At 64.2% G+C, this 55,991-nt stretch carries 51 protein-coding genes, 4 tRNA genes and 2 pseudogenes (1 of these 57 running past the window's edge); 40 read left to right on the top strand and 17 right to left on the bottom strand.

Annotated elements, in window-relative coordinates; genetic code table 11:
- Positions 1-211: 211 nt before the first annotated feature.
- Entirely contained in the window at positions 212-1,552 is a 1,341-nt protein-coding gene (locus tag NTCA1_RS09830) for an amidohydrolase family protein (RefSeq protein ID WP_086490678.1), read from the top strand.
- Between the two features lie 36 nt (positions 1,553-1,588).
- On the opposite strand, the gene NTCA1_RS09825 is transcribed toward NTCA1_RS09830, so the two are convergent.
- Positions 1,589-2,644, bottom strand: a complete 1,056-nt coding sequence (locus NTCA1_RS09825) for an AraC family transcriptional regulator (RefSeq protein WP_086490677.1) — start codon at positions 2,642-2,644, stop codon at positions 1,589-1,591.
- Positions 2,645-2,781: 137 nt separating this feature from the next.
- On the opposite strand from NTCA1_RS09825, the gene NTCA1_RS09820 reads away from it, so the two are divergent.
- The 3 genes from NTCA1_RS09820 (at position 2,782) to NTCA1_RS09810 (ending at position 5,404) form a co-directional block, all read left to right on the top strand.
- Positions 2,782-3,753 carry an enoyl-CoA hydratase/isomerase family protein gene (locus NTCA1_RS09820; protein ID WP_086490676.1) on the top strand — a complete coding sequence of 324 codons (972 nt, stop codon included), beginning with the start codon at positions 2,782-2,784 and terminating at the stop codon, positions 3,751-3,753.
- A 164-nt stretch (positions 3,754-3,917) separates the two neighbouring features.
- Complete coding sequence (locus NTCA1_RS09815; protein WP_159830297.1) at positions 3,918-4,928, top strand: AraC family transcriptional regulator; 1,011 nt, start codon at positions 3,918-3,920, stop codon at positions 4,926-4,928.
- A gap of 131 nt (positions 4,929-5,059) precedes the next feature.
- Positions 5,060-5,404, top strand: a complete 345-nt coding sequence (locus NTCA1_RS09810; protein ID WP_236549212.1) for a hypothetical protein — start codon at positions 5,060-5,062, stop codon at positions 5,402-5,404.
- Positions 5,405-5,455: 51 nt separating this feature from the next.
- On the opposite strand, the gene NTCA1_RS09805 is transcribed toward NTCA1_RS09810, so the two are convergent.
- Positions 5,456-6,259, bottom strand: a complete 804-nt coding sequence (locus NTCA1_RS09805) for an enoyl-CoA hydratase/isomerase family protein (protein WP_086490674.1) — start codon at positions 6,257-6,259, stop codon at positions 5,456-5,458.
- A 224-nt stretch (positions 6,260-6,483) separates the two neighbouring features.
- Between NTCA1_RS09805 and NTCA1_RS09800 the strand changes: the two genes are divergently transcribed.
- The 6 genes from NTCA1_RS09800 to NTCA1_RS09775 all read left to right on the top strand — a co-directional run bounded on the left by NTCA1_RS09800 (position 6,484) and on the right by NTCA1_RS09775 (position 15,455).
- On the top strand, positions 6,484-8,175 hold the full coding sequence (locus NTCA1_RS09800) for an FAD-binding protein (protein WP_306439282.1): 1,692 nt from the start codon (positions 6,484-6,486) through the stop codon (positions 8,173-8,175).
- Positions 8,176-8,459: 284 nt separating this feature from the next.
- A complete protein-coding gene (locus tag NTCA1_RS09795; RefSeq protein WP_159830295.1) occupies positions 8,460-10,202 on the top strand; it encodes a class I adenylate-forming enzyme family protein in 1,743 nt (580 codons plus the stop codon).
- A 150-nt stretch (positions 10,203-10,352) separates the two neighbouring features.
- The gene (locus NTCA1_RS09790) at positions 10,353-11,300 is read left to right on the top strand and encodes a thiamine pyrophosphate-dependent dehydrogenase E1 component subunit alpha (RefSeq protein ID WP_236549226.1); all 948 of its coding nucleotides are present in this window, start codon (positions 10,353-10,355) and stop codon (positions 11,298-11,300) included.
- On the top strand, positions 11,297-12,319 hold the full coding sequence (locus tag NTCA1_RS09785) for an alpha-ketoacid dehydrogenase subunit beta (RefSeq protein WP_159830293.1): 1,023 nt from the start codon (positions 11,297-11,299) through the stop codon (positions 12,317-12,319). Before NTCA1_RS09790 ends, NTCA1_RS09785 begins: the two co-directional genes overlap by 4 nt.
- Positions 12,320-12,575: 256 nt before the next feature.
- Positions 12,576-14,837 carry a catalase/peroxidase HPI gene (gene katG, locus NTCA1_RS09780; RefSeq protein ID WP_159830291.1) on the top strand — a complete coding sequence of 754 codons (2,262 nt, stop codon included), beginning with the start codon at positions 12,576-12,578 and terminating at the stop codon, positions 14,835-14,837.
- A gap of 243 nt (positions 14,838-15,080) precedes the next feature.
- On the top strand, positions 15,081-15,455 hold the full coding sequence (locus NTCA1_RS09775; protein ID WP_086490670.1) for a cytochrome c family protein: 375 nt from the start codon (positions 15,081-15,083) through the stop codon (positions 15,453-15,455).
- A 1-nt stretch (position 15,456) separates the two neighbouring features.
- On the opposite strand, the gene NTCA1_RS09770 is transcribed toward NTCA1_RS09775, so the two are convergent.
- The 4 genes from NTCA1_RS09770 to NTCA1_RS09755 form a co-directional block, all read right to left on the bottom strand.
- Positions 15,457-16,401 (bottom strand): cation diffusion facilitator family transporter, encoded by a 945-nt coding sequence (locus tag NTCA1_RS09770; RefSeq protein WP_159830289.1) that lies wholly within the window; start codon positions 16,399-16,401, stop codon positions 15,457-15,459.
- 82 nt (positions 16,402-16,483) lie between these two features.
- Entirely contained in the window at positions 16,484-17,494 is a 1,011-nt protein-coding gene (locus NTCA1_RS09765) for an acyl-CoA dehydrogenase family protein (RefSeq protein ID WP_159830287.1), read from the bottom strand.
- Positions 17,491-18,666, bottom strand: coding sequence for an acyl-CoA dehydrogenase family protein (locus tag NTCA1_RS09760; RefSeq protein WP_159830285.1), 1,176 nt, complete (start codon positions 18,664-18,666; stop codon positions 17,491-17,493). The genes NTCA1_RS09765 and NTCA1_RS09760 overlap by 4 nt, the downstream gene beginning before the upstream one ends.
- A 269-nt stretch (positions 18,667-18,935) precedes the next feature.
- Complete coding sequence (locus NTCA1_RS09755; protein WP_159830431.1) at positions 18,936-19,250, bottom strand: non-heme iron oxygenase ferredoxin subunit; 315 nt, start codon at positions 19,248-19,250, stop codon at positions 18,936-18,938.
- A gap of 176 nt (positions 19,251-19,426) precedes the next feature.
- Here NTCA1_RS09755 and NTCA1_RS09750 point away from each other — a divergent pair, with 176 nt between their 5' ends.
- The 5 genes from NTCA1_RS09750 to NTCA1_RS09730 all read left to right on the top strand — a co-directional run bounded on the left by NTCA1_RS09750 (position 19,427) and on the right by NTCA1_RS09730 (position 25,083).
- Entirely contained in the window at positions 19,427-21,175 is a 1,749-nt protein-coding gene (locus tag NTCA1_RS09750) for an FAD-dependent oxidoreductase (RefSeq protein ID WP_159830283.1), read from the top strand.
- Positions 21,176-21,204: 29 nt separating this feature from the next.
- Positions 21,205-21,978 (top strand): SDR family NAD(P)-dependent oxidoreductase, encoded by a 774-nt coding sequence (locus NTCA1_RS09745; protein ID WP_159830281.1) that lies wholly within the window; start codon positions 21,205-21,207, stop codon positions 21,976-21,978.
- Between the two features lie 111 nt (positions 21,979-22,089).
- Complete coding sequence (locus NTCA1_RS09740) at positions 22,090-23,235, top strand: acyl-CoA dehydrogenase family protein (protein ID WP_159830279.1); 1,146 nt, start codon at positions 22,090-22,092, stop codon at positions 23,233-23,235.
- The gene (locus NTCA1_RS09735) at positions 23,235-24,152 is read left to right on the top strand and encodes an acyl-CoA dehydrogenase family protein (protein WP_159830277.1); all 918 of its coding nucleotides are present in this window, start codon (positions 23,235-23,237) and stop codon (positions 24,150-24,152) included. Before NTCA1_RS09740 ends, NTCA1_RS09735 begins: the two co-directional genes overlap by 1 nt.
- A 127-nt stretch (positions 24,153-24,279) precedes the next feature.
- A complete protein-coding gene (locus tag NTCA1_RS09730) occupies positions 24,280-25,083 on the top strand; it encodes an SDR family NAD(P)-dependent oxidoreductase (RefSeq protein ID WP_159830275.1) in 804 nt (267 codons plus the stop codon).
- A gap of 24 nt (positions 25,084-25,107) precedes the next feature.
- Here the strand turns inward: NTCA1_RS09730 and NTCA1_RS09725 are convergent, their stop codons facing one another.
- Together NTCA1_RS09725 and NTCA1_RS09720 are read right to left on the bottom strand one after the other, a co-directional pair.
- Positions 25,108-25,638, bottom strand: a complete 531-nt coding sequence (locus NTCA1_RS09725) for a nuclear transport factor 2 family protein (RefSeq protein WP_159830273.1) — start codon at positions 25,636-25,638, stop codon at positions 25,108-25,110.
- Between the two features lie 61 nt (positions 25,639-25,699).
- Complete coding sequence (locus tag NTCA1_RS09720) at positions 25,700-26,152, bottom strand: hypothetical protein (RefSeq protein ID WP_086490661.1); 453 nt, start codon at positions 26,150-26,152, stop codon at positions 25,700-25,702.
- Between the two features lie 106 nt (positions 26,153-26,258).
- Between NTCA1_RS09720 and efp the strand changes: the two genes are divergently transcribed.
- The 9 genes from efp (at position 26,259) to prsR (ending at position 37,001) form a co-directional block, all read left to right on the top strand.
- Positions 26,259-26,822 (top strand): elongation factor P, encoded by a 564-nt coding sequence (gene efp, locus NTCA1_RS09715; protein ID WP_086490660.1) that lies wholly within the window; start codon positions 26,259-26,261, stop codon positions 26,820-26,822.
- Positions 26,822-27,241, top strand: a complete 420-nt coding sequence (locus tag NTCA1_RS09710) for a hypothetical protein (RefSeq protein WP_086490659.1) — start codon at positions 26,822-26,824, stop codon at positions 27,239-27,241. The genes efp and NTCA1_RS09710 overlap by 1 nt, the downstream gene beginning before the upstream one ends.
- 43 nt (positions 27,242-27,284) lie before the next feature.
- Positions 27,285-28,100, top strand: coding sequence for an inositol monophosphatase family protein (locus NTCA1_RS09705; protein WP_159830271.1), 816 nt, complete (start codon positions 27,285-27,287; stop codon positions 28,098-28,100).
- A 78-nt stretch (positions 28,101-28,178) separates the two neighbouring features.
- Positions 28,179-28,262: transfer RNA gene (locus tag NTCA1_RS09700), tRNA-Leu, on the top strand.
- A 539-nt stretch (positions 28,263-28,801) separates the two neighbouring features.
- Entirely contained in the window at positions 28,802-30,517 is a 1,716-nt protein-coding gene (locus NTCA1_RS09695; RefSeq protein ID WP_159830269.1) for a tetratricopeptide repeat protein, read from the top strand.
- A gap of 75 nt (positions 30,518-30,592) precedes the next feature.
- Positions 30,593-31,942: an amidohydrolase gene (locus tag NTCA1_RS09690; protein ID WP_159830268.1), complete on the top strand. Its 1,350-nt coding sequence runs from the start codon at positions 30,593-30,595 to the stop codon at positions 31,940-31,942.
- A 181-nt stretch (positions 31,943-32,123) separates the two neighbouring features.
- Positions 32,124-33,509 carry a TIGR03013 family XrtA/PEP-CTERM system glycosyltransferase gene (locus NTCA1_RS09685; RefSeq protein ID WP_159830266.1) on the top strand — a complete coding sequence of 462 codons (1,386 nt, stop codon included), beginning with the start codon at positions 32,124-32,126 and terminating at the stop codon, positions 33,507-33,509.
- Positions 33,506-35,635 carry an XrtA/PEP-CTERM system histidine kinase PrsK gene (prsK, locus tag NTCA1_RS09680; protein WP_159830264.1) on the top strand — a complete coding sequence of 710 codons (2,130 nt, stop codon included), beginning with the start codon at positions 33,506-33,508 and terminating at the stop codon, positions 35,633-35,635. The genes NTCA1_RS09685 and prsK overlap by 4 nt, the downstream gene beginning before the upstream one ends.
- Position 35,636: 1 nt before the next feature.
- The gene (gene prsR / locus NTCA1_RS09675) at positions 35,637-37,001 is read left to right on the top strand and encodes a PEP-CTERM-box response regulator transcription factor (protein ID WP_159830262.1); all 1,365 of its coding nucleotides are present in this window, start codon (positions 35,637-35,639) and stop codon (positions 36,999-37,001) included.
- Between the two features lie 39 nt (positions 37,002-37,040).
- Here prsR and panB read toward each other — a convergent pair whose 3' ends face one another.
- Positions 37,041-37,910 (bottom strand): 3-methyl-2-oxobutanoate hydroxymethyltransferase, encoded by an 870-nt coding sequence (panB, locus tag NTCA1_RS09670; protein ID WP_159830260.1) that lies wholly within the window; start codon positions 37,908-37,910, stop codon positions 37,041-37,043.
- Positions 37,911-38,113: 203 nt separating this feature from the next.
- On the opposite strand from panB, the gene NTCA1_RS09665 reads away from it, so the two are divergent.
- The 3 genes from NTCA1_RS09665 to NTCA1_RS09655 all read left to right on the top strand — a co-directional run bounded on the left by NTCA1_RS09665 (position 38,114) and on the right by NTCA1_RS09655 (position 40,798).
- Positions 38,114-39,631, top strand: a complete 1,518-nt coding sequence (locus tag NTCA1_RS09665) for an amino acid permease (protein ID WP_086490651.1) — start codon at positions 38,114-38,116, stop codon at positions 39,629-39,631.
- 207 nt (positions 39,632-39,838) lie between these two features.
- The gene (locus NTCA1_RS09660; RefSeq protein ID WP_086490650.1) at positions 39,839-40,036 is read left to right on the top strand and encodes a hypothetical protein; all 198 of its coding nucleotides are present in this window, start codon (positions 39,839-39,841) and stop codon (positions 40,034-40,036) included.
- A gap of 42 nt (positions 40,037-40,078) precedes the next feature.
- The gene (locus NTCA1_RS09655) at positions 40,079-40,798 is read left to right on the top strand and encodes an extensin family protein (RefSeq protein WP_159830258.1); all 720 of its coding nucleotides are present in this window, start codon (positions 40,079-40,081) and stop codon (positions 40,796-40,798) included.
- 64 nt (positions 40,799-40,862) lie between these two features.
- Here NTCA1_RS09655 and NTCA1_RS09650 read toward each other — a convergent pair.
- The 4 genes from NTCA1_RS09650 to recJ all read right to left on the bottom strand — a co-directional run bounded on the left by NTCA1_RS09650 (position 40,863) and on the right by recJ (position 43,118).
- Positions 40,863-40,937 (bottom strand) — tRNA-Glu (locus NTCA1_RS09650).
- Positions 40,938-40,974: 37 nt separating this feature from the next.
- Positions 40,975-41,049: transfer RNA gene (locus tag NTCA1_RS09645), tRNA-Glu, on the bottom strand.
- Positions 41,050-41,089: 40 nt separating this feature from the next.
- Positions 41,090-41,164 (bottom strand) — tRNA-Glu (locus NTCA1_RS09640).
- 139 nt (positions 41,165-41,303) lie between these two features.
- Positions 41,304-43,118 carry a single-stranded-DNA-specific exonuclease RecJ gene (gene recJ / locus NTCA1_RS09635; RefSeq protein WP_086490648.1) on the bottom strand — a complete coding sequence of 605 codons (1,815 nt, stop codon included), beginning with the start codon at positions 43,116-43,118 and terminating at the stop codon, positions 41,304-41,306.
- Positions 43,119-43,188: 70 nt separating this feature from the next.
- On the opposite strand from recJ, the gene NTCA1_RS09630 reads away from it, so the two are divergent.
- From NTCA1_RS09630 to NTCA1_RS28970, 3 genes and pseudogenes are all read left to right on the top strand, one after another.
- The gene (locus NTCA1_RS09630; RefSeq protein WP_236549211.1) at positions 43,189-43,662 is read left to right on the top strand and encodes a flavodoxin family protein; all 474 of its coding nucleotides are present in this window, start codon (positions 43,189-43,191) and stop codon (positions 43,660-43,662) included.
- A gap of 75 nt (positions 43,663-43,737) precedes the next feature.
- Positions 43,738-44,553, top strand: coding sequence for a hypothetical protein (locus NTCA1_RS09625; protein WP_236549210.1), 816 nt, complete (start codon positions 43,738-43,740; stop codon positions 44,551-44,553).
- Between the two features lie 15 nt (positions 44,554-44,568).
- Positions 44,569-44,871 (top strand): annotated as a pseudogene (locus NTCA1_RS28970) (AHH domain-containing protein); the annotation flags it as partial.
- A 218-nt stretch (positions 44,872-45,089) separates the two neighbouring features.
- Here the strand turns inward: NTCA1_RS28970 and NTCA1_RS09615 are convergent.
- The gene (locus NTCA1_RS09615; RefSeq protein ID WP_159830428.1) at positions 45,090-46,055 is read right to left on the bottom strand and encodes a nitronate monooxygenase family protein; all 966 of its coding nucleotides are present in this window, start codon (positions 46,053-46,055) and stop codon (positions 45,090-45,092) included.
- A gap of 197 nt (positions 46,056-46,252) precedes the next feature.
- On the opposite strand from NTCA1_RS09615, the gene NTCA1_RS09610 reads away from it, so the two are divergent.
- Positions 46,253-47,428 (top strand): MaoC family dehydratase N-terminal domain-containing protein, encoded by a 1,176-nt coding sequence (locus NTCA1_RS09610; protein WP_159830256.1) that lies wholly within the window; start codon positions 46,253-46,255, stop codon positions 47,426-47,428.
- Positions 47,429-47,442: 14 nt separating this feature from the next.
- Here NTCA1_RS09610 and NTCA1_RS09605 read toward each other — a convergent pair whose 3' ends face one another.
- Both NTCA1_RS09605 and NTCA1_RS09600 read right to left on the bottom strand, forming a co-directional pair.
- On the bottom strand, positions 47,443-47,928 hold the full coding sequence (locus tag NTCA1_RS09605) for a DUF805 domain-containing protein (protein ID WP_159830254.1): 486 nt from the start codon (positions 47,926-47,928) through the stop codon (positions 47,443-47,445).
- A complete protein-coding gene (locus tag NTCA1_RS09600) occupies positions 47,925-49,232 on the bottom strand; it encodes an ammonium transporter (protein WP_159830252.1) in 1,308 nt (435 codons plus the stop codon). The genes NTCA1_RS09605 and NTCA1_RS09600 overlap by 4 nt, the downstream gene beginning before the upstream one ends.
- Positions 49,233-49,462: 230 nt before the next feature.
- On the opposite strand from NTCA1_RS09600, the gene NTCA1_RS09595 reads away from it, so the two are divergent.
- Positions 49,463-49,960, top strand: coding sequence for an SH3 domain-containing protein (locus NTCA1_RS09595; protein ID WP_159830250.1), 498 nt, complete (start codon positions 49,463-49,465; stop codon positions 49,958-49,960).
- Positions 49,961-50,029: 69 nt separating this feature from the next.
- Here the strand turns inward: NTCA1_RS09595 and NTCA1_RS09590 are convergent, their stop codons facing one another.
- The gene (locus tag NTCA1_RS09590) at positions 50,030-51,223 is read right to left on the bottom strand and encodes an acetyl-CoA C-acyltransferase (protein ID WP_159830248.1); all 1,194 of its coding nucleotides are present in this window, start codon (positions 51,221-51,223) and stop codon (positions 50,030-50,032) included.
- Between the two features lie 458 nt (positions 51,224-51,681).
- Between NTCA1_RS09590 and NTCA1_RS09585 the strand changes: the two genes are divergently transcribed.
- From NTCA1_RS09585 to nuoF, 8 genes and pseudogenes are all read left to right on the top strand, one after another.
- Entirely contained in the window at positions 51,682-52,056 is a 375-nt protein-coding gene (locus NTCA1_RS09585) for an NADH-quinone oxidoreductase subunit A (RefSeq protein ID WP_086490640.1), read from the top strand.
- The gene (locus NTCA1_RS09580) at positions 52,053-52,622 is read left to right on the top strand and encodes an NADH-quinone oxidoreductase subunit B family protein (protein ID WP_086490639.1); all 570 of its coding nucleotides are present in this window, start codon (positions 52,053-52,055) and stop codon (positions 52,620-52,622) included. The genes NTCA1_RS09585 and NTCA1_RS09580 overlap by 4 nt, the downstream gene beginning before the upstream one ends.
- 7 nt (positions 52,623-52,629) lie before the next feature.
- A pseudogene (locus NTCA1_RS09575) lies at positions 52,630-53,241 on the top strand (NADH-quinone oxidoreductase subunit C); the annotation flags it as partial.
- 20 nt (positions 53,242-53,261) lie between these two features.
- The gene (locus tag NTCA1_RS09570; protein ID WP_086490737.1) at positions 53,262-54,467 is read left to right on the top strand and encodes an NADH-quinone oxidoreductase subunit D; all 1,206 of its coding nucleotides are present in this window, start codon (positions 53,262-53,264) and stop codon (positions 54,465-54,467) included.
- Entirely contained in the window at positions 54,464-54,814 is a 351-nt protein-coding gene (locus NTCA1_RS09565; RefSeq protein ID WP_086490637.1) for a nuclear transport factor 2 family protein, read from the top strand. The genes NTCA1_RS09570 and NTCA1_RS09565 overlap by 4 nt, the downstream gene beginning before the upstream one ends.
- Positions 54,815-54,827: 13 nt before the next feature.
- The gene (locus NTCA1_RS09560; RefSeq protein ID WP_086490636.1) at positions 54,828-55,028 is read left to right on the top strand and encodes a hypothetical protein; all 201 of its coding nucleotides are present in this window, start codon (positions 54,828-54,830) and stop codon (positions 55,026-55,028) included.
- Entirely contained in the window at positions 55,021-55,689 is a 669-nt protein-coding gene (locus NTCA1_RS09555) for an NAD(P)H-dependent oxidoreductase subunit E (RefSeq protein ID WP_159830244.1), read from the top strand. Before NTCA1_RS09560 ends, NTCA1_RS09555 begins: the two co-directional genes overlap by 8 nt.
- On the top strand, positions 55,689-55,991 hold the 5' end (the start) of the coding sequence (nuoF, locus tag NTCA1_RS09550; protein WP_159830242.1) for an NADH-quinone oxidoreductase subunit NuoF. Its footprint extends 999 nt past the window's final position; only the first 303 of its 1,302 coding nucleotides appear in the window; its start codon is at positions 55,689-55,691; the stop codon falls past the right edge of the window. The genes NTCA1_RS09555 and nuoF overlap by 1 nt, the downstream gene beginning before the upstream one ends.

Here is a 55,991-nt window from a genome sequence, read left to right as displayed (position 1 = left end):
GGGGCTTTTTCTTGTGACGTTTCCTCGTCAACATCATACCTCGCCGCCCTGCACAATCGCCCCCGGCACGCAATCGCGGGCGCGATAGCTCCATGCCCGGATCGATCGCGCTGGCCGGTGGCGGAGGGTGGGCGTAGCCTCCACTCCGAAGGCGCCGGAAAGATGCGCCCGCCGGGGACCGATCCGGCCCGGCAACTTTGGGAGTGCCGTTATGCAAATGAACGACATGGTGCTGATCAGCGTGGACGATCACATCAGCGAGCCGCCCGACCTGTTCAACAAACACCTCTCCGGCGCCGCTCTGGAATCCGCGCCGAAGCTGATTCAGGATGAGAACGGCAAGGATCTATGGGTCTACCAGGGGCAGAAGTTCCCCTCGGTGGGGCTCAACGCCGTGGTCGGCCGGCCTTTCGAGGAATACGGCATGGAGCCGACATCGCTCGATCAGCTGCGCGCCGGTTGCTATGACGTGCATGAGCGTATCAAGGACATGGACGTCAACGGCATCGCAGCCTCGCTGAACTTCGGTTCGGTGTTCGATTTCGCCGGTGGCCGCCTTCACCGCGTGCCCGATCGCGAACTCGCGAAAGTGCACGTAAGCGCCTATAACGATTGGCATATCGATGAGTGGTGCGGCGCCTATCCGGGCCGTTTCATCCCCTGTGCGATCCTGCCGACCTGGGACATGGACGCGACGATTGCCGAGCTGAAGCGCGTCTCTGCCAAGGGTTGCCACACCGTCTCGATCAGCGAGAACCCTACCTGCCAGGGCCTGCCGAGCATCCACAACGCCTATTGGGATCCGTTCTACAAGGCGATCAACGATCTCGACATGACGATCTGCATCCACATCGGTGGGGGCAATCCGGCGCCCCATGCATCGATGGAAACGCCGATCGAGGCATGGATTTCGACGATGCCGATGTCGATCGCCTATGCCGCGTCGGACTGGCTCCAGCTTGAGGCGCTGCACCAGTACCCGGACATGCGCATTGCGCTTTCGGAGGGCTCGATCGGTTGGGTGCCCTACTTCACGGAGCGGGCGGACTTCTCGAACTGGCGGCACAAGGCCTGGACCAACTCGCGCTTCCAGAAGATGAAGCCCAGCGAGATGTTCAGGCGGCACTTCCTCAACTGTTTCATCGACGATGCCTTCGGCCTTCAGAACATCCAGTTCATCGGCGAGGACAACATCGCCTATGAATGCGACTATCCGCATTCCGACACGCTCTGGCCGGAAGTGCCTGAAAATCTATGGCCCTCGATCAATCACCTGACCGAAGAGCAGATCGACAAGATCACGCACCGGAATGCGATGCGTTGGTTCCGCTTCGATCCGTTCCAGCACTACACGCGCGAGCAGCTGACCGTTGGCGCGCTGCGGGAGCGGGCGAAGGCGGAAGGTGTGGATACCAGCCCCAAGTCCTCTGCCGGCGAACGTCCGGTGGAACAGCACGAAACGCGCCCCGTCACTTCGGGAGACATCATGAAGATGTTCATGCGCCACGAAGATACCGATCGCACGGCGCGGATGAAGAAGCAGGAAGCCTGAGTTTTAAAGGTCCTGAGCGGAGAAGTTCGTTTCCGCTCAGGACCGCGCGCGGAATTGCTGCGGGGTCATGCCGGTCCAGCGCTTGAAAGCGCGGCCGAAGCTGGTCTGTTCGCCATAGCCCAGGCGATCCGCGATCTCGTCGAGCGAGAGACGACGGTCGGCAAGGTGCAGGCGGGCAAGGCCTTCGCGCTGTTTCTCGACCAGTTCGGAAAACCGCACGCCTTCGGCCGCGAGGCGCGATTGCAGGGTGCGCACCGAAATGCCGGTCTTCTCGGCGCAGCGTTCGATCGAGCACGTCCCGGAGGCAAGCGAGCCGCGAACGTAGCTTTCGACCCTTTCGACGATCGAAGGGCTGTGCGCGGATTTCACACGTTGCAGGTAGGAGCCGAGCAGCTTGTACAGCAGGCGGTTGGCGCTAGGCACCGGCTGTTCCAAGGCGCGAACCGGAAAGGCCACCGAGTTGCGGCTTGCCTGTCTCACGACCTTGCACCCCAGCAGTTTCTCGATCTCGGGCAAGTCGCTCTGGCGGGGATCGGCGGACAGACTGACCCAACTCGGCTTGAACGAGGGCCCTCCGATGGCCTGGAGCAACTTGAGATTGAGCATCGCCGCCTGGTAGTTGGCCTGGTCGTTCACGCCGATGTCGGCATTTACCAGCCAGGTCAGTTCGGCCGTTTCCCGGCCTTCGATCAGCACGACCTCGCAGTCGGGCGCATGGACAGCGGGAAGGAAGTCGATGAGGCAGCGGATCCCGGCCCGGACGGTGGGCGCCGCGCGGCACAAGGCTGTGACGCAGCCGAACACTTCGGGGTCCTGCAGGGAGCCGAAGTGGAGGCCGAACAGGGGATCGTCGAAGATCGCACTGCAATACTCGAAAGTATCCGCTACCTGCTGGGGCGCGATCAGGCTTTCGGGGTCAACCAGGACCCGTGCCTCCATGCCGTGGCGTTCCACGATGCCGCGCGCGTCCCGGCCATGACGGCGAGCCAGCCCGGCGAGCCCCGAGAAGTTCGCGGCCCGGACTTGTCCCCCGGCCGGTGCGACGTCGAGCGGGCCGTCGAGGCTGAAGAAGCTGTTGCGGTCTGGTTCCATCGTCCCGGCCCCTTTCGGTAACGGCATCCAATATCGAGAACGCCGCGCCTATTGCCAATACCCTCCCGCTTGCCTGTGGCAGCAAACGGGCAAGCCGCGGATCGCAGTACGGCGCGGGAAAGCGGCGGGAGAGACCGATGAAAACGATAGCCGATCACAAGAAGGCCGCGGAAGAACACGTCCTCTACGAAAAGGACAAGGCGACCAGGATCGCCACGATCACTTTCAATCGGCTGGACAAGCACAACACGGCCACCATCGGCATGCGTGCCCGTTTCGGCGAACTCGTATTCCGCGCAAACATAGACGATGACGTGAAAGTTCTGGTGATCCGGGGCGAGGGTGACAACCTGGGCAGCGGCGGCGACCTGGACGAACATGGCGATCTCTATCTCAACCCGAAGCCGGGTGACGGCTTCCTGGTGGATATGGAGATCGAGGACCCCGACGTGAGATACCCGCCGCCGGGCTCGTTCCGCTACCTTCACGGGCTGACGGACTACTATGCCAAGGCCCGCTCGGGGAACCGGCCGCTGCAGGAATTCAAGAAGATCTCGATCATCGAGGCCAAGGGCTATTGCTATGGCTGGCACTTCTACCAGTGCGCCGATGCCGACATCGTCGTCTCCAGCGACGATGCGCTGTTCGGGCATCCCTCCTTCCGGTACGCGGGGTGGGGGCCGCGCATGTGGCAATGGCTGGAGATGGTCGGCCTGCGCCGTTTCTCGGAAATGCTCTTCACCGGCCGCCCTTTCACTGCGGACGAGATGTATCACTGCAATTTCGTGAATTCGGTGGTGCCCCGCGGCAATCTGGAGGCGGAAACCGCCAAATATGCCCATGCCTGCTCGATCACCCGGCCGACCGACGTGGTCGTCGCGCAGAAGACCTTCATCGAAGCCTACAAGCAATATCGCGGCGAATATATGGGCAGCCTGCTGACCGGCTGGCTGGAGGGCATGCTGCCGCTGATGAAGGACGATGGCAGCAACGACGTCAATCTCGGCAAGGGCAGCACGTTCCAGCAGGGGATCGGCAAAGTCGTGAAAGGTCACGATCTGAACTATCCGCCCGAGTGGCGCCTGTCGAAACAGGGCCGCAAAGGCTGAAATTTCACGCTCGGGCGATATCTGCGCCGAATGCGGATCGCCTCGCACGAATTGCAGAGTGAATGCGCGGGCCGGTGATATTTTCGCTCGGTGTCCGCAGACCGGGTCAACCGGCAGTTCACGGTTCGGTTCATGGACCGGCGCTCATACCCAGGGAGAGGGTCATGGCAGAAACCTTGTTCACGCTCGACAGGCGCAATTTCCGCGATTGCCAGCACATGTTCAGAGGCAAGCGCGATCAGGAATACTACAGCGGCGACTTCTGGGTGGAGGAAAGCGCCAACGTGGATGTCCGCTCGGAACGCAAGGCGGTTGGCGCGATGTCGATCATACGCCAGCGTTCGGCGAGCAATCTCTTCTTTCGCCGTTCGCAGCAACACATCCGGGACGATGCGACGGATATCTCGATTCTCTGGTTCGTAAGGCGCGGCGCACTGTCCTTTTCAAACCAGTGCGGCAGCAAACTGGCGCGCCCGGGCGACGTGATGGTGACGCGCTCGATGTCACCGTTTCTGATCGAATGCCGGACCGACGGCGATCAGATGCATGAGGGGCTACACGTTACCGTACCCACGCATCTGCTGCGGTCCCATATCGCGCAGGATCTGGGAGCCGGGTTGGTCATGGCGGGCGGCCGGCCCGAACTGGCCATGGCCGAACGCATGCTGGGTGAGGTCTTTGCCGACGATGGCCGCCTGGGAGAGCCTTCCGCGCGGCTGCTGGTGGATACCGCGATAGCCCTTGTCGTCAATGCGATGCAGGGACTGGAAGACTTGCAGCCTTCGCGGCAGTCCATTGCCGAGCGTAGGCTTGAGGAAGTGCTGCGCTTCATCGAGGTTCATCTTTCCGATCCGCAGCTCTCGACGGCGATGGTTGCCCGGGGCTGCGGGATTTCGCCGCGCTATCTCTCCTTTCTGCTGCGTCTTCGCGAGACTTCGTTTTCGGAGCTTGTGTGGGAGCAGCGGCTTGTGAAAGCTCGGGAATGGCTCGGCAAGTCCGACCCGCGCAGCATCTCGATCAGCGAGATCGCCTATGGTGTGGGCTTCAAGAGCCCGGCGCATTTCAGCCGCATGTTCAAGCGGGTGTTCGGATCCAACCCCCGCGAGTTTCGCGGCGAAAAGTGCGGGAGCGAGGCCTTTCTCGAACTGTCGAGCGGCAGCGCGCTGCTGCAATAGAGTGGCCGGGCCCCCGCGCCGGGGCGATGTTTGGACATCGCAGGTTTCGGATCTTGCACGGCGGCGCGCCGATGGCCGAAGTTCGCCCCCGTTCCGGCCGGACCGGATCAAGCGCCGGATAAAGGGAGAGAATGACCATGGCCCGATACAAGCTGATCGCCCTGACCACACCGCAGCCTGGCCGCGAGGACGATTATCACGATTGGTACGACAACAATCACCTGCCCGAACTGGTGAACAAGTTCGGCATGAACGGCGCGCAGCGCTACGATCTGGTCGCCAGGCTGGTCGGCAGCGACAGCAATCCCTACCTCGCCATCTACGATATCGAGACGGACGATCCGATGGCCCTGCTCGGTGCGATCGGCAAGGCGACCGCTGCCGGCGAACTGACGCCAAGCGATGCCCAGGACATGGCTACCTGCTATACGGCACTGTTCACCGAACGCGGCGAACGGGTGGTTCCGGCTGACTGATCCTGACTGTCTGATCCCGACTGTCTGATCCATGGCGCCCGGCGAGCCGGTCTACTGGCCGGTAAACCGGGGTGCGCGTCTCTCCCTCAGCGCCGCGATGCCTTCGAGGTGATCGGCGCTGCGGACGGAGAGGCTCTCATAGGCGATCCCGGCATCCATTACCGCGGTTGCCAGACGCTTGACTTCAAGGTTGGTCAGGATCTTGGTCGCGCGGATCGCGATCGTCGCTCCGGCAAGCAGCCCGGCGCAGAATGCGTCCACGCGCTGGTCCAGTTCCTCGGCCGGGACGCAGTGGTTTACCAGCCCGATCTCGGCGGCCTTGTCGGCAGTCAGGAGTTCGCCGGTAAGCAGATATTCCTTGGCCCGCGCCAGACCGATGCGCTGGGCCCAGATGACCGCGCCGCCGTCCCCCGCGACTAGGCCCAGGCCGACATGAGGGTCGCCGATCTTCGCCCCTTGCGCCGCGAAGATCACATCGCAGAGCAGGGCGATGGTGGCGCCCAGACCGACTGCATGGCCGTTCATCCGGCATATGACCGGCTTGTCGATGTCGAGCAGGGTGGAGACGATACGCTTGGCGACGCGCGCCTCATGATCGAACAGATGCGGGTTGCGGGCGTTCCTCTCGATATGGTCGAGATCGCCCCCGGCCGAGAACGCGCGGCCTGCACCGGTGAGGACGATCACGTCCGAACCGGGATCGCCCTGGGCGAACCACAGGGCTTCGGCCAGATCGTCATGAAGCTGGAGATTGATCGCGTTCATTGCGTCCGGGCGGTTCAGCGTAATGCGCAGCAGACGCCCTTCGCGGGAGAGGGTGATCGTGTTCAGGTTTGGCGGCGCTGTTTCGCTCATGTTCGGCAGGTCTCCCGGTCTTTCCTGCGGTCATAGTGCGCCGGCGTTCGGGAGGGCAGGGGCCAATCGCCGCCGGGATCATCTTTCGCCGGGGCGAAACCTTCGGGCTTGGCGGGCTGCGCGCGCGGCGGCGCCTTGCCAAGGGGGGACAAGTCCGTTCTATCTCGCAGCAGGTCGCGGGCTGAACATGTGAACAACAAGGCGCGATCACGGAGAGGAAGCGAATGATGGCGCAGTTCGACGAGAGCTTCGACTGGGTGGTCGTCGGCAGCGGGGCGGGCTCGATGGCTTCCGCGCTGCTCATGAAGCAGGCGGGGAAGTCGGTGCTCATCCTGGAGAAATCGCCCTGGATCGGCGGCACGACGGCGAAGTCGGGCGGGGTCATGTGGATACCCAACAACCGCTTCATGGATCCCGGTGAGGACAGCTTCGAACAGGCCTGCACATACCTGGATGCCGTGGTGCCGGACGGCGAGGACAGTCCCGGAACCAGCCCGGAACGCCGCCGCGCCTATGCCCGCGAAGCGCCCAGAATGCTGGACTTCATCGTTTCGCAAGGCGTGGACATGGAGCGGGGCTCGCGGTTCTGGCCGGACTACTACGACGAATTGCCGGGCGGAATGAAGACCAGCCGCACCGTCACCGCCGCTCCCTTCGACAAGAACCTGCTGGGCAAGGACTGGGCGGGCAAGCTTCGGCGGGGCTTCGCCGAAGCGCCGATCAGGCTCGACGATGGGATGAAGCTGCCTTTCGCCAAGCACTCCTGGGCGATCAAGAAGATCCTGCTCAGGACGGCGGTGAAGATCGTGGCGGGCAAGCTCACCGGCAAGCATTGGGTCACGGCGGGTGCAGCTCTCCAGGGCCGCATGCTCAAGGCCGTTCTGGACCGGCATGCGGCGGAGATCCGCACCGACAGTCCGGTAAGCGAGACGATCGTGGAGAACGGGCGCGCCCTCGGGGTCGTCACGGTCAGGAACGGCAAACCGTGGCGCGTGGGCGCGCGGCTGGGCGTGCTGATGAACGCGGGCGGTTTCTCGCAGAACCAGGCCATGCGGGACAGATACATGCCCGGAACGCGCGCCGCATGGTCCAATGGCATCGAGAGCGACACCGGCGACATGCATGTCGAACTCGAAAGGCATGGTGCGGTCTTGGCGCAGATGGACCAGATGGTGGGCTTCCAGATGTCCGAGGCGCCGGGCTGGGATACCGACTACGTCAAGCCGGGCACCCAGAGCACGACCGGAAAACCGCATGCCATCCAGGTCGACCAGAGCGGCGTGCGCTACATGAACGAGGGCGGTTCCTACGAGGCGTTCTGCGAGGCCATGCTGGAGCGCAATCGCACGGTTCCGGCCATTCCGAGCTGGGCGATCATGGACCAGCAGTACATGGACGAATATGCGGTCGCGGGCAAAGGCACGGCGAAAAAGAACATGGGCGCGTGGCTCGCTTCGGGCTGGATGCGCAAGGCGGATACCGTAGAGGAACTGGCGCGGCAGATATCCGTGCCCGAAACGGCCCTTGCAGCCACCGTCACACGCTGGAACGGCTTCGTGCGCGGCGGCCGGGACGAGGACTTCCATCGGGGCGAGCGTGCCTATGACAACTGGCTGGGCGATCCCTTCTACAAGGACGGCCCCAATGCCTGCATGGGAACGATCGACAAGGGGCCGTTCTATGCGATCCCGGTGGTTCCCGGCGATGTCGGAACGTACGGCGGCGTGGTCTGCGACAGCGAATCCCGCGTGCTGAAGGCGGACGGTTCTCCGATCGAGGGGCTCTATGCCTGCGGGGTGAGCACGGCCTCGCCGATGGGGCGCGTCTATCCCGGCGCGGGCGCGAGCGTGGGTCCGTCGATGACCTTCGGCTGGATCGCCGCGCGGCATGCGGCCGGTCTGGGAAACCAGGTCTGAACCGGCGGCCATAGGGGTTCGAGGGTCGACAGATCGGTCGATGACCTTCGGCTGGATCGCCGCGCGGCATGCGGCCGGTCTGGGAAACCAGGTCTGAACCGGCGGCCATAGGGGTTCGAGGGTCGACAGATCGGTAAGCTGCGCGGGCGCATGGTATTGTCTGGAGCGGCGAATGGGCATGACTGCCGTGCCAAGGCCGCTCACATCGCGTTTGGGAGCAGGAACCAGGCTGCTACGAGCGAGCGAGGCGGGTGTGAGATCCCCGTCCGGGAGATAAGCCAGTCATGATGGGCCCATCGATAGTTGCCGGACCGCCGCTCGCCGAGGAGCCGGGGCAGGGCGCGCAGACGATCGCCGGTTACTTGCGCGAAGTCGCGGCGCGCTACGGCTCTCGCGAGGCGGTGGTGCTGCGTTCTGACGCTCATCGCACGGCCTGGAGCTACGACGAACTGCTGGCCCGTTCGCTCGATGTGGCGCGTGCGCTCGTCTCCTGCGGGGCGGCGAAAGGGGAGCGCATCGGCCTATTGATGACCAATCGGCCGGAGTTTCTTTCCAGCCTTTTCGGCACGGCGCTGGCCGGTGCGGTTCCGGTGGCACTCAGTACGTTTTCGACCGCACCGGAACTCGACTATCTGCTACGCAGTTCTCAAGTTTCGATGCTGCTGTTCGAGCAGCAGGTTCTCGGCAAGAATTTCGCGGAGATGCTGCACGGGTTGGATCCATCGATCGCCTCCGCGCTTCCCGGCGGTCTGGGATCCACGCATTTTCCCTATCTGCGAAGGCTCGTCTCGTTAGGCGGTGCTCCCGGTGGGAGCGAGCCCCTGGCCGTTGCAGCGGGGGGAGCGATCGAAACCTGGGACGAATTCCTTTCTCACGGTGCCGCGATGGACGAGGCATTGGTTCTGGAACGTGCCGACGGGGTTTATCCGGCCGATATCGGCGGCATATTCTTCTCGTCCGGCACGACCAGCAGACCCAAGGGCATCGTCCATTCGCAGCGCGCCATCACCGTGCAGTGGTGGCGGTGGCCGCGTCTCTTCGCCATGCATGAGCCGGTGCGAAGCTGGACCGGCAACGGCTTCTTCTGGTCGGGCAATGTCTCGATGGTGGTGGGCACGGCGCTGTCGACCGGCGGCGCGATCGTGCTCCAGCGGCTGTTCGATGCCGATGGGGCGCTGGACCTGGCGGAGCGCGAGCGGGTGACGTTCCTGAACGGTCGGCCGCACCAATGGGCAAGGCTCCAGGCTTCGCCGCGCTGGGACACGGCCGACCTGTCCAGCGTGAAGTATGTTCCGCGCGGCGCGTTGATCTGGCAGCACCCCAGCGTGAAGACCGATTGGGAAGTGCCGATGTCCTTCGGCTGCACCGAGACAATGACGATCTGCACATCGTTCCTTGCGGACGATCCCGATGGCGGGTTCGAAGGGTCTTTCGGCATGCCGCTGGCAGGCAACATCCTGAAGATCGTCGATCCGGTGACCCGCGATGTCATGCCGGTGGGGTCGGTGGGAGAGATGTGCATCAAAGGGCCGACGCTGATGAACGGCTATCTCGGAAAGACGCCGGAAGAGTGTTTCGATGCCGAGGGTTTCTTCTGCACCGGCGACGCCGGACGGGTGGACAAAGCGGGCCGCTTCTTCTGGGAGGGGCGCATGACGGAGATGATCAAGACCGGAGGCGCAAACGTCGCGCCGGTCGAGGTCGACGAGGTGATCGCCCGGATTCCAGGAGTAAGACGCAGCCAGACGGTGGGGGTGCCGGACGATCTCCTGGGCGAGATCGTGGTTTCGTGCATCGTCCGCCTGGAAGGTGCGGTGCTGGACGAGGCGGCGGTCATCGCCTCCTGCAAGGAGCAGATCGCCAGCTTCAAGGTGCCGCGCCGCATACTGTTCTTCGAAGACGAGGATTTTGCGGGCGCCGGGGCGGTAACCGGCAGCGAAAAGTTGAAGGCCGGCGAAGTTCGCAAGCTCGCTCAGGCGCGGATCGAAGCGGATAACGCCGAGGCGGTTCGGCGCACTCTTGCGTGAGGTTCCTCTTGGCGTACTGAACTAGGGTTCAGCCAGCCCGGCGCAATCGGGCTGATCGAGAGAGGACCTATGAGCGAAACATCGGAGAATCGGGCGCTGGAGAACCGGGCCGTCCCGGACGCCAAGACCCAGCTCGACATCTATCGCCGGATGATTCGGATCGAGCGCAACGACGACGCCACCCGCAGCCAGATCCGTCGCGGCCGCATCACCGCGCCGTATTACTCGGCGCGCGGACAGGAATGCATTCCATCCGCCATTTCCGTGCTGCTCAACAACGACGACAAGATCTGCACGATCTATCGCGGCATCCACGACATGGTCGCCAAGGATATGCCGCTGCGTCCGCTCTGGGCTGAGATCTGCGGCCGTGTGGACGGCACCTGCAAGGGCAAGGGCGGCCCGATGCACCTCACCCACCCGGAAACCGGCGTGATGGTGACGACGGGCATCGTCGGTTCGTCCATGCCGATCGCCAACGGCTTCGGCTGGGCGGCGCTGCTGGACGGCACCAAGCAGGTGACGGTCGCCTATTTCGGTGACGGCGCCAGCAACATCGGCGCCTTCCACGAAGCGCTGAACCTGGCTTCCGTATGGAAGCTGCCGGTGATCTTCGTGTGCCAGAACAACGGCTTTGCCGAACATACCCGTTACGAGAACGGCACGGCGGTTGACCAGATCTCCAAGCGCGCGATCGGCTACGGCATGCCGGGCTACACCGTGGACGGCAATGATCCCCTGGACGTCTATGCCCATGCCCACGCCGCCATCGAGCGTGCCCGTGCGGGCGAGGGGCCGACGCTCCTTGAATGCAAGACCTTCCGCTTCATGGGCCACGTCTTCGGTGACAACGATGCCTACATGACCAAGGAAGAGAAGGCGGCGGCGATGGCGGATGATCCGCTGCCCAAGTTCCGCCAGAAGCTGATCGATGACGGCGTGGCGACGGCCGAGGAACTCGACGCGCTGACCGCGAAGATCGAGGCCGAAGTGAACGATGCCATCGAATTCGCGATGGCCTGCGAATATCCGTCCGACGACGAACTGCGTCGCGACGTCTTTGCCGAGGAGATTCCGGCCAAGGAGTACATGGCATGAGCACCGATACCCTTGACGCTCCGGTCGTCGAGACCGTGAAGATGAACGGCCTTCAGGCGATCAACGCCGCGCTGATGGAGGCGATGGAGGCCGATCCCAAGGTCCTCGTGCTGGGTGAGGACATTGCGGACAACGAAGGCGGCGGCGTCGTCGGCGTCACCCGCGGCCTTTCCACCAAGTTCGGCACGATGCGCGTGCGCTCCACGCCGATCTCGGAACAGGCGATCATCGGCGCGGCCATCGGCGCGGCCATGGGCGGCTACAAGCCCGTTGCCGAAATCATGCTGATGAACTTCACGACCGTCGCCATGGACATGATCGTGAATCACGCCGCCAAGCTGCGCTTCATGTCGGGCGGCCAGAGCCAGGTGCCGATGGTGATCCGCACCCTGACCGGCGCGGGCAACCAGACCGCCGGTCAGCACGCCGACTTCTATGAGGCATGGTTCTGCCACACCGCCGGCATCAAGGTGGTGATCCCCTGGACTCCGGCGGACTTCAAGGGCCTCTACCTCTCGGCCATTCAGGACCCGGATCCGGTCATCATCGTCGAAAGCGGCAAGACGCTGTTCGTGCCGATGGACGTGCCGGTGGGTCAGGGCCCGATCCCGCTGGGCAAGGCCAATGTCGTCGCACCGGGCAGCGATATCACCATCGTTTCCTACGGCCAGATGATGTTCACCGTCATGCAGGCCTATGAGGAACTGACCAAGGCGGGCGTCTCGGTCGAAGTGGTGGACTTGCGCACGATCTCGCCGTGGGACAAGGAAACCGTGCTGGCATCGGCCGAGAAGACCGGGCGCCTGCTGGTGGTCCACGAAGCCGGACGCAACTTCGGCCCCGGCGCGGAGATCGCCGCGACCGTGCAGGAAGCGCTGTTCGGCAAGCTGAAGGCGCCTGTCGGCCGCCTTGGCGCGCCCTATTGCTCGGTGCCGTTCGCCAAGAAGCTGGAAGACGCTTTCCTCGTGCAGCCACCGGAGATCATTGCCGAGGCCCAACGCCTCGTCGCCATGGGCTGAAGCGGCAAAGGAAATTGACTGCAAGGGAAGGGCTTCGGCAAGGCTGCCGGAGCCCTTCTTGTTGCGGTGCGGCCTGAAAACCTTTGCTTTGGCAGGCAAATGACGGAAACCGGGCGATCAGTTTTTTTGCATTCGCAACACGGCATTTTTCATCGCTTCTGGCGATCACAATAATTGAATCGATCAGTTTTTTCGAAAACCCGACCATCGGTACTCGGGACCTCCAACAAGCGTTCGTCCAACAGGAGGAGGACCCATGTCCAGAACATCGACCGCGCTCTGTGCGCTGATTTCGGCCGCCATGCTGCCGCTGGCCGGTAGCCCGGCAAAGGCCGCCGAAGAGACCAAAGCGGCCACCACGTCTTCCACCGTCACGACCGAAACACCGCGCCCCATGTCCAATGCCGATTGGTGGCCGGATCGGCTCGACCTATCGCCGCTGCGCCAGAACGATCCCGCATCCAACCCCTATGGCGCCGGTTTCAATTACGCCAAGGAGTTCGCCACGCTCGATATAGAGGCGGTGAAGGCGGATATCCGCAAGACGCTCACCACGTCGCAGCCCTGGTGGCCGGCGGACTATGGCCACTACGGCCCGTTCTTCATCCGCATGGCCTGGCACAGCGCCGGCACCTACCGCGTGGTCGATGGCCGCGGCGGCGGTGCTGGCGGTGAGCAGCGCTTCGATCCGCTCAATGCCTGGCCGGACAACGTCAGCCTGGACAAGGCGCGCCGGCTCGTCTGGCCGATCAAGCAGAAGTATGGCCGCAAGATCTCCTGGGGCGATCTGATGGTGTTGACGGGCAACGTCGCGCTGGAGGACATGGGCTTCAAGACGCTGGGCTTCGCAGGCGGCCGCGCCGATAGCTGGGAGCCGGATACGGTGTTCTGGGGCCCCGAAAAGAAGTGGCTGGGCGATGAGCGCCGCGATGCCAAGACCGGGCTGAAAGGTCCGCTGGCCGCCACGCAGATGGGCCTGATCTACGTCAATCCCGAAGGCCCGAACGGCAATCCCGATCCGCTGGCCGCCGCTGCCGACATCCGCCTCGCCTTCGGCCGCATGGCCATGGATGACGAGGAAACCGCCGCACTGATCGCGGGCGGCCACACCTTCGGCAAGGCGCATGGCGCGCACAAGCCGGAAGAATGCCTTGGCGGCGATCCCTCCGCCGCGCCGGTGGAGCAGCAGGGCCTCGGCTGGGCGAACAAGTGCGGCAAGGGCAATGCGGAGGACACGATCACCAGCGGCCTTGAAGGTGCATGGTCGGCCGATCCGGTGCAGTTCACCACCCAGTACCTCGACAACCTCTACGGTTTCGACTGGGTGAAGACCAAGAGCCCGGCAGGGGCCACGCAGTGGATCCCCAGCGATCCGAACGCCGGTCAACTCGTGCCCGACGCGCACCGGCCCGACGTGCGCCACGCGCCGATCATGTTCACCACCGACATTGCGCTGAAGGAAGACCCGGGCTTCCGCGCGATCACCACGAAGTGGCGTGAGAACCCCGAACTCTTCGGTCAGGCGTTCGCGCGGGCATGGTTCAAGCTGACCCACCGCGACATGGGCCCTTCGGCGCGCTACCTCGGCGCGGATGTGCCGAATGTCAGCTTCGTCTGGCAGGACCCGCTGCCCAAGGCCACTTACGCCGCGATCGATCAGGCCGACGCGACTGCGCTGAAGGCGAAGATCCTCGCCACCGGCATTGCGCCGCGCGAACTGGTGAAGACGGCATGGGCGGCTGCGGCCACCTTCCGTGGCACCGACATGCGCGGCGGCGTCAACGGCGCGCGGCTGCGGCTCGATCCGGCCAAGGGCTGGGCGGTCAACGACCCGACGGAACTGGCGAAAGTGCTGACCAAGCTGGAGGGCGTGCGCAAGGCGTTCAACGCTTCGGCTCCGGCTGGCAAGCAGGTCTCGCTGGCGGACCTGATCGTGCTGGGCGGCAACGCGGCGGTGGAGCAGGCGGCGGCGAAGGCGGGCTATACCGTGACTGTGCCGTTCACGCCGGGCCGCGTCGATGCCGCGCAGGCGGAGACCGATCCCAAGTCCTACGACTACCTGCGCCCGCGCGCCGACGGCTTCCGCAACTACTACGGGGCGGACAGCGATCACTCGCCGGCGGAGATGCTGGTGGACAAGGCGAACCAGTTGGAACTGACGGTGCCGCAGATGGCGGTGCTGGTGGGCGGCATGCGCTCGCTCGATGCCAATACCGGCCACTCCGCGAACGGCGTGTTCACGGCCGCGCCGGGTACGCTGTCGAACGACTTCTTCGTCAACCTGCTCGACATGGGCACGAAGTGGCAGAAGTCGGCCAAGGCCCCCGGCGTCTACGAAGGCTATGACCGCGCCAGCGGCAAGCTGAAGTGGACGGCGAGCCCGGTGGACCTTGTGTTCGGATCGAATTCCGAACTGCGCGCGGTTTCGGAAGCCTATGCCTCCGATGACGCGAAGCAGATGTTCGTCACCGACTTCGTGGCGGCCTGGGGCAAAGTGATGAACCTCGACAGGTTCTAATGCCCGGTTTCTGATGTTGGACGGCGGCGCTGGATTGCCAGCGCCGCCACTACCCCACCCAATACTCTCCGTCGCCCCCGCGAAGGCGGGGGCCCCGCTTCCTTCTTCTCGAGCGTCGCGAAGAAAAGCGGGATCCCCGCCTTCGCGGGGATGACGGGGTGGTTTGGATCGGCATCGGGCGTTAGAGGCGCCAACCCACATACCAGTCCCACCTAACAGCTCCATTCATCGGATTGTTTTCTTGTGAAGACCTATCTCCTCATCGCGGCTCCTATTGCGGTTATGGCCGTCGCATTGGCCTCCGCTGGCGCCGCGCAAAACGCCGCGCCCCGGCCGGCCATGTTTGCCACTTGCGCCGCCTGCCACGCGACCGAGGCGGGCAAGACCTCCTACGGCCCGAACCTCCACGGCGTCGCAGGTCGCAAGGCGGCGAGCCAGCCCGGCTATGCCTATAGCCCAGCACTCAAAGCATCCGGTCTCACCTGGGACCGCCCCACACTCGACGCCTGGCTGACGTCGCCGCAGAAGAAAGTGCCGGGCACGAAGATGCCCTTCGCCGGCATCCCCGATCCCGCCAAGCGCAAGCAGGTGATCGATTACCTGATGACGCTGAAATAGCTCACCATACCATCGCGTCGGCCCGCTTTTCCGGACGGATATAGATCGAGGTGATCCATGGGGAGAGGGCCTTCATCCGCCGCTCCAGTTCCTCGATCAATGTCTCGGCATCGCCCATCCTGAGGTCGTCCGCGAAGTCCGCGCTGATGGCGATGAAGATGGCCTGCGGGCTCGTGTGGATGGTGCGGATGTGGTTCACCGCGTCGATGCGGGGATGGCCGTCCAGCACCTCGCGGATTTGCGCGATCAGCACCGGATCGGCCGCTTCGCCGATCAGCAGTTCCTTGGATTCGCGGGCGAGTAAGACGGCCACGCCCGCCAGCACGCAGCCGATCAGCACCGATGCGACGCCGTCGATGCGCGGGTCGGCGAAGTGGATCGAGGCCCAGACGCCCACCGCCGCGATGACGAGGCCGATCAGCGCCGCACTGTCTTCGAATAGCACGATGAAGCCTGGCGGGTCCTTGCTGCGATGGATCGCCTGCCACCATGTCTGATCCCCACGTCCTCGGTTGAATTCGCGTACGGCGAGGGCCCAAGAGGCGCCTTCCATCAGGAAGGCCACGCCCAGCACGATGTAGTTTAGCGTCGGGTCTTCGATCGCGTGCGGCTGCTGGATGTGGACCACGCCTTCGTAGATCGACACGCCCGCGCCGATCGCGAAGATCAGGATGGCGACCACGAAGGCCCAGAAATAGAGTTCGCGCCCATAGCCGAACGGGTGCGTCGGGTCCGGCTTTCGGCTGGCGCGTTTCTGGCCGTAGAGCAGCAGCACCTGATTGCCGCTGTCCACCAGCGAGTGCACGCCCTCGGTCAGCATCGAGGAGGAGCCGCTGATCGCGGCGGCCACGAACTTGGCAATGGCAATGCCAAGGTTGGCCGCCAGTGCGCCGTAAAGTACGATATTGGCCTTGAAGTGCGCGGCGACGCTGTCGGGCTGGTCCATCGCGGGCCGGTTCCTCGTCAAAGGCGGTGAAGCACCTTCAACTGTCACCGGCTCGGCAGGTTTCCGCAAGGGACTTAAGTATCTACGCCGTTGTAGAGAGCGCCTCACGCCCCACACGCTCGTTCCACAGGTCCGCATTGCCGCAGAGTTGGAGGTTCAGCAGCGCGCGCTTGAGGAACAGGTGGCAGGGGTGCTCGTCGGTGAGGCCGATACCGCCGTGAAGCTGCACCATTTCCTCGGTCACGAAGCGGAAGGCTTCGGCGGCCAGCACTTTGGCGGCGGCGAGTTCGGTGACGCTGACGTTTTCATCCCGCACGCGCTTCCACAGCAGCGCCTCGGCGACGACGATGCGCGTCTTCATGTCGGCGGCGCGGTGTTTCAGGGCCTGGAACAGCGCGATCGGCCGGTCGAACTGGCGGCGGACCTTCATGTACTCGATCGTCATGTCGAGCGCCGCGCCTGCCGCGCCGATGCAGTCTGCGGCAAGCGCGAGCTGCGCCTCGCCCGAGAGCCGGTCATGCAGCGCCTTTGCGCCCGCCGCGTCGGTGAGCATCAGGACAGGGGCGTAGCCGTCCAGCACCACGTCGAACAGGCGGCGGCTGGGATCCCATATCGGCCGCTCGACCAGCGAGACGCCGGGCGCATCCAGTGGCACCAGCGCATAGCCGCCGGGAAGCTGCGCGACCACGGCAACCGCCATGTCGCCTTCGAACACGCCGGAAATCGTGCCGGAAACGGTGCCGTCCGAGCCTTGCGTCAGCTTAGCGGAGAGCATCGGCAGCGGCGCATATTCGCCGCCGGCCAGCCGTTCCAGCCAGTCGGCGCGTTCGGCAAAGTCGTGGCTGGCGGCAATCGCTTGAAGGCCAAGCTGCGCCGGGATCAGCGGCATCGCGGAGAGCACCCGGCCCATTTCGAGGTGCAGCACAGTCGATGCCTCGCGCGTGAAGCCAAGGCCGCCGTCCTCTTCGGGCAGACGCACCATCAGCCAGCCCATCTCTGCGGCGAGCCCCCAGCTTTCATCGCGGCCGGGCGAGAGCTTTTCGGCCGGGAATGCCTTCTGCGCGGCGTCGGTCAGTTCGTTCAGCGCAATCACAGCACCCACCCCTTCGGCTCGCGCGGCATGTCCAGCATGCGTTCGGCGATGATGTTGCGCTGCACTTCCTCGCTGCCACCGGCGATGGTCCAGGCATAGGAGTTCATGAAATCGGCCATCCAGTTGCCGGTATTGAGATCGCCGAAAGTGATCGGGGCGACGTATTGTTCGTCCATGCCGCCCAGTCGCAGGCCCAGCGCCGAATAGGCCCGCAGCGCGCGGCTATAGGCGTTCTTGACGATGGAGGCGTCGCCCATGCGCTCGATCCCGTTGATGCGGTTGTCGAGGAACTGGTCGGCAATGGCGCAGACGGCGTCCACTTGCGTGACCAGCACACCGAAATCGCGCAGCACGCCGCTATCTTCCGAGTGCCCATGATCGCGGATCAACTTGGCCACGCGGCCCAGCGCGCCGCGCATTCGGTAGGACAGTTCCATCAGCGTCAGCCCGCGTTCGGAGGCGAGCGTCGCCTGCGCCACGGCCCAGCCTTTGCCTTCCTCTCCCACGCGTTCGGAGACCGGAATCTCCACGTTGTCGAGGAAGATCTCGGCGAATTCCTCGTCGCCCTGAATCTGGTGGATCGGGCGGACGGTGACGCCGGGCGCCTTCATGTCCATCAACAGGTAGGTGATGCCGGCCTGCTTCACGCCGTCGGACGAGGTGCGCGCCAGCAGCAGGCACTTGTCGGCGAACTGGGCCATCGTCGACCAGACCTTCTGGCCATTGATGACGTAGACGTCGCCTTTCCGCTCGGCCCGCGTCTTGATCGCGGCAAGGTCCGATCCGGCGCCGGGCTCCGAAAAGCCCTGGCACCACGTCTCGCCCTCAAGGATTTTCGGCAGATAGCGTGCCTTCTGCTCGGCATTGCCGCATTCGTGCAGCGTCGCGAAGGCGTGGTAGGTGGAGACGAACGAGAGCAGCAGGCGCGGGCAATCGGCGCCGGCCAGTTCCTCGTAGATCACTTTCTGTTCGGCCAGACTGCGACCGCCGCCAGGATATTCGGCGGGCCAGTGCGGGATGGCGTATCCGGCGCGCACAAGCTTGCCGAACCAGTCCCGCTGGGTGCGGACGAAATCGTCCTGCGTGCGGCTGGCATCGCGCCAGCCGGCGGGTGCTTCGGCGGCAAGGAAGCTGCGGACTTCGCGCCGCAGGGCTTCTAGATCGTTGGTCATGTCCTTGTCTGTGCCGATGGGGTGTCGGGGCGTCCAGACGGCGGCGGGTCGCTGCGGCGATATCGGGTTTGAGGGAGGAGAAGAAGGGAAGGATTCTGGGGGATGATCCCCCAGACCCGCGGAATGTCTACCTTGTGTGCGACCTATCCGTTGTGCGCTCACGGTGAGCCGGGAGACATTATGGCCTGTGCCAGCAAGGAGCGCGCAACGAATAGGCGCGCGCGACGAAGACGGTATAGGGGGTGCAGGGGGGCTATGCTCCCCTGCTTTCAAACTTCCACTTCGATCGTATCGCCTTCAACCCGCACTGCATACGTCTCGATCGGCATGGTCGCGGGCGGGTTGATCGGTGCGCCGGTTTCCAGATCGAAGCGGGCGCCGTGGACGGGGCAGGATATCCAGCCACCCCGCATCCGTCCGCATTCCAGCGTCTCGTAGGCGTGGCTGCATAAGTTGCGGACGGCGAAGATGCGATCCATCGTGTTGCAGAGGAGCATGCTGATCCCGTTCACCTCCACGACGAGCTTGGTGCCGGGGGGCACGTCTTCCAGTCTGGCTGCGGCAACGAAGGTCTTTTCGGTCATCATCTTCCCGGTTTCTCTCGAATCTTGGCCATGGAACTGTCCGGTGCCGCCGCCTCGACGCAAGCGCGTCGCGGGCGCAAGCAGGACCAAGCAAGACGCTGTACCGTGGCGGTCATTTCGTGGGCAAGCCGCCGACGCGATAACGATGCCTGACAACAGGTTTCGGGAGAGTGTGGGTGTCATCAGGCGAGAGCTTCGATGTCGTGGTGGTGGGATCGGGCTCGGCCGGGGCGATGGCGGCGCTGCGCAGCGCCGACCTTGGGCTGAAAGTGCTGATCGTCGAGAAAGCGCACAAGTTCGGCGGCACTTCGGCAACTTCGGGCGGGGTGATGTGGATACCGAACCACGGGCTGGACGGCGATCAGGGGGACAGCCGCGCCTCCGCGCTGGAGTATCTGGATGCCACTATCGGCGTGCCGGTGAACCGCGAGCGGCTGGAAGCTTTCGTGGATGAAGCGCCGAAGATGCTGCACTTCCTGAAATCGACCGGCGTAGATGTCGCGGCGGCGGCATGGCCGGACTATTTTCCGGGCCGGGCTGGCGCGCGGGCGGATCGTTCAGTGATCGTGCCGACGTTCGACGGGCGGCGGCTTGGCGACGGGCGCTATGCCCTGATGCGGGAGCAGTACAACCGCTTCAAGCTGTTCGGCCGCTATGCGATGGACTTGAACGAGACGTTTGCGCTGATGATGCAGTCGAAGGGCTGGCGCATGGTCGCGGGCAAGATGATCGGGCGGTATTGGATGGACCGCTCGACGCGCAAGGTCTCGCACCGCGACAAGCGGTTCACCCAAGGCGCCGCGCTGATGGGGGCGACGTACGAGCAGGTGTTTGCGCGCGGGGTCGACCTTCGGATGGAGACGGTGCTGGAAGGGTTGACCGTGGAGGAGGGCGGCCGTGTCACCGGGATCGAGGTGTCCAACTTCGGGCGCAAGTATACGGTTGAGGCGCGGCACGGCGTGGTGCTGGCGGCAGGCGGGTTCGAGTGGAATCAGGCGCTGCGGGATCGGTTCTATCCGGTGCCGGGGCTGACGCGGCACTCCTCCACGCCCGAGGATGGCAATCGCGGCGAGGCTTTGGTCGCGGCAGAAGCGGTGGGGGCGTCCACCGAGCATACCTCGCAGGGCTGGTGGATCCCGACGATGACGCTGCCGATGAAGGGCGCGTCGAACTTCCACGAGATCCATCAGGCGGCGTTCGATGTCGGCCGTCCATGGAGCGTGGTGGTCAATCGCAAGGGCGTGCGCTTCGTGGACGAGGCCTGTGGGTACGACCAGTTCGGGCAGGCCATGGTGCGCGATCAGATCGAGAGCGGTGCGAACTGCCCATGCTGGCTGATCTTCGATGCGAAGTTTCGCAGGAAATTCAGCGCGGGCGGACTCATGCCCACGGTCCATACGCCCGAGCACAAGGTGCCGGAAGACTGGTGGGATCATTACCTGTTCCGCGCCGATACGATCGAGGAGCTTTGCGCCAAGACGCATCTGCCGGTGGAGGCGGTGCGGCAGACGGTCGCCAACATGAACGCCTATGCGAAGACCGGCGTCGATCCCGAGTTCGGGCGGGGCATGAATCCCTATGACCAGATGTTCGGCGATCCTTCCTCCACGCCCAATCCGAACATCGGGCCGATCGACAAGGCGCCGTTCTATGCGGTGCCGATCAACAATGGCGATCTGGGCACCAAGGGCGGCCTGCGCTGCGATGCGCGGGCACGGGTTCTGGACGGGGCGGGGCAGCCGATTGCGGGGCTCTATGCGGCGGGCAACAATTCGGGGACGCCCTTCGGAGATACTTATCCGGGGGCGGGGGCGACCATCGGGCCAGCGATGACCTTCGGGTTCGTAGCCGCCAATGACATTGCCGAACGGGCGGGAAACCAGCGAGCGTCGGATAAAGCATCACGCGATGCCGCGATGGTTTGAACGTTACGGCACGAGGGGGAGATACGGGAATGCAAGGCAAGGTAGCAGTCGTCACCGGAGCGGCAGGCGGCATCGGCGAGGCGATCGTGCGGGCGCTGGGGGCGAGGGGCATCAAGGTCCTCGGCACCGGGCGCAATGCAGAGAAGTTGCAAGCGCTCAAGGGCGCGCTGGCAGGTTCGGTCGAGTTCGACTTCATCGCCATCGATGCCACGGCCGATGAAGCCCCGCGCGCCATCATCGATGCCGCGGTGGAGAAGTTCGGGCGGCTGGATGTGCTGGTGAACAACGCCGGATCGTTCAACTTCGGCCCGGTGGACCGGACCACCGATGCCATGCTGGACGAAGTGCTGGGCATATCCCTGCGGGCTCCGTTCCGGCTCTGCCGTGAGGCATTGCGGGTGATGAGGGAGGGGAGTTCGATCCTGTTCATCGGATCGACCTGGGGGCTGTACGGCACGCCGGGCGGCGGCGCCTATTCCGCCGTGAAGGCCGGGCAGATCGGCCTGATGCAGACGATGGCCGCCGAATACGGCCCGCGCGGCATCCGCTCCAACTATATCGCGCCGACCGTGGTGCGCACCGAGATGACGACGGCGTTCTGGGATCTCGACTTCTTCCGCCGCACCAACCACGAGCTGACGCCGCTCCAGCGCGATTGCTCGGCCGCGGATATCGGCAACATGGCAGCTTTCCTCGCTTCGGATGAGGCGGGGTTCGTCAATGGACAGACCATCGCGGTGGATGGCGGCATATCGACCACCCGCTACGTCTCCCCCGCCGCGATCGGCGCGGTGCGGCAGTAGGCTTCCATTCGCCGGAGCCACCTCGGCGGTTTTCGCCCGGGCGTTGGCCCTTTGCTTGTGAGGGCGTTGCCCGCTGGGTAACGCCGGAGGAAAGCAAAGACGAAGGATGCCATGCAGTTCGAATGGACCGAGGAACAGGATGCGTTCCGGCGCAGGATCCGCGACTTCCTACAGGCGAACCTGCCGGGTGACTGGGAAAAGTTCTCCGAACACGGCCCTGCCTCGCCCGCGCTGACGGCCTTTGCGCGCACGTTCTGCGTGAAGCTGGCCGAAGTCGGCCTGCTGTTCCCGCACTGGCCCAAGGACATGGGCGGCGAGGGGCTGGGCCCGTGGGAACAGCAGATCCTTTCCGAAGAGATGTGGATCGCTGGTGAGCCGCGCGGCGGCCAGTACATGAACGTCAACTGGATCGGCCCGACGCTGGAGAAGTACGGCACGCCTGAGCAGAAGGCACGCTATCTGGAGCCGATCACGCGCGGGGAATCGCTGTGGTGCCAGGGCTTTTCGGAGCCCGATGCCGGATCGGACCTGGCCAGCCTGCGCACCCGCGCCGTGTTGAAGGACGGCAATTACGTCATCAACGGCCAGAAGATCTGGACCTCCTACGCCGGGCTTGCCGACACCTGCTTCCTGCTGACCCGCACCAGCGACGATCGCAAGAAGGGTATCACCATCGTCCTCGTGCCGATGGACACGCCGGGCATCACCGTGCGCCAGATCCCCTCGCTGATCGGCGAGGGCGACATTCATGAGGTCTTCTTCGACGACGTCACCGTGCCCGAAACCGCGCGCTTCGGTGAGGAAGGGCAGGCCTGGGAGATCGTCGCCTATTCATTACGTAATGAGCGGCTGGGCATCCCTCGCTTCACGCTGGCCCGCGCCGCGCTGGACCGGGCGGTCATGATGCTGAAGCAGCGCGGTGATTTCACCCGCGAGTATGTTCGTATCGAGGCGGCGCGCTGCGCGGCGCTTTGCGAGGCGGCGGGCACGGCCAACTATGCCGTCGTGCAGAAGCGCGTGGACGGGCTGGCGATCGGCGCGGAGTCCAGTTCCGCACGCTACGCCACCGTCATGGCCGAGCGGGCCGTCTGCGAATTCGTGGTGGAGTTCCTGCCTGAAGCGCTCGCGGGCGCATCGCCTTATCTCAAGATGCACCACCAGCGCGGCATCGTCGCCGGGGTTGCCGCCGGATCGGCGGAGATCCAGCTTAACATCATCGCCAGCGACGTGCTGGAACTGCCCCGGGAGCCGCGCTGATGCAGCTTGCTCTCAATGAAGACCAGAGGCAGGTCCTCGATTTCGTCGAAGCCCTTGCGCGGCCCTTCGCCTCCGCTCCGCTGCATGATGCGGGCTTGGCGCTGGAAAGCGAAGAACTCGACGCGGCCCTGGTGGAGAACGGTTTCCTCGATGTCATGACGGTCGATGAACTCGGCCCTGTCACCGCTGCGTTGGTGGCGGAGAAGCTGGCCCGTCTGCCGTTCGCCGTTGAGGCGGCCGTCTCGGCGCTGGTGCGTCCGCTGATCGATCCCGAACTGCCGCGGCCGCTCTGTCTGGTGGAGGAAGGGCGCACTTCGGCGCTGCTGCGCTTCCTGCGTCCCGGCGCGACGGTGGTTGTCGTCGGCCCCTCCGGCGTGCGCAGCTTCACGGCGAGTGAGGAGCTGATTGCTCCTGCGCAGGAGGATACGCTCTATGCCTATCCGGTGGCGTTCCTCACGGGCCTGCCCGAAGCCATGATCGCGCACGATGTCGATCCGGTCGAAATCACCCACGCATGGCGTGTCGCGATGGCGGTGGAAGCGGCGGGCCTGCTGGGCGCGGCGCTTACAAGCGTGGTGACATATGTGTCCGAGCGCAAGCAGTTCGGGAGACCGCTCGCGACGTTCCAGGCAATGCGGCACCGCCTTGCAGAGGCGCAAGTGGTGACCAACACCGTCTACTGGCTCGCCATGCGGGCGGCTGCGAGCGGGGATTACGCCGATGCGGCCATGGCGCTGCTCCATGCGCAAGAGGCGGCAAAGCGGGTGTGCTACGACTACCACCAGTTCCTCGGCGGCATGGGCATGACGCTGGAACATCCGCTGCACTTGTGGACCTATCGGCTGAAGTTGCTGACGGCGGAACTGGGCGGGCGCGGGGCGCAGGGGCTGGCGGCGGCGGAGGCGCTCTGGGGGTAGGGCGGTTAGCACCGCTCATCGCAGCGATGCCCTCACCGCGCTCGCGATATCCGGCTTCGAGGCGTCGCGGAGCAGGCGCGGGCATGCCAGAATTGCCGCGACAGACAGAACATTTGTGAGGGCAGGGATGCAGGGACATGACTTGATCGATCTGGGCGGACAGGTGGCGGTGGTGACCGGCGCAGGTCAGAATGCGGGCAGGGCAACGGCACTGGAACTGGCCCGGCACAATGCGGGCGGCATCGCCATCAACGATTTCGTGCCGGAGCGCGCCGAGGCGGTGGCGGCCGAGGTGCGGGCACTGGGGGTTCCGGCGCTGGCAGTGCCGTTCGACGTGACCGATCTGGATGCCGCGCGGGCGGCCAATGCCGCGATCACGGCTGAACTTGGCCCGGCGACGGTACTAGTGAACAACGCGGGCATGGCTGGTCCCGGGGCCTCGATCCGGCCGTCGCAGAACTTCTGGGAAGAAGATCCCGCAAATTGGCAGCGCTACCTCGGCACCAATCTCTACGGTGTCTACAATTGCTGCTTCGCTTTCATTCCCAACATGGTCGAAGCGCAGCGGGGCCGTATCGTCACTATCGTTTCGGATTCGGGGCGCGTGGGAGAGGCCCGGCTAGCGGTCTATGCCTCTTCCAAGGCCGGTGCGCAGGGGTTCATGCGTTCGATCGCGAAGGAGCTGGGGCGCTACCAGGTCACCGCCAATTGCGTATCGCTCTCGGCCCTGCTCCCGGACATGGAGGAGGCACAGCGGGCGGAAATCATGGGGGGAGAGCACATGAAGGGGCTCATGTCGCGCTATTCCATCCGTCGCTGCGGCAAATCCACGGACGTTGCGGCGCTGGTCACCTTCCTGTGCTCGGGCGCCGCCGAATGGATCACCGGGCAGACTTATCCTCTCAACGGCGGCTACGCGCCTTCGATGTGATCGCCCGAAGCGCGTGGTGCGGGGTCAGCCCCTTGCCCCACGCGCGAACAGGCGCTGGGCGCAGATCGCATAGCTTGGGTCCAGCGGCCCCTGACCGAGCATGCCGCCGCCGTCGAACGGGCGGCGCAGCTTGAAGTCATAGGTCACCACGCGCTTCGAGAAACGCCAGCGGCCGTCGTCGCAGCGCCGGTAATTGTCGATATAGCGCACCGCCATGAAGTCTTCTTCCCGCCCGCCTTCGCGGTTCGGGATCAGATGCCAGGCGAGGGCATAGACTTCGCCGCTCGCCGTATCGCCGTCCACCGCGATCAGATGGTTGCAAACATGGTGGCCCGAATAGGGCATGAAGGGAAAGGCGCCGGCGATGAAGCGGCAATAGTCCTGTGCCGAACCATCGAAGCTGTCGCCATGCGTGTCGGTGGCATCGTCCGTGTAGAGATCGCGCAGCAGTTCGATGTCCTGCCGGTCGATCGCGCGGGAATAGAGCAGGACGAGGTCGCGAATCGCGTCCTTGTCGATCAGTTGCTGCATGGCGATCTGCTGCTGCGGTGTCATGGCCTTCCTCCCCGTCTAGGCCCTAAGGCTTAGCGGGGAGCCGGGCAAACCGCTCAAGCGATCACTCTTCGGTCTGGTTGATGCTGTCTTCCGGTTCGAGCGGGCCGCGACCGGCATTGGTCAGGACGCAGCGGATGTCGTTGTCGAGGCCGTCCGTGCCGACGTGGCGGAGGAAGCCCTTGGACGTGCGGTGCATCCGGGTGCCTTTCAACTCGCCGCCGGTCATGATGATCTGGTCGCCGGTCATCAGGTAGCTGCCGCGAACGCCGTCCGGGGTCTTGTAATTGGAGCCGGTGACGGCGCGGAAATCGTATTGCGGCAGGCGGATGCCGACCGGACCACCGGCCGTGCCGTCCCGTTCGCAATTGTACTGCCCGAGGTCCAGCGTGCCGATCGGGCCGCCCGGAACCGGCGGAGGAGCGGGCTTGGCCGCCAGGGATGGCCCGCTTCCGGCCACGAGGCCCAGGGCAAGCAGGAAAGCGGCGAAAGGAGCGTTACGAGGGGCGCGCGTCATGACTGACCGCTAGCATCGGCGCGAAGCAATTGCCACAGCCAGTCTCCTCGGCTAAGGGCGCATGCTTTCGGTAGTACCGGCTCTTTCCCATCTTAAGGTTCATCCCATGAAGATCAGCGGCGTCGACATTCGTCCCGGCAACATTCTCGAATACGAAAAGGGCATCTGGAAAGTTGCCAAGACGCAGCACACCCAGCCGGGCAAGGGCGGCGCCTTCATGCAGGTCGAGATGAAGAACCTCATCGACGGCCGCAAGACCAACGTTCGCTTCCGCAGCGCCGACACCGTCGAAAAGGTCCGCCTCGACACCAAGGACTTCCAGTTCCTCTACGTCGAAGGCGATCAGCTGGTGTTCATGGACATCGAGACTTACGAGCAGATCCAGCTTCCCGCCGACCTTCTGGGCGATGCGGCTGCCTTCCTTCAGGACGGCATGCAGGTGCTGCTCGAACTCTGGGAAGAGCGCCCGATCTCGGTGCAGCTGCCCGAGCAGGTCGAAGCCACGATCGTCGAAGCCGATGCCGTGGTGAAGGGCCAGACCGCTTCCTCCAGCTACAAGCCTGCCGTGCTCGACAACGGCGTGCGCGTGATGGTTCCGCCGCACATCGAAAGCGGCACGCGCATCGTCGTCGACGTTTACGAGAAGGCTTACGTCAGGAAGGCCGACTGATGCGGGGCAAGGCGTCTTTCATCGCCGCGGTTGCCCTGGTGGCAGGGCTTGCCGCTCCGGCTCAGGCCGCCGCGCCGAAGAAGGCGCCGGCCAAGGCTGCGGCGCCGGCAAAGACCGCAGCCGCACCCGCCGCGGGCGCGCATGCGCCTTCACCGGAAGTGGAGCGCGCGATGCTCTATCTGAAGGTGCTGATCAGCGGTCTGCAGTCCGACAAGGTCGAGCCTCCCGCCAAGGGGGCACTGGTCGGCTGCATCTACACCAACTCGCTCCAGAAGATCAGCGATTCGATGGACAAGGTGATTGCCGAGAACCCCGGCAAGATCCATCGCGAGAACCCCAGCGAACTGCTGAGCGCCATGGTGGCGATCTGCGGTTACAAGCCCGCCGCCGCCGCGCAACCCGCGCCGCAGGGCCGATAATCAGACCGGCTGCGGCCGGTACTCGAAGGACAAGGTAAGTTTTATGGCCATCTCCGGTCTCATTCGCGTCATGGAAAAGGCCGCCCGCAAGGCGGGTAGCCGCCTGCGCCGCGACTTCGGCGAAATCGAGCACCTCCAGGTCTCGCGCAAGGGACCGGCGGATTTCGTCTCCAAGGCGGACCAGGCTTCGGAACGCACCATCTGGGACGAGCTGCGCGCGGCGCGTCCTGAATGGGGCTACCTCTTCGAGGAAGCCGGCGAGATCGAGGGCCATCCCGACAAGCCGCGCTTCATCGTCGATCCGCTCGACGGCACGACCAACTTCCTGCACGGCATTCCGCACTTCGCGATCTCGATCGCCGTGCAGGAGCCGCGTCTGGACGGCAAGGGCTGGGGCGAAGTCACCGCCGGGCTGATCTACAACCCGGTCACCGACGAAAGCTACTGGGCCGAGAAGAGCCGCGGCGCATGGCTTCAGGACAAGCGCCTGCGCGTGTCCTCGCGCCGCCACCTCGACGAGAGCGTGATCGCCACCGGCATTCCTTTCGCCGGTCACGGCGATGCGGGCGAGTGGACCAGGATCTATCACGCGCTGGCGCCGCAGGTCGCGGGTATCCGCCGTTTCGGCTCGGCTGCGCTCGACCTGGCCTGGGTCGCTTCGGGCCGTTACGAGGGCTTCTGGGAAGCCGATCTCAAGCCCTGGGATACGGCAGCGGGCTGCCTGCTGGTGCGTGAGGCCGGTGGCTTCGTGTCCGACTGGAAGGGCCGTTCGCAGCCGTTCCACGACAAGGAAATCCTGGCGGGCAACGATGCACTGCATTCGCGTCTCCACAAGATTCTGGCAAACGCGCTCAAGTGACTTGAGCCGAAGCCAAGGCGCGGCTAAGTCACCCGCGCCGATGCCCTTCCGTCGATGACGGGAAGGCAGCACGTGAGTGCCCCTGTGGCGGAATGGTAGACGCGAACGACTCAAAATCGTTTGTCGCAAGGCGTGCCCGTTCGAGTCGGGCCAGGGGCACCATACGAAGAGCCGCGAACCCGCACCGGGTTTCGCGGCTTTTTCGCGTTTGGGTTTCACGCGTCGGCGCCGGATCGCAGGATCTCACATATGTTCAATAGTGAACGAACAGAGCTGTGACGCGGTCTCCGTAGAGCCGATCGCCCGGAAATGAGCGGAATTTAACAGTTAAACACGCATGATTCGCCGGGCAATTTTTCTACATTGGTAACATCCTTGAAATCCCATCGCGTCTTCGCGGTGGCATGTCTTCATCCCTTCGGGCCATGGTCCCTTTGGGACCGATCCCTCATTGGGATGTGATGACCTCGAGGTCTGCTGGAAGCCCGTTCCGAGTCGAGGAAGCGAGGTTCCGGGACACCGGCGGCGTGGATCGCCGGCGTGCTTCCAGCAGTTCCCGACCGCGCCGCTTCCGCCAGCCATGCGGCGGGCAGCGGGTCTGGAGCGCCGAATAGAGTTTTGGAGAGCCGCTTCGGGTCGCAACAAGAAGCGCGTTTGCCAAATAGCCCCCTCCAGACTATTCAGTTCTGGAGGGGGACGACATGGAACCCACCGCCGACGAATATCGCGACGCCCTCTCGCGCGTCGTCGCCGCCTCTACTTTCCAGTCTTCGCCAAAACTGGCGGAACTTCTGTCCTATCTTGTCGATCAAAAGCTCTCCGGTCACGGCGATCGGCTGAAGGGCTATCCGATCGCGCTGGATGTCTTCGGCCGGGATGAGGATTTCGACGCATCGTCGGATTCGATCGTGCGCGTGCAGATGACGCGCCTGCGCCGGGCTCTAGGAGAGTACTATGCGGGCGAGGGTGCAGGGGATCCCTATCGCATCGTCGTGCCGCGTGGGTCCTATGCGCCGATGCTGGAGCGTGAACCGGCGCCCGTCGTGCCTGTGCCGGAGGAAGGCGCAAGTCCGACCGAAGCGCCCCCGGCGCAGGGCGAGGATATCGTTCGCTCTTCCAGCGCGCTCAGTCTGCGGCGGCGCTCCTGGGGATTGCTTGCGGCTCTGGCGCTCGTCGCGTCCCTGCTGATCATCTACTGGCCGGGCAGCGAGAGCGACGGCGTGCTGGTGCGGGCCGGAGAGATGCCGGATGGCCCGGTAGTCTACGTCGCGCCCTACAGGCTGGCGGGAGAAGGTCCGGCGATCGCGCGCGTGCGCGACGGGTTGCAGTTCGATCTGATCAATTACCTGTCGCAATTGCCCAATCTCGCCGTTCTGGCGCTGGCCCCTCAGGGAACCGAGCATGTCAGAGCGGAGCGCGCCCGCAAGAGCGTTGCACCGACGTTCGTGCTGCAAGGCACGATCGACGGTTCCGAGGGCGTGCTCAGGATCAATTCCAGCCTCGTGCGCATGCCGGGCGGTGTCGTCGTCTGGTCCGGCCGCAGCGCGCCGATCGACTACGATCCTGCGCAGATTCTCAAGGTGCAGTCCAAGATCGCGCTGGGCGTGGCATCGCGTCTCGGCCAACCCTACGGCGTCATTCACGAGACCATGCGGGAGGACCTCGAAAATCACCGCGATCTCGGGATGGAGCGCTATTTCTGCGAATTGGAAGCCTACGAATTCATGCGGTCCCGTAGGGAGGGGCAGCTTGGGCAAGTGAAGGAATGCCTGGAGCGGGCGGTTTACGACAAGCCCAACTATTCCAATGCCTGGGCGCTGCTTTCCTGGATCCATGCCTATCAGGCGCAGGCGCGGGGCATAGGCGATTCGCCCGAGGCACTCGAAGCCGCGAGACGGGCGGTGGCCGCCAATGCGACCAATGCGGTGGCCTATCAGTATCTGGCAATAGCGCTCTATCGGCACGGAGAGGACGAAGCGGCGCGCGAGGCGATCGGCAAGGCGCTTGAAATCAGCCCCAATCATTCGGAGGTCCTTGCCAATGCCGGGCGGATACTGGCCGCGCTTGGCGAGCACGAGGTGGCGCCGACGCTGGCGGGCAAGGCCATTGCGCTCAATCCGGGACACCCTGCATGGTACTGGTCGGGGCTGGCGCTCGATGCCCTCTACCGCAAGGATGCGGCTCAGGCGCTTCGCTATGGCCGTCTAGGCGCGGAGGACGGCGGCCTGATGTCGCGCTATCTGCTGGCGGCGGCCCTGGCGCAGGACGGGCAGGTGAGCGAGGCGCGCGGCGTGCTCGAAGCCGCCGCGAAGGCCTATCCGGGGATACCGAAGGACCGGCGGCAGGTCGTCCGGGAACTGCGCTTTCCCTCCTTCGCCACGGAACCGCTGGAGTCTCATGGGCTGCTGGGGCAATAAGTGCAGGAGATGACGGGAGATCCTTGTTGCGGATCTCTCTTGCGGGACGGCCGGAGCCGCCATAGTCTTCCGCGCATGAACGCGCTCCCGGTCCGGTCCACTCCGGCTCTCGCCGCCCTTGGCCTCGCTGCCCTGGGGCTTGCCGCAACATCCGTTCCGGTCCGGGCAGAGGCGGTGACGGACAGCATCGCCCGCGACCTTCCGGGCCTGATGACGATCTACCAGGACCTCCATGCCAATCCCGAACTGAGCTATCAGGAAGTGCGAAGCGCGGGCATCATGGCCAAGGCCGCGCGCGAGGCAGGCTTCACCGTGACCGAGAAAGTCGGCCAGACCGGCGTGGTCGCCGTGCTGAAAAACGGTGAGGGGCCGACGGTCCTGATCCGGGCGGACATGGACGGTCTGCCCGTCGTCGAGCAGACGGGTCTGGCTTTCGCCTCGAAGAAGCGGGGCACCTCCACGGCCGGGGTCGAGAGCGGGATCATGCACGCCTGCGGGCACGACACGCACATGACCGCGTGGATCGAGACGGCGCGGCTCATGGCCAAAAGGAAGTCGGAATGGTCCGGCACGCTGGTCATGATCGGCCAGCCTGCCGAGGAAGTCGGCACCGGCGCGGTCAGCATGCTGAAGGACGGGCTCTACCAGCGCTTTCCCAAGCCCGACTATACGCTGGCGTTCCACGATTCCGCCGATCTTCCCGCCGGTCAGGTGGGGGCGGCCGTAGGCTGGGCGCTCGCCAATGTCGACAGCGTCGATATCCTCGTCAAGGGACTGGGCGGCCACGGCGCTTATCCGCAGGCGACCAAGGACCCGATCGTCCTGGCCAGCGCCATCGTGATGAAACTGCAGACACTGGTCAGCCGGGAGACCAGCCCCCTCGACCCGGCGGTAGTGACGGTGGGCTCGTTCCATGCAGGCGCCAAGCACAACATCATTTCCGATCAGGCCAAACTGGAACTGACAGTCCGCAGCTACTCCGACGAAACCCGCGCCCATCTGCTGGACGGCATCAAGCGTATCGCCCGGGGCGAGGCGATCGCCTCCGGGCTGCCCGACAACCTGATGCCGGACGTCAGCGTCAAGGATCCCTATACCCGCGCCACCTGGAACTCGCCCGAGTTCACCCAGGAAGCCGTGGCCGACCTCAAGACCAGAATGGGCGAGGCCAATGTGGTGATCACGCCCTCCGTCATGGGCGGCGAGGATTTCGGCGAGTTTCGCCGGGCGGACGAGGATCACATCAAGTCGGTGATCTTCTGGGTCGGCGGGGCCGACCCGCAGAAGCTGGCGGCGGCGAAGGCGGGCGGCCCGCCGCTTCCCTCGCTCCACAGCCCGTTCTGGGCGCCCCAGGCCGACAAGGTGATCGCGTCCGGCAGCGAGGCCCTGACCCTGACCGCCCTGAGGCTCATGCCGCGCAAGTGAAGGGTTCGAGAGGTTTGCCCTGTAAACGCGGCCGACATCGCGTGACGGATTTCCGTGCATGGACCCGACACCGCGTGGATAGCGGCATTCCGGCAATTGTCAGATTCACCGACAGTTTACGCCTTGCTCCTAGAATCGGGGTCATTGCCGGTATCGGCTCGGAAGATGGCGCCCCGCGACGATGATTCGTCTTTTCAAACACTACATCCCCCATGCGGTGGCTCTGCTGTGGCTGGTGGACATTCTGCTGCTGCTGGCGGCGAATGAATTCTCGTGGCGTTTGCGAGCCGGGCAGATCGGCATGGCCATGGGCGATCCGGGCGACCGGATCGGCCTTCACGCCGGTTTCGCGGTCGTGCTGTCGCTGTCGATGGTGGCGGTCGGTGTCTACGGCGCCGAGGCACTGCGCTCCATGCGCTTCGCGGCGGCCAGATTGCTCGTGGCGATCTCGCTTGGCGTCATCGCGCTGGCTTTCGTCGATTTCCTGTTCGCGGCGCAGAATTTCTGGCGCTCGACCCTGGCCTACGCCATGGCTTTCGCGATCGTCCTGCTGGTAGCCAATCGCCTGATCCTGGGCGCATTCCTCGGCACTTCAGCGTTCCGCCGCCGCGTGTTGGTGCTCGGCGCCGGTGCGCGCGCGGGTCGCCTGCGCGATCTGGCGGAGCGGCCGGAAAGCGGCTTCGTCATTGTCGGATACGTCTGCATGGGAGAGGGTACGCCCACGATCGAGGAATCGATCTCGCGCGGCGCGATCCATAACCTGACCCGCTATGTCGACAACCTGGGCGTTACCGAAGTCGTCCTCGCACTGGAAGAACGGCGCAATGCGCTGCCGCTCAAGGACCTGCTGCGGATCAAGACCACCGGCGTGCACGTCAATGAATTCTCCAGCTTTCTCGAACGCGAAACCGGGCGGATCGATCTCGACACGGTGAACCCGAGCTGGCTGATCTTTTCCGACGGGTTCTCATCCGGCAGGATGATATCAAGCGTTATCAAGCGCTTGTTCGACATTGTTGCGAGTGCTCTGGTTCTCTGCCTGACCGGCCCGATCATCCTGCTCTTCGCGCTTCTGGTGAAGCTCGACAGCCGTGGGCCGGCCTTCTATCGGCAGCAGCGCGTTGGGCTGTTCGGCGAGAACTTCGACGTCATCAAGCTGCGCTCCATGCGTACGGATGCGGAAGTCGCCGGTGCACAGTGGGCGGCCAAGGACGATCCGCGCGTCACCCGTGTCGGCCGTTTCATCCGCAAGGTGCGCATCGACGAATTGCCCCAGGCCTGGAGCGTGCTCAAGGGCGAGATGAGCTTCGTCGGCCCCAGGCCCGAGCGCCCGCAGTTCGTGGCCGAATTGGAAGAGCAACTGCGCTACTATGCCGAACGGCACATGGTGAAGCCGGGGATTACTGGCTGGGCGCAGATCAATTACCCATACGGCGCCTCGATCGAGGATTCCCGGCACAAGCTGGAGTTCGACCTCTACTACGCCAAGAACTATACGCCTTTCCTCGACCTGCTGATCATCCTCCAGACCTTGCGCGTCATCCTCTGGAGCGAAGGCGCGCGATGAGCCGCGCCGGGGCCTTCGACTTCTGGTCTACCGCAGGCGTGGCGTTCGATCTGAGCGGCGCCATTGCCCTGGCCAGCCTTGCGCTCTGGCTCTGGCCGAAGCGCGCGCGGTTCGAAGAGGCGGGCGGCAGCGTCGTCGCCGCGCTTTTCCTGACGGCCGCCTGGTGCGTGACGGCGGCGGCAGCGGCCACCGCGCAGGCGCCGATGCTCGCCTCTCTTGCGGAGAGTATCCGCAACCTGGCCTGGCTGGTGGTGATCTACCGCCTCTTCGCGGGTGACGGCCGCCATTCCAGTCTGGCGCCGATCCGTCCGGTGATCTTCGCGCTGGTCTTCGTGGGCCTGCTGCATATCGGCATGACGCTGGCACTGTCCTATCTCTCGGTGCAGCGCGGTCTGGCGAACCTCGGTTTCGAGATCGAGGTCATGCTGCGCCTGCTGGTGACGGTGGGCGGGCTGGTGCTGGTTCACAATCTCTATGCCGGGGCCCCGCGCGAGCTGCGCCCGGGCCTGCGCTGGCCGACGATCGGGCTCGCGATCCTGTGGTCGTTCGATCTCAATCTCTATACCGTGGCCTATCTCGCCCGCAGTTGGCCGAGCGAGATCGCGGCGCTGCGCGGCGCGGCCGGGCTCGCGCTGGCGGCATGTCTTGCCATCGCCGCTTCGCGAGGCCGCGACGAACTGCGGCTCAAGCCGTCCCGCGCAGTGACGTTCCAGACCTTTTCGCTGCTCGTCATCGGCGTCTATCTCGTCGCCATGGTCGCTGTGGCGCAGTGGCTTTCCTATGCGGGCGGCAATTTTGCGCGCCTGATAGAGATGGCCTTCCTGACTTTCGCCAGCGCCATCGCCCTTGTCGTGCTGCCTTCGCGCCGGGTTCGCAGCTGGCTGAAAGTGATCCTCGCCAAGCATTTCTTCCAGCATCGCTACGACTACCGCGAGGAATGGCTGCGCTTCACCCGCACCATCGGCAGGAACGACGACGAGACATCGCCGCTGGGCGAGCGCGTGGTCCAGTCCGTGGCGGATATTACCGACAGCCCCGCGGGTCTTCTGCTGACGCCGGGCGAACAGGGCGAGCTGACTCTGGCGGCGCGGTGGAACTGGCCCGATATCGAAGTGCCCGCCGCTGCCTGTCCGCCGGAAATGCTCGTGCCATTCGAACAGGCGGGCTATATCGCCGATCTCGACGATGTGCGCGAGGGCGCGGTTCCGGCGAACCTCGATTTGCGCGTACCGGAATGGCTGCTTGCCGAGCGCCGCGCCTGGGCCATGGTCCCGCTGGTCCATTACGATCGCCTGGTCGGCATGGTCGTGCTCGCCCGCCCGGCGATGGCGCGCAAGTTCGATTGGGAGGATTTCGATCTCCTGCGCGTGATCGGTCAGCAGCTTGCCAGTTACCTGGCGGAAAACGCCAGCCAGGAGGCGCTCGCGGAAACGAGCCGCTTCGAGGATTTCCACCGCCGCATCGCCTTCGTGATGCACGATATCAAGAACCTCGCCAGCCAGTTCAGCCTCTTGGCGCGCAATGCCGAGCTTCATGCCGACAAGCCGGAGTTCCGCGCCGACATGCTCGTCACCCTGCGCAATTCTTCCGACAAGCTGAACGCCCTGCTGGCGCGCCTGTCGCGTTATGGCGCCGGGGCGGTGGACCGGTTGGAGACAGTGAGCGCGGCAGAGGTGGCGCGAACCGTGACGGCGCGCTTCAACGGCAATCCGCAAGTGGTCCTTTCCGATGTGAAGGATCTTGCTGTGATGGCGAATTTCCACTCGCTCGAACAGGTCCTCGTCCATCTCGTCCAGAACGGTCTCGATGCCAGCCGCGCCGAAAGCCCGGTCTTTCTCTCGCTTGCCGCGGACGGTCTCTTCGCCCGTTTCGAGGTCGTCGATGCCGGGTCGGGCATGTCGGCCGAGTTCGTCCGCCACCGTCTGTTCAAGCCCTTCGTCTCCACCAAGAGCGGCGGCTTCGGGATCGGCGCGTTCGAAGCGCGCGAGCTGGTGAAGGGCATGAAGGGGCGGCTCGAGGTGGAATCGCGCGAGGGGCTGGGGTCGCGCTTCGTCGTTCGCATTCCGCTTGCCGCCACGACCGAAATCTTTCTCAACAGCACCAGCCAGGACCAGAAAGTAGCCTGAAATGACCGAAACCCGACCCAAGCTCCTTGTCGTCGAGGACGATGCCGGTCTTCAGGCGCAGCTCAAATGGGCATACGAGGATTTCGACGTCGTCGTTGCCGGGGACAGGGCCTCCGCACTGGCGGCCCTGCGCGTGGAAATGCCGGACGTGGTGACGCTCGATCTCGGCCTGCCGCCGGATCCCGACGGCACGACCGAGGGCTTCGCGGTACTGGACGAGATCATGGCCCTGAAGCCTGATACCAAGGTGATCGTTGCCTCCGGGCACGAAGCAAGGGAGTCCGCGCTTCAGGCGATCGCGCGCGGTGCCTACGATTTCTACCGCAAGCCCGTCGATATCGATGCGCTGGGCCTCATCGTGCGCCGCGCGCTGGAGCTTCACCGGCTTGAGGAGGAGAACCGCCGCCTCGCCTCGCGGGTGGAAAAGGACGAAAAGGTGCTCGGCCGGTTGATCACCGCCGCGCCGGAAATGATCCGGGTTGCCCGCACGATCGAGCGCGTCGCCAATACGAATGTCTCGGTGATGTTGCTGGGGGCGAGCGGCACCGGCAAGGAACTGTTGGCGCGCGGCCTTCACGAAGCCAGCGGACGCGCGAGGCGCGAATTCGTGGCCATCAACTGTGCGGCGATCCCGGAGAACCTGCTGGAAAGCGAGCTGTTCGGGCACGAGAAGGGCGCGTTTACCGGCGCGGTCAAGACGACGCCCGGCAAGATCGAGCAGGCGGCGGGCGGCACCCTGTTCCTTGACGAAGTGGGTGACATTCCGCTCCAGCTTCAGGTCAAGCTGCTGCGCTTCCTGCAGGAGCGGGTGATCGAGCGGGTCGGTTCGCGGGAATCGATCCCGGTCGATACCCGGATCGTCTGCGCGACGCATCAGGACCTCGAAGCCATGATCGGGGAAGGGCGTTTTCGCGAGGATCTGTTCTACCGTCTGGCCGAGATCGTGGTGCGGATCCCCGCCCTTGCCGAGCGGCCGGGCGATGCCACTCTGCTGGCGAAGGCGCTCCTGCATCGCTATGCTGGCGAAATGAACCCCGGCGTACGCGGCTTTTCCGCCGATGCCCTGGCGGCGATCGACGCCTGGCGCTGGCCCGGGAATGTCCGCGAGCTGGAAAACCGCGTAAAGCGCGCGGTGATCATGGCGGACGAGAAGCTGGTGAGCGCTGCCGACCTCGATCTTGCCGATCCCGACGAGCAGGTCGTCAATGCGCTCAACCTCAAGACCGCGCGGGAGCAGGCCGATCGCAAGGTCATCCGCCATGCCCTGGCCCGGAGCGAGGGCAATATCTCCAGCACGGCGAAGATGCTGGGGATCAGCCGTCCGACGCTCTACGACCTGCTCAAGCAGTACGATTTGCAGAACTGAGCCGGCCGGGGAGCGCGCCGCGCTCCCCGGTTCCCGACATCACTTCGGCTGATAGGTCTGTTCCGGCCCGGGGAAGTTGCGGGCGCGCACTTCCTCGGCATATTTCGCGGCAGCTTCCGAGACGAGCCCGGCCATGTCGGCATAGCGCTTCACGAAGCGGGGGACACGGTCGAACATCCCGAGCATGTCCTCGGCCACAAGCACCTGCCCGTCGCACTCTGCCGAAGCGCCAATGCCGATGACGGGAATGTCGAGGCTGTGCGTCAACGAGATCGCGATCGGTTCGAGAACACCCTCGACCACGACCGAGAAGGCTCCGGCACCGGCGACGGCCTTGCCGTCGGAAATGATCTTGGCGTGTTCTTCCTGGCTGCGTCCGCGCGCGCCGTACCCGCCCAGGGCGTTAACGGCCTGCGGCGTCAGGCCGATATGGGCCATGACGGGAATACCGCGCTGGGTAAGGAAGGCGATGGTTTCCGCCATGGCGACGCCGCCTTCGAGCTTGACGGCGGCGCAGCCGGTTTCGGCCATGACGCGCGCGGCTGACGCGAAGGCCTGCTGCGGGCTTTCCTCGTAGGAGCCGAAAGGCATGTCCACGATCACCAGCGAATGATAGCTGCCGCGCACGACGGCAGCGCCGTGGGCGATCATCATGTCGAGGGTGACGGGAAGGGTCGAAGGCAGGCCGTAGATCACCTGTGCCAGCGAATCTCCCACCAGCAGGATGTCGCAGTGCTCATCCAGCAACTGCGCCTGGCGGGCGGTGTAGGCGGTAAGCATGACCAGCGGTTCGGTCGTCCGGCCTTCTACCTTGCGGCGCTGGATGGCAGGCACCGTAAGGCGCTTCATCGGCGCGGGCGTGGGATTGGCGCGACTGGTCGCGGTATCGAGCTGAAAGGTCGTGGACATGGGAAAGGCTTCTAGCGCGGGGTTGGAAGATGCGCAAAAGCGCATTTTCCTTGCCGCCCGCGGGAACAAGGTAACGGCTATCGCGCATTGGTCCCGTCGTCTGGGCCAATTACCGTAATTATGAGGAACCAGTGGCGTTAAGGCTTGCCATGGCGTCGCAGCCCGCTAGCGTCGCGCCATACAAAAATTCGGGGGTCCACCGCATGTTCGGACGCGTTAAGCCGCTCGACGCCATTCTGGCGACGGCGGAAAAGAAATCTCTTCACAGGTCGCTGGGCGCATTCCAGCTCACTATGCTCGGAATCGGCGCCGTCATCGGTACGGGTATTTTCGTTCTCACCGCGGAGGCCGCGCAGAAGGCCGGTCCCGGCATGATGCTCTCCTTCGTCATCGCCGGCTTCGTCTGCGGCGTGGCGGCGCTTTGCTATGCCGAAATGGCGGCGATGGTGCCGGTTTCCGGCTCCGCTTACACTTACAGTTACGCGGTCATGGGCGAAACGGTCGCCTGGATGGTCGGTTGGGCACTGATTCTCGAATATGCGATCGCCGCAGGCGCGGTTTCGGTCGGATGGTCCGGTTATTTCGTGGGCTGGCTCAACAGCAGCTTCGGCATGAGCATCCCGCTGGACTTCGTGCGCGGGCCGTTCGACGGCGGCCTGATCAACATTCCCGCCATGCTCATCGCGGCGGCCGTCACGGCCCTGCTGATCAAGGGCACAAAGGAAAGCGCCACGGTGAACGCGGTGCTGGTGGGCATCAAGATTCTGGCGCTCGCCATGTTCGTGGTGCTGACGATCCCGGTCATCAAGTCCGGTCAGTTCACGCCTTTCGCGCCGCTCGGCTTTGCGGGTATCTCCAGCGCGGCAGCTTCGATCTTCTTCGCCTATGTCGGCTTCGACGCGGTTTCGACCGCAGCGGAAGAGACCAAGAACCCGCAGCGCAACATGCCGATCGGCCTGATCGGCAGCCTGGGCATCTGCACGATCTTCTACATGCTGGTCGCGTCCGGCGTGATCGGTACGGTCGGCGCCCAGCCCGTGCTCGGCCCTAACGGTGCCGCTCTCTCGCCGGGAACGCCGGAGCTTTCGCAGGCCTGCGCCGCCATTCACGAGAATGCCGTGGTCTGCTCGAAGGAAGCACTTGCCTGGACGCTGCGCCAGGTCGGCTATCCCTTCGTCGGTTGGCTGGTCGGCGCGGCGGCAATCATCGCGCTGCCTTCGGTCATCCTGATGATGATGTTCGGCCAGACCCGCATCTTCTTCGTCATGAGCCGTGACGGCCTGCTGCCGGAATTCTTCTCCAAGGTGCATCCGCGTTTCCACACGCCGCATGTGATCACCATGCTGACCGGCCTGTTCGTTACCCTGTTCGCGGCGTTCTTCCCGGTCGGGCTGCTGGCCGACGTGTCGAACTCCGGCACGCTGTTCGCTTTCGCCGCCGTCTCCATCGCGGTCATGGTGCTGCGCAAGACCGATCCGACGCGCAAGCGCCCGTTCCGCACGCCGGGGATCATGCTGACCGCGCCGCTGGCGATTGCAGGCTGTATCTACTTGTTCTTCAGCCTTTCGGCGCAGACCATCGGTCTGTTCGTCGCATGGGCGATCCTGGGTCTCTTCGTCTATTACACCTACAGCCGCTCGCGCAGCCATGTGGGCAGAGGCCTGGTCGAAACGCACGAGGTCGATCCCGACGCCCCGCCGCAGCCCGTGCCGCCGGTCTGATAGCAGGCGATCGATATTGAAAGGGAAGGGGAGCCGTGTGCTCCCCTTTTCTTTTGGACAATGCACAAGGCATCCACCGGAAATCCTCTGCCGATGCACAGGCTATGCCGGAGTTCTCCACAGGACTGCCCGCCTGCTCGGTAGGGGGATATTTACCTGTTCTCGTCAGAATCCCGACAGGCTTATCGAAAAATCGGAAAATCTGTCATGTCGGCCATCAAGGCGCTGATCCCGGGCTTTCTGCTCACCTGGATCGTTTCGATCGTCATTGGATCGCAAGGGTCGCGTGGAGGCATGCTGGACATCACGCATACCTTTTATCAGGGGCACGAATTCTACTGGTCCTGGCCGCTGTTCTGCGGTGCCACGGCTCTGGCTTGGGCCCTGTTCGCCATGATGGAGTGATCCGCCTCGGAGCAAGCGCGCTGCCGAGGCGTTTGGCAGAGGATGTCCTTCCCCTTCGATCGCTTCGTAGTCGCTGCGCTCCTGCTGGGCTGCCTGCTGTTTGCGGGCAAAGGCTGGCTGCGCGAGCATCCGGGGTACGATCCCTGGGCGCCGCTGACGCTCGAGGAGAAGCCGGGCTGGGCGACGCCGCGCAAACTTTCGGCCCTGCGCGCCGATCGCGATCTCTGCCAGGCGTTCCTTGAGCGCGGCCGGATCGACAGACGCGCTCTCACGCCCTTGGGCGAAGGTTCCTGCCGCCGCGACGACCGAAAGCGCCTTGCAGCGCCCCAGGCCTTGGATGTGAGCCTTGTGCCCGCCCGTGCTGAGGCGACGTGCTCCGTCGATGCAGGCCTCGCCTGGTGGCTGCGCAACGGCGTCCAGCCGCAGGCCGAGGCGATATTCGGGAGCAAGGTCGTTCGCGTCGAGCAACTGGGAACCTACAATTGCCGGCGCATAGGCGGTGGCAGCGATGGTTCCTGGAGCGAGCATGCGACCGGCAACGCCATCGACATATCGGCTTTCATATTGGCCGACGGCAGGCGCGTGACCGTACGCAAGGGCTGGACCGGCTCCGTAGAGGAAGCCGCGTTTCTCCATGCGATACGCGATGCCGCATGTGATGCCTTCGCGACGGTGCTGTCACCTGACTACAATGCGGCCCATGCCGATCACCTGCATCTGGACCAGGCGATCAGGGCCGGAGGCTGGCGCGCCTGTCGGTGAACGGCAATCGTCGAGGGATAATTCTGATAATGGGGGTGTGTCCAAGCCAGGTGCTTGAAAAGTCTGGTGACCCCTACGGGAATCGAACCCGTGTTTCAGCCGTGAGAGGGCCGCGTCCTAACCGCTAGACGAAGGGGCCGTTGAGCCAGAATGCCTCGCCTTGAAGCGAGTGTAAATGGTGACCCCTACGGGAATCGAACCCGTGTTTCAGCCGTGAAAGGGCCGCGTCCTAACCGCTAGACGAAGGGGCCGTTAAGCCATTTGATGTACCGCCGGTATCGCGTGATACCCTGGTGACCCCTACGGGAATCGAACCCGTGTTTCAGCCGTGAAAGGGCCGCGTCCTAACCGCTAGACGAAGGGGCCGTACCGGGTTGCGCCGGAGGCAGGACCGGCCCTCTAGCGGGGGTCCGGTGGGGGGTCAACCCCTTCATTGCGAATAATTTGAACTCTCTATGACATGCCCGGCAATGACGGGCCTGGAGCCTGCTAAAATCCGCTGTTTTCAGGCCGCAAAGGCGGCGTCGTCGATGTGAAGTTCTGCCTGGGGGCGGCTCCCCCAATCGTCGATCTTCGCCCGCCCGGCCAGCCAGAGGCGGCGGCCCTGGGTAGCATGGAGCAGGGCCTGGCCCATTTCAGTCTCGGCGGAGCGGAAGGCCATGGCCTTGAAGCGGGCGCCGTCCTGCCCGCCGACGATCAGCCGAACGTGATCGGCGCCCACGGTATCGGCCTTGATGACGTGGACCGGGCCGACCGCGACACGCGGCCCCGGCCAGCCCATGCCATAGGGACCGGCGCTTTCGAGTTTCTCGACGAGTTCCGGCGTCAGCCCTCGCGGGGCCAGAGCCAGGTCGAGCAGCATCGACTGATTGGCGCTCGCCCGTGCGACATCCGCCGCCAGAAGCGAATCAAGCCATTCGGAAAGGGCGTCGAGCTTGTCGGGCGCCACGGTGAGCCCTGCGGCCATGGCGTGGCCGCCACCGGCCACCAGCAAGCCGGTCTCGCGCGCCGCGATGATGGCCGCGCCGAGGTCGACGCCGGGGATCGACCGGCCCGAGCCCTTGCCGTTTCCGGCCTCATCGGCATCCATCGCGATGACGAGGGTGGGTTTTCCGGTCTTTTCCTTGATGCGCCCGGCGACGATGCCGATCACGCCGGGATGCCATCCCGCTCCTGCCAGGACCATGACGGAGCGATTGTGCTGGCGTTCGATCTGGGCCTCGGCCGCTTCCTGGACGACCTGCTCGATGCCGCGTCGCTCGTCGTTGAGCCGGGAAAGCTGCGCGGCGATGACCTGCGCTTCGTCGGCGTCGGTGGTCGTGAGCAAGCGCACGCCGAGCGTCGATTCGCCGACGCGCCCACCGGCATTGATGCGCGGGCCGAGCGCGAAACCGAGATCCGAACAGGTCGGGGCACGGTTCAGGCGACTGGCGTCTATCAGCGCGGCCATGCCGATATTGTCGCGCCTTGCCATGACCTTGAGCCCTTGTGCAACCAGCGCGCGGTTCAGTCCATGCAGTGCCGCGACGTCCGCGACCGTGCCAAGAGCCACGAGATCGAGCAGGGCGAACAGGTCCGGCTCGCTGCGTCCTGCGAAGAACCCCCTTCGGCGCAATGTCCGCACCGTCGCGACAGCGAGCAGGAAGGCCACGCCGACTGCAGCGAGATGGCCGTGCCCGGCCGCGATTTCGCTCTCGTCCAGCCGGTTGGGATTGACCAGCGCGGCGGCCCGGGGAAGCTGGGGCGCGCACTTGTGGTGATCGACCACGATCACATCCACACCCGCGCCGTGCGCCATCTCCAGCGCCTCGAACGCCATCGCGCCGCAGTCTACCGTGACGATCAGGCTGGAGCCTTCCTGCGCAATCCGTACGAGTGCCTCGCCGCTCGGGCCGTATCCTTCGAGCAGACGGTCGGGAATGTAGTATCGCGCGTCGTGACCCAGCCCGCGCAGGAGGAGGATCAGCAGGGCGGCGCTGGTGGCACCGTCCACGTCGTAGTCGCCGTAGACCGTCACCGTTTCGTTCGCCATGACCGCCTGGGCGAGGCGCTCGGCGGCGGCGTCCATATCGCGGAATACCGAAGGATCGGGAAGGAAGGCGCGCAGGGAGGGGGTACGGTGACGCTCAAGATCCTCGCGCGGAACGCCTCGGGACAGCAGGATCTGGGTGACGATATCGTCCTCCAGCCCGCCGGAGAACCCGGCGGAAATGCCGGAGGCACTTTCCGATAGGTCCATGTTGCCACCCCGCCAGCGCCAGGACTTGCCGGTGAGGGAATGATCGATGCCGAATACGGAACTAACGGGTCGCGAAGCCATGGCGAACCGATTAGACTAAGGCGAGAGGCGGGAAAAGGCCGGGAAACGGATCAATCAGGGAGAAGCCGCGATGCTGGCAATAATCTGGCATAGCCGCACTGGCGCTTCGAGAGCCATGGCGGCTGCCGTGGCGCAAGGCGCGAGCGGGCAGGGCGTGTTGCTGACGGCCGCAGAGGCCATGCCCGCGATCCTGCTGGGTGCGCAGGGCTATGTCTTCGTTTGCCCGGAAAATCTCGGGAGCATGTCGGGCCAGATGAAGGAGATGTTCGACCGCTGCTACTATCCCATGCTCGGCCGGGTGGAAGGTCGGCCTTATGCCACGGCGATCTCGGCCGGATCGGACGGAACCGCGGCACTGGCGCAGATCGATCGCATCGTCACCGGTTGGCGGCTCCGGCGCGTCGCGGAGCCGCTGATCGTCAATCTGGGGGCACAGACGCCCGAACAGATCCGGGCAGAAAAGACCGTTTCGGAAGAGGATCTGGAGGCGTGCCGCGAGCTTGGTGCGGCTTTTGCCGAAGGGTTGAAGCTCGGGGTCTTCTGAAGATGAAACCGTTTCGGTTGCATCAGTTAGGTGACGGACTCGACGGCGGCGGCGAACTGCTGCCTTATGATTGGTGTGAACATCATCGAGCCTGAACCCGTGAAAACGAACCCCTCATCCCGGAAAGCCGAGGATCGGGGCGTGTTGGCTGCTGCGGCGCCGCGCAATGGCGTTTCTCTCTATTTCAAGCCTGCCGAACGCCCCTCGGTCGAAGCGATCGCGGCGCTGATCGAAGCCTCGGCGGGGCGGGAGATCATGGCAAGGGTAACGCATCGCCCGCCCGCAGAGGAAGGCTGGGTGGAGCTTCTTGCGAGCGGCCTTACTTTCGACCTTTCGGGACTGGCTCCGGCAAAAGCGGCTGCGCAGGGTGACATTTTGCAGAACCATGGGTTCGAAACAGTCCCGCGTATCGAGGAGCTTGAGGCGATCGAGCTGGCGCCCGGTGGGCATATCGCCGGGGGGGCGGGACTTGTTCCCGTGATCCGCACGCTCGCGGGTCTGGCTGCGAGCCTGTCTCTGAAGCTTCCCGTGTCGGCCATAGGCTGGCAGTCGGCGCAGACGGTCATGGAGCCGCGCTACTTTGCACAGATCATCGTCAATTGGCTGGCTGGCGGCGCTTTCCCGGCGCTTGGCCTCACAGCTTTGCTGCGTGCAGACGATGGCAGCCTGCTGACGCGAGGGCTCTCCCGATTTGTCGGTAGGGAAATGCAGCTCGAAGGTGCGAGCGGCGAAACGCCGTCCGAAACCTTGAAATTGGCTATTCGCGTAGTCGATTACCTTGTTCGCCAGGGGGCGTTCGATCAACCCAGAGAGATCGACTCGCCAAAGGGGCGACTTCTGCTGGAGCCGTCGCGAAAGGGAAAACAAATCTGGGTCTGGCGACAGCACTGACCGTGATCGTCTCCGCTGAGACAGCATCTTTCCTTTCGCGCCGTCAACCGCAGAGGGCAGCCCGACTATGACGACGGGCTGCAACGGCATCACCTGCTTCCGCTTCAGATCGGGCGTAGCCGCTGCTTTCAACCTCTGCTCGTGGCCATCGGTGGGCTCCATGCCTGTTTCGAGGATTTCCGTCGCAACGGCCTGCTGCTTCCCTGCGATGAGGCAGCAAGCATACGCATGGGCCTGCCGCTCCATCGCGGCCCTCATCGACAATATACCTCGCTTGTCAGTGAACGGATCGGCCAGATTGAGGCGAAATGGTCGCAGGACAGGCGCAAGACGCCATCGCGCGCCGCTAACGATGCGCGGTGGCGGATAGGCCTTTTGCAGCGGGCCTTGCGCCGCCTTCTGCTAGGGGCACCGTTTCACGGACCTCAGCTTAACCGCAACGATCCGTTGCGGCCGGAAGTCGAATTTTCGGAGCTCGACGATCTGGCGGACAAGCTCTGGTTGGGAACGGCGCCTATCCTGTCAGGCGCCGATGCTCAGTCCACCAGATGCGAGGCCATGCCCACGCGATCGCGCAAAGCGTCCATTGCGGCGCGGTACTGCGTTTCGAGCGCGGCGATGCGCGATTCCACAGGCTCGATCGAGGAAATCGCGCCGATTCCTTGTCCCGATCCCCAGATGTCTTTCCAAGCCTTGGCCGCGGTATTGCCGCCGGAACCGAAGTCCATCTGGGTCTTGTCGCCTTCCGGCAGATTGTCCGGGTCGAGACCTGCAGCGGTGATGGAGGCGCGCAGGTAGTTTCCGTGAACGCCCGTGAAGAGGCTGGAATAGACTATGTCCGCCGCTGCGCCATCGACGATGGCCTGCTTGTATTCCGATGCCGCGTTGGCCTCGTTCGTGGCAATGAACGGCGTACCGATATAGGCAAAGTCGGCGCCCATCGCCTGGGCAGCCACAATGGAGCGACCGCAGGCAATCGCGCCGGACAGCGCAAGAGGACCGTCGAACCAGGCACGGATTTCCTGCATGAGGGCGAAAGGCGACTGAGGCCCCGCATGTCCGCCGGCGCCGGCAGCTACGGCGATCAGTCCGTCTGCACCCTTTTCCACGGCCTTGCGAGCGAAGCGGTCGTTGATCACGTCGTGGAAGACCAGGCCTCCCCATCCATGCACTGCGGCATTCACCTCGGGCATTGCGCCAAGGGAGGTTATGACCAGCGGCACCTTGTGCTTTTCAAGCACCTTGAGGTCTTCCTGAAGCCGATTGTTGCTTTTGTGAACAATGAGATTGACTGCCAAAGGCGCTTCGCAACCTTCTGTTTCCTCTTCAATTTCACAGAGCCATTCGTCGAGCTGGCTGGCTGGGCGCGCGTTCAGGGCGGGGAAGCTGCCGACGATCCCCGATCGCATCTGCGCAATGACGAGATGCGGTGTCGACACTATGAACATCGGCGCTGCAATCACAGGCAGGCGAAGCGAGGCGAAAGGCGCTGGAAGAGGCATATCCGGTCCGTTTAAGTGATCGATTAAACCAGACATAGATCGGCGGCGATCCACTGTCGAGAGTTCGCGCGTACCGCCGGGGCGTTGACGGCGCCGTAACGCGGCAAGGCGCGTGACCCGATAGACCGGCTGTAATAGACAGCACTGTCGATCAAAGGAAAGGCGGCTCAAGTCGCCATCGGGAGAAGGGAAGCGCCATGTCGGACCAAGTCGCCGCTGAGTTTGATTGCTCTGATATCGATCAATACCTTGGAAAAGTGATCGATTCCTCGCCCATCCGCGAGCCTCTTGGAAACAATGACATCCGCCGCTGGGCGCAGGCGATGCACTATGCGAATCTCCTTCATTTCGATCCTGCTTTCGCTGCCGAGAGCCGGTTCGGGAAGCTTGTGGCGCCGCAGAGCTTTCCGATCGTGATGGATGACGGTCACGGTACGGCGCCTTCCTGCGTCGGCTGCATTCCAAACTCCCACCTGCTCTTCGGCGGCGATGAGTTCTGGCATTATGGCCCGCGCGTATTCGGCGGCGATGTCGTTACGAATGAGCGAATTCCGTTCGACTATACCGTCAAGAACACCGGTTTCGGGCCGACCTGCTTCCAGCGGGGCGACAACTTCTATCGCAACCAGTCGGGCGAGCTGATCGCGAAGCAGCGCTCTACCGCGATACGCTATCTCGCCCATGCGGGCGGAGACACCGTCAATACCGCAGAGTTCGAAGAGCCTGAATGGACGGATGCCGAACTCGATCAGCTGGAGCAGCGCAAGTTCGCCTGGATTCGCATGCTCCATGAGTTGGGGCATGGCGAACGTTGGTGGGACGATGTCGCCATTGGCGATCAACTGCCCGAGCGCGTCTTCGGTCCGCATACTATCGCGAGCTTTACGACCGAGTGGCGCGCCTATCTCTTCACGACATGGGGCACGCTGGATCGCCGCGAACTCGATCTGGCGGCCTTGGGCTTCACGCCCGAGATGGCCGGTCATGAGAACGATCCGCATATGGAACGAATCAATCCTGAATTGACCGATGGTGCCTATTTCGGCCCTTCGCGAGGACATCTCTTCCCCAAGTATGCCCGCAAGATCGGCATGCCGAGGGCTTACGGCTACGGCGCCTCCATGGGAGCATGGGTTACCGACTATCTGGCCGGTTGGGCTGGCGAGTGGGGAATGGTCGTACACTCGACTGCTAATTACCGTGGGCCGGCGCTTTCGGGTGACGTCACAATCCAGACCGCCGAGGTGGTGGACAAGATGGTGGATGAACAGGGCCGTCACCTCGTGCAGGTGAAGCACAGGATGACCAACCAGAAGGGAACGCTGATGTGCGGGGGTATTGCGGAGATATCTCTGCCCAAGCGAACGGGCTGACTAGTTCGAGATGGTTAGGGCACTTGCTTGCCGGTCCGATCCAAGTGGTCCGGCGGGCCGAAGCGGTTTTCCCGCTTCGTGCCCGGCCATGCAATAATCACGATATAGGCCAGTCCGAACGCCGGAAAAACGGCCCAGTCCACCCATGTGAAGAGGCGTTCGGCAGTCGCTCTCGCGTCCCAGCCAAGGCTGCCCTGCAGGATCTCCAGGATCAGGAGCCGAACGGCGCCGAGAGCGAGTGCCAAACTCCACCAGCCGCTGCGGTCCAGATCGTGAAAGCGTCTGATGACGAGCGACACCACAGGAATTGCAATAAGCAGCATGACTGCAAGCGATGCCCAGCGGGAGAGGGCGGGGGCGAGAAACCATGCGGTAATCGCTGAAAACAGGACACCGATCAGCGTGGCCGCCAGAAGGTAGACCCAGACTTCCGTTCTCCCAGATCTGCCGGAAGGTGAAAAGCTTCGGCGGACGCTCTGTGCGAGGTAGGCCGGGATCATCGCTCCGGCCCCTCGGGGAAATGTCCATGGCTGGAGGCATCCAGCCCTGCGCGCTCGGCGTCTTCGGAAACGCGCATGGGGAAAACGAGAGATGCCATGAGGGCAACGATGGCAGTCGCCATGGCAGACCAGAACACGACGACGGCAAGTGCGGAAGATTGCGCTATTGTCTGCGAAATCATGGACATATCGCCATAATATCCGACGCCGCCGAAGGTGTTGGACAGAAACGCCCCGAGCAGGAGCGAGCCGAGGGCGCCGCACAGCCCCGGCACCGCGAAGACATCCAGGGCATCGTCCACCTGGAAACGGGCGCGAACGACGTGGCTTGCCAGATATCCGGCGCCCGCCCCGAGCATGCCGAAAAGAATCGATGCGCCCGGAGAAATGTAGCCGGCTGCCGGAGCGATCGTGGCGATGCCTGCCATGGCGGCTTTGCCAAGGCCAAGTGCCTTGATCCGTCCCGAAGCGAGCCGTTCGATGCCGGCCCAGGTCACGATTGCCACTGCAATGGCGAGATGGGCCGAGATCATCGCTGCTGCTGCGTCGTCGTTGGCGGCAACGGCCCAGCCGCCGCTAAGGCCGAGCGCGCCGACCCAGGCCATGGCGGCTCCGACCAAGGAGAGCGCCGGATTGTGCGGTATCGGGGGCATGCCTGAAAACGAGGATCTGCGGCCGAGAATGGCCGCGACTACGAGAGCGGAGACCCCCGCGCTCGTGAAGATGACCAGCCCGCCGGCCCAGTCCAGCACGCCCAGATTGCGGGAGAGCCATCCGCCGCCCCAGATCCAGTGGGTGATCGGGGCCTGCACGATAAGCGTCCAGAGCGCGCCGAACGTCATCACCCAGCCGAACCGTGCCCGTTCGGCCCAGGCGCCGACCATCAGCGCCGGTGCGAGCGCGGCCACCACGATCTGGAACAGGGCAAAGGCGCTTTCGGGCATATCGGTTCCGCCGCGCACATTTCCGAGCTCGATAAGCATCCATGCATTGCCGCCGCCGATCCAGCCGCCGGTGATGTCTCCGAAGGCCAGCGTATATCCGACGATGCCCCAGAGAACCGTTACCACGGCAGCGAGGGCGAAGGACTGGATCACGACCGACAGTCCGTTCCGCCTGCCGACGCTGCCGAAGTTGTACAGCGCGATGCCCGGCAGCGCGAGCAGCAGGACCAGTCCGGCCGCCGCCATTATCCAGGCGGTGTCGCCGCTGTTGGACAGGTCTATCCGTGCTTCCTGGGCCATGGCCCGTCCCGGCAGGACGGCCAGCAGACTTGGAATGGACAACAGCGCCCGCTTGATCATCGATTTTCCCCACGGATGCCGGCAAGGACCGGTGCTCCCCAAGGGCGGTCTAGAGCAGAGCGGCGGCCGGGCACAAGGTGTTGCGCCTTCGGGAATTTCCCGGAGCAGGAAAAGGTTTGCAAGGCACGCGGGTCGCTATCGTAGGGGCAGCGTCGGCGGGCGCAACCATTCCACAGGGAGAGTGGCGAGAATCCTTGATGAAGGACGCTGCATCGCATTATGAAACAGCCATGTTTTCGCGAAAAATTCGACAGTCGATCCTGGCGGCCTGCGGCGCCGCCGTCTGCACTCTGGCCGGTGCGGCACAGGCGGCCGATGACGACAAGGTCCCCTACTGGGCTTCGGTCGACACCGATCTGGCGAATTTGCGCGTGGGCCCCGGCGAATCGTACAAGATCGACTGGGTCTATCGCCGTCTCCATCTCCCCGTGAAAGTGCTGCGCAGGGAAGGGCCATGGCGGCTCGTCGAGGACCCCGACGGCACCAAGGGCTGGATGAGGGACCTCCTGCTTTCCCGCCAGCGCGCGGCCCTCGTAAAAGGACCGGGAGGCAAGGCTCTGGTAGAAATGCATGCGGAGGCCAGTTCAGGCTCGCCCATGCTGTGGCGGATCCAGCCCGGGGTGATCGGCCTGCTGGGCGATTGCAAGGATGGCTGGTGTCCGTTCGATGTGCAGGGGCACAAGGGCTATGTCGAACAGGACATGCTGTGGGGCGCAGGCGCCCCCTGAAATTCATGCTATAAGGTATTGAAATGAAAGCCCCCGCCGCAAGGACGGGGGTTCTCATTTTGGGATTGATCAGACGAGTTCGACCGCAACTGCCGTGGCTTCGCCGCCGCCGATGCAGAGCGAGGCGACACCCTTCTTTAGGCCCTTTTCCTTGAGGGCGTTGATGAGGGTGACGATGATGCGGGTGCCCGAAGCGCCGATCGGATGGCCGAGCGCGGTCGCGCCGCCGTGGACGTTGACCTTGTCGTGCGGGATGCCGAGGTCGTGCATCGCGAACATGGCGACGCAGGCGAAGGCTTCGTTCACTTCGAACAGGTCCACGTCCGAAAGCTGCCAGCCCACCTTGTCCATCAGCTTGGTGATCGCGCTGACCGGGGCCGTGGTGAACTTGGCGGGTTCGTGGGCGTGGGCGGCGACGCCGACAACGGTGGCGACGGGCGCCAGGCCCTTGGCTTCGGCCACGCTCTTGCGGGACATGACGACAGCGGCGGCACCGTCGGAGATCGAGCTGGACGTGGCGGCCGTGATCGTGCCGTCCTTGGCGAAGGCGGCGCGCAAAGTGCGGATCTTGTCGGCATTGCCCTTGGGCGGCTGTTCGTCGGTATCGACCACCAGGTCACCCTTGCGGGTCTTCACGGTGACGGGAACGACTTCACCCTTGAATGCGCCATTGGCGATCGCTTCCTGCGCACGGCGCAGCGATTCGATCGAGTAATCGTCCTGATTTTCGCGGGTTAGCTGATATTCGTCAGCCGTTACCTGCGCGAAGGAACCCATCGATCCGCCCTCGTAGGCGTCTTCCAGGCCGTCGAGGAACATGTGGTCGTAAAGGGTGTCATGGCCGGCGCGGGCGCCCGAGCGGTGCTTCTTCGACAAGTACGGGGCATTGGTCATCGATTCCATGCCGCCCGCGATGATCACGTCGAGCGAGCCGGAGGCGAGGGCCTCGGCGCCCATGATCACCGTCTGCATCCCCGATCCGCAGACCTTGTTGACGGTGGTGGCTTCGACCGACTTCGGCAGGCCGGCCTTCAGCGCCGCCTGGCGGGCAGGCGCCTGGCCGAGCCCGGCGGGGAGCACGCAGCCCATGTAGATGCGTTCGATGTCTTCGCCGGAAACCCCGGCGCGTTCCACGGCGGCCTTGACGGCGGTTGCGCCGAGTTCAGTTGCCGAAACGTCGGCGAGGGCGCCTTGGAGGCCGCCCATCGGGGTACGAGCATAGGAAAGAATGACAATCGGGTCTGAAGCCGAGATTTGGGCCATTATTATGCCTTTCACGCTTGGAAATCAGGTATCCTTCGAAATTCAGGTAGTGCTGCACTGCATCAATTGCAATTGATGACTCCTTCGCCATCGCGCTTCAACATGCGCCATCCCCGGGGCGTTGACGCAACCATTTCCTGCTCCGATCCGGGGCTGTGATAACGGCGATTTTCGCAAGCTGGATGCGAAATCTTGCATCCGTAAGGCGATCGCACTCAATTCGCATGGAATTGCCCAATCTCCCGGCTGCTGCGGGTTTCGACTTGATGCGCCTCCGTGACGAAGCATGTCCGCTCCCCAGCTTGTTGCGAATGGCTCGCAACACCGCAGAGTTCCGCCATTTATTCCCTTCGGACACCTTGCAGAGGGGGAGGGGCTGGCCTAAGAGCGCCCGCAACAACCGGACGTTGCCTGAGGCATGAGTCCGGCTGCCGTATCCGGTATGAAGGCCAGAACCATTGACTGATCTGTCACAATACCTGCCGATCCTGATCTTTCTCGCGGTTGCGCTCGCGCTTTCGTCGGTGATCGTGCTGCTGCCGATGGGCGTCGCCCGCCTGACCGGCACCCATAATCCGAGCGCCGACAAGAACAGCGAGTACGAATGCGGCTTCCCCGCGTTCGAGGACCCGCGCAGCCAGTTCGACGTCCGCTTCTACCTCGTGGCGATCCTGTTCATCGTCTTCGACCTTGAAGCCGCGTTCCTGTTCCCCTGGGCCGTTTCGCTCAAGCTGACCGGCTGGGCCGGCTGGCTGACGATGATGGTGTTCCTCGGCGAACTGGCCATCGGCCTCGCCTATGCATGGAAGAAGGGAGCTCTGGACTGGGAATGAGCACGCTCGTGAACTCCGCCGGCCAGCCTCTCGCTCCGGCAATCGCTCAGGGCGGCGCCGTCGTGCCGCCCGATCAGGCATTCTTCAAGGACCTCAACCAGGAAGTGTCCGACAAGGGCTTCCTCGTCACGTCGACCGAGGAGCTGTTCCAGTGGGCCCGTACCGGCTCGCTGTGGTGGATGACCTTCGGCCTCGCCTGCTGCGCGGTCGAGATGATCCACGTCAACATGCCCCGCTACGACATGGAGCGCTTCGGCGCCGCGCCGCGCGCATCCCCGCGTCAGTCTGACGTGATGATCGTGGCAGGAACGCTCTGCAACAAGATGGCTCCGGCCCTCCGCAAGGTCTACGACCAGATGTCGGACCCGAAGTACGTCATCTCGATGGGTTCGTGCGCCAACGGCGGCGGTTACTATCACTACAGCTACAGCGTCGTGCGCGGCTGCGACCGGATCGTTCCGGTTGACATCTACGTGCCGGGCTGCCCGCCGACCGCCGAAGCGCTGCTCTACGGCATCATGCAGCTGCAGCGTAAGATCCGCCGCGTCGGCGCGCTCGAAAGGTAAGGGCACGATGACTGTTCTGCATTCCGCCCCCAAGATCGCGTCGAACGAAGGCGTGGTGGAGACTCTCTCCGCCGCGCTGGGTTCGATGCTGGTTGCCGCCCGCGAAGAGCACGGCGAAGTCGTGCTCACCGTTGCGCGCGACCAGGCCGAGAACGCCCTGCGCCTGCTGCGTGACCATCACGAATACCAGCAGCTCATGGAAATGGCCGGTGTCGACTATCCGTCGCGTCCCGAACGCTTCGAAGTCGTCTACATGCTGCTCTCGATCACGAAGAACCATCGCCTGCTGGTGAAGGTCAACGCGGCCGAGAATACGCCGGTGCCGACCGTGACCACGCTGTGGCACAACGCCGGTTGGCTCGAGCGCGAAGTGTTCGACATGTACGGCGTGATCTTCGCCGGCAACCGCGACCTTCGCCGCATCCTCACCGACTACGGCTTCGAAGGGCATCCGTTCCGCAAGGACTTCCCGCTCACCGGCCATATCGAGCTGCGCTATTCCGAAGAGGACAAGCGCGTGGTCTACGAGCCGGTCCAGCTTGCGCAGGATCTGCGTCAGTTCGACTTCATGAGCCCCTGGGAAGGCGCGGAATACGTGCTGCCTGGCGATGAGAAGGCCGAAGGAGAAAAGGCGTGAGCATGCAGCTCGAACAGTCGCCGACCACCGGCGACGAAGTCATCACCAACTACACGATCAACTTCGGTCCACAGCACCCCGCGGCCCACGGCGTTCTGCGCATGGTCATGGAACTCGACGGCGAGATCATCGAGCGTATCGATCCGCACGTCGGCCTGCTGCATCGCGGCACCGAGAAGCTGATCGAACACAAGACCTACCTCCAGGCGCTGCCGTACTTCGACCGTCTGGACTACTGCTCGCCGCTAGGCATGGAACATTCCTACGTCCTCGCGATCGAGAAGCTGCTGAACCTCGAGGTTCCGCTGCGCGCCCAGTATCTGCGCGTGCTGTTCGCCGAGCTGACCCGCATCTGCAACCACATGATGAACATGGGGTCGCACATCATGGATATCGGCGCGATGACGCCGAACCTGTGGCTGTTCGAAGTCCGCGAGGACTGCCTCAACTTCTTCGAACGCGCTTCGGGCGCCCGCATGCACTCGGCCTGGTTCCGCCCCGGCGGCGTGCATCAGGACGTGCCGCTCAAGCTGCTCACCGACATTGCCGACTGGCTCGACACGCGCCTGCCGGAACTGTTCGAGGACGCGCTGAGCCTGGTCATAGACAACCGCATCTTCAAGCAGCGTAACGTCGACATCGCCGTCGTTTCCAAGGAAGATGCGCTGGCCTGGGGCTTCTCCGGCCCGATGATCCGCGCCACCGGCATCCCCTGGGATATCCGCAAGAGCCAGCCTTACGACGTCTACGACCGCATGGACTTCGAAGTCCCGGTCGGCACCGCTTCGGACTGCTACGACCGCTTCATGGTCCGTGCCGAGGAAGTGCGCCAGTCGGCGAAGATCATGAAGCAGTGCCTCGCGCAGATGCCCGAAGGCCCGATTATGACCACCGACCGCAAGGTCGGCCCGCCGAAGCGCGGCGAGATGAAGCAGTCGATGGAATCGCTGATCCATCACTTCAAGCTCTACACCGAAGGCTTCCACGTTCCCGCGGGCGAAGTCTATGTCGCCACGGAAAGCCCCAAGGGCGAATTCGGCGTCTATCTGGTGTCGGACGGCTCGAACAAGCCATACCGCTGCAAGATCCGTCCGACCGCCTTCTCGCATCTCCAGGCGATGGACTTCATGTCGAAGGGCCACATGCTGCCCGACGCCACGGCGATCCTCGGTGCCATGGACATCGTGTTCGGGGAGTGCGACCGTTGAGCAAGCTCGCCGTCGCAGAGGCCATGATCGCCGCCTACAACGCGCAGGACGCCGATCTCTACGTCTCGTACATGACCGAGGACGCCAGCGAGGCGAACTATCGCGGCGCTGTTGTTCGCGAGGGCCGGGAAGGCACGCGCTCGGGCCTCAAGGCGGCTTTCGCCAAGTGGCCCGAGAACCAGGCCGAGATCGTCTCGCGCGAGGAAACCGACAATTACGTCGTCTTCCGCGAGCACGTGACGCGCGGCCCGGCGACGGACGGTTCCGATCCCGTCGAGCCTTTCGACGTTCTCGCCGTCTACAGCTTCGAGGGCGACAAGTGCTCGCGCGTCGAATTCATCCGGTGAGGGAGTTCATCCGATGAAATTCAACACCCTCGAACTGACCCGCATCTGGGCCGCCGTCACCGGTGTGGCCCTTGCGGTGTGGTATTTTGTCGCCGTCTATCTCGATCTCCAGCCCACGGCCGTGCTGCCGATGCTGGTGACCGCGATCGGCGGCTTTGAGTTGTTTCTTTTCGGCCAGGACCAGTGGCTGAAGCGCAGGGGTAAGCATGGCTGACCGCTATATCGAACCCGACACGCCCGAACTCCGGGCCCGTTGGGGCAATTTCGCCTGGACCGCCGAGAACGCCGAAAAGGCGAAGGATGTCGTGTCCCGCTATCCGGCAGGGCGCCAGCGCTCGGCCGTGATGCCGCTGCTCGATCTGGCCCAGCGCCAGGTCGGTGCCGAGTTGAACACGCAGGGCTGGCTGCCGATTCCGGTGATGGAATATATCGCCGCCTATCTCGACATGCCGGTGATCCGCGTGGTCGAGGTCGCGTCGTTCTACACCATGTACAACATCGCGCCGATCGGCCGGTTCCACGTGCAGGTTTGCGGCACCACGCCCTGCATGCTGCGCGGTTCGGACGACCTGCTGGAAACCTGCAAGTCGCGCGGCATGAAGAAGGGCCACATCTCGGAAGACGGCTTGTGGTCGTTCACCGAGGTCGAGTGCATGGGCAACTGCGCCTCGGCCCCGATGGTCCAGATCAACGACGACAACTACGAAGACCTCACGTCGGACCGCCTCAACGCGGTGCTCGACGCGCTGGCGCGTGGTGAAACGCCCAAGGCCGGCACCCAGGATCCCGCCCGTCACACCGTGGAACCGGTGGGCGAGCCTACCAATCTGGCGGCGATGATCACCGAAAACCATGACTATCGGAGTGAGTGGTAATGGCTCTCCTCGATAAGGATCGCATCTTCACCAACCTCTACGGCTATCAGCCGTGGAACCTGAAGGAAGCGCAGGCACGCGGTGCCTGGGACAACACCAAGGCGCTGATCGAGCGCGGCCGCGACGCCATCATCGACGAGATGAAGGCTTCGGGTCTGCGCGGTCGCGGCGGTGCTGGCTTCCCGACCGGCATGAAGTGGTCCTTCATGCCCAAGCAGCCGCCGCTCGACCAGGCAGGCAATCCGAAGCCCAGCTTCCTCGTGATCAATGCGGACGAATCCGAACCGGGTTCGTGCAAGGAT

The organism is Novosphingobium sp. TCA1 (genome assembly GCF_009811895.1).
GTDB classification, from domain to species: domain Bacteria; phylum Pseudomonadota; class Alphaproteobacteria; order Sphingomonadales; family Sphingomonadaceae; genus Novosphingobium; species Novosphingobium panipatense_A.
Note: the sequence above shows the minus strand (reverse complement) of the source record. Positions and strands in the feature narration are given on the sequence as shown.

Excerpts from the sequence above, each read along its gene's own strand:
- NTCA1_RS09725 (WP_159830273.1), bottom strand. The coding sequence starts at position 25,638 with ATGACACCGCAGCAGCAGATCGCCATGCAGCAACTGATCGACAAGGAC.
- NTCA1_RS09800 (WP_306439282.1), top strand. The coding sequence starts at position 6,484 with ATGATGGCGCAGTTCGACGAGAGCTTCGACTGGGTGGTCGTCGGCAGC.
- NTCA1_RS09600 (WP_159830252.1), bottom strand. The coding sequence starts at position 49,232 with ATGATCAAGCGGGCGCTGTTGTCCATTCCAAGTCTGCTGGCCGTCCTG.
- NTCA1_RS09755 (WP_159830431.1), bottom strand. The coding sequence starts at position 19,250 with ATGACCGAAAAGACCTTCGTTGCCGCAGCCAGACTGGAAGACGTGCCC.
- prsR (WP_159830262.1), top strand. The coding sequence starts at position 35,637 with ATGACCGAAACCCGACCCAAGCTCCTTGTCGTCGAGGACGATGCCGGT.
- NTCA1_RS09665 (WP_086490651.1), top strand. The coding sequence starts at position 38,114 with ATGTTCGGACGCGTTAAGCCGCTCGACGCCATTCTGGCGACGGCGGAA.
- prsK (WP_159830264.1), top strand. The coding sequence starts at position 33,506 with ATGAGCCGCGCCGGGGCCTTCGACTTCTGGTCTACCGCAGGCGTGGCG.
- NTCA1_RS09580 (WP_086490639.1), top strand. The coding sequence starts at position 52,053 with ATGAGCACGCTCGTGAACTCCGCCGGCCAGCCTCTCGCTCCGGCAATC.
- NTCA1_RS09610 (WP_159830256.1), top strand. The coding sequence starts at position 46,253 with ATGTCGGACCAAGTCGCCGCTGAGTTTGATTGCTCTGATATCGATCAA.
- NTCA1_RS09810 (WP_236549212.1), top strand. The coding sequence starts at position 5,060 with ATGACCATGGCCCGATACAAGCTGATCGCCCTGACCACACCGCAGCCT.
- NTCA1_RS09630 (WP_236549211.1), top strand. The coding sequence starts at position 43,189 with ATGCTGGCAATAATCTGGCATAGCCGCACTGGCGCTTCGAGAGCCATG.
- NTCA1_RS09730 (WP_159830275.1), top strand. The coding sequence starts at position 24,280 with ATGCAGGGACATGACTTGATCGATCTGGGCGGACAGGTGGCGGTGGTG.
- katG (WP_159830291.1), top strand. The coding sequence starts at position 12,576 with ATGTCCAGAACATCGACCGCGCTCTGTGCGCTGATTTCGGCCGCCATG.
- NTCA1_RS09770 (WP_159830289.1), bottom strand. The coding sequence starts at position 16,401 with ATGGACCAGCCCGACAGCGTCGCCGCGCACTTCAAGGCCAATATCGTA.
- NTCA1_RS09795 (WP_159830295.1), top strand. The coding sequence starts at position 8,460 with ATGATGGGCCCATCGATAGTTGCCGGACCGCCGCTCGCCGAGGAGCCG.
- NTCA1_RS09660 (WP_086490650.1), top strand. The coding sequence starts at position 39,839 with ATGTCGGCCATCAAGGCGCTGATCCCGGGCTTTCTGCTCACCTGGATC.
- NTCA1_RS09560 (WP_086490636.1), top strand. The coding sequence starts at position 54,828 with ATGAAATTCAACACCCTCGAACTGACCCGCATCTGGGCCGCCGTCACC.
- NTCA1_RS09760 (WP_159830285.1), bottom strand. The coding sequence starts at position 18,666 with ATGACCAACGATCTAGAAGCCCTGCGGCGCGAAGTCCGCAGCTTCCTT.
- NTCA1_RS09685 (WP_159830266.1), top strand. The coding sequence starts at position 32,124 with ATGATTCGTCTTTTCAAACACTACATCCCCCATGCGGTGGCTCTGCTG.
- NTCA1_RS09805 (WP_086490674.1), bottom strand. The coding sequence starts at position 6,259 with ATGAGCGAAACAGCGCCGCCAAACCTGAACACGATCACCCTCTCCCGC.
- NTCA1_RS09785 (WP_159830293.1), top strand. The coding sequence starts at position 11,297 with ATGAGCACCGATACCCTTGACGCTCCGGTCGTCGAGACCGTGAAGATG.
- efp (WP_086490660.1), top strand. The coding sequence starts at position 26,259 with ATGAAGATCAGCGGCGTCGACATTCGTCCCGGCAACATTCTCGAATAC.
- NTCA1_RS09555 (WP_159830244.1), top strand. The coding sequence starts at position 55,021 with ATGGCTGACCGCTATATCGAACCCGACACGCCCGAACTCCGGGCCCGT.
- panB (WP_159830260.1), bottom strand. The coding sequence starts at position 37,910 with ATGTCCACGACCTTTCAGCTCGATACCGCGACCAGTCGCGCCAATCCC.
- NTCA1_RS09615 (WP_159830428.1), bottom strand. The coding sequence starts at position 46,055 with ATGCCTCTTCCAGCGCCTTTCGCCTCGCTTCGCCTGCCTGTGATTGCA.
- NTCA1_RS09690 (WP_159830268.1), top strand. The coding sequence starts at position 30,593 with ATGAACGCGCTCCCGGTCCGGTCCACTCCGGCTCTCGCCGCCCTTGGC.
- NTCA1_RS09605 (WP_159830254.1), bottom strand. The coding sequence starts at position 47,928 with ATGATCCCGGCCTACCTCGCACAGAGCGTCCGCCGAAGCTTTTCACCT.
- NTCA1_RS09820 (WP_086490676.1), top strand. The coding sequence starts at position 2,782 with ATGAAAACGATAGCCGATCACAAGAAGGCCGCGGAAGAACACGTCCTC.
- NTCA1_RS09825 (WP_086490677.1), bottom strand. The coding sequence starts at position 2,644 with ATGGAACCAGACCGCAACAGCTTCTTCAGCCTCGACGGCCCGCTCGAC.
- recJ (WP_086490648.1), bottom strand. The coding sequence starts at position 43,118 with ATGGCTTCGCGACCCGTTAGTTCCGTATTCGGCATCGATCATTCCCTC.
- NTCA1_RS09705 (WP_159830271.1), top strand. The coding sequence starts at position 27,285 with ATGGCCATCTCCGGTCTCATTCGCGTCATGGAAAAGGCCGCCCGCAAG.
- NTCA1_RS09655 (WP_159830258.1), top strand. The coding sequence starts at position 40,079 with ATGTCCTTCCCCTTCGATCGCTTCGTAGTCGCTGCGCTCCTGCTGGGC.
- NTCA1_RS09740 (WP_159830279.1), top strand. The coding sequence starts at position 22,090 with ATGCAGTTCGAATGGACCGAGGAACAGGATGCGTTCCGGCGCAGGATC.
- NTCA1_RS09570 (WP_086490737.1), top strand. The coding sequence starts at position 53,262 with ATGCAGCTCGAACAGTCGCCGACCACCGGCGACGAAGTCATCACCAAC.
- NTCA1_RS09710 (WP_086490659.1), top strand. The coding sequence starts at position 26,822 with ATGCGGGGCAAGGCGTCTTTCATCGCCGCGGTTGCCCTGGTGGCAGGG.
- NTCA1_RS09745 (WP_159830281.1), top strand. The coding sequence starts at position 21,205 with ATGCAAGGCAAGGTAGCAGTCGTCACCGGAGCGGCAGGCGGCATCGGC.
- NTCA1_RS09595 (WP_159830250.1), top strand. The coding sequence starts at position 49,463 with ATGTTTTCGCGAAAAATTCGACAGTCGATCCTGGCGGCCTGCGGCGCC.
- NTCA1_RS09735 (WP_159830277.1), top strand. The coding sequence starts at position 23,235 with ATGCAGCTTGCTCTCAATGAAGACCAGAGGCAGGTCCTCGATTTCGTC.
- NTCA1_RS09695 (WP_159830269.1), top strand. The coding sequence starts at position 28,802 with ATGGAACCCACCGCCGACGAATATCGCGACGCCCTCTCGCGCGTCGTC.
- NTCA1_RS09720 (WP_086490661.1), bottom strand. The coding sequence starts at position 26,152 with ATGACGCGCGCCCCTCGTAACGCTCCTTTCGCCGCTTTCCTGCTTGCC.
- NTCA1_RS09590 (WP_159830248.1), bottom strand. The coding sequence starts at position 51,223 with ATGGCCCAAATCTCGGCTTCAGACCCGATTGTCATTCTTTCCTATGCT.
- NTCA1_RS09790 (WP_236549226.1), top strand. The coding sequence starts at position 10,353 with ATGATTCGGATCGAGCGCAACGACGACGCCACCCGCAGCCAGATCCGT.
- NTCA1_RS09815 (WP_159830297.1), top strand. The coding sequence starts at position 3,918 with ATGGCAGAAACCTTGTTCACGCTCGACAGGCGCAATTTCCGCGATTGC.
- NTCA1_RS09830 (WP_086490678.1), top strand. The coding sequence starts at position 212 with ATGCAAATGAACGACATGGTGCTGATCAGCGTGGACGATCACATCAGC.